This is a genomic window from Haemophilus parainfluenzae, assembly GCF_003253005.1.
Taxonomy (GTDB): domain Bacteria; phylum Pseudomonadota; class Gammaproteobacteria; order Enterobacterales; family Pasteurellaceae; genus Haemophilus_D; species Haemophilus_D parainfluenzae_M.
The window spans coordinates 1-57,671 of record NZ_QEPZ01000009.1 but is presented as its reverse complement, the minus strand read 5'-3'; the positions used below and the strand labels follow the sequence as shown (position 1 = coordinate 57,671).

Annotated in this window: 53 protein-coding genes (1 of these 53 running past the window's edge); 31 read left to right on the top strand and 22 right to left on the bottom strand. The window is 39.7% G+C overall.

Translation table 11 applies throughout. The annotated features are described in order from the left end of the window. The 13 genes from DPV97_RS09080 to fdhF all read left to right on the top strand — a co-directional run. On the top strand, window positions 1-4,469 hold the 3' portion of the coding sequence (locus DPV97_RS09080; protein WP_111382970.1) for a YadA-like family protein. The gene continues 2,482 nt to the left of window position 1, outside the view; the window shows 4,469 of its 6,951 coding nt (coding positions 2,483-6,951); the start codon falls outside the window, past its left edge; the stop codon is at window positions 4,467-4,469. 458 nt (window positions 4,470-4,927) lie between these two features. Then, window positions 4,928-5,527, top strand: coding sequence for a 4Fe-4S dicluster domain-containing protein (locus DPV97_RS09075; RefSeq protein WP_111382968.1), 600 nt, complete (start codon window positions 4,928-4,930; stop codon window positions 5,525-5,527). Window positions 5,528-5,569: 42 nt separating this feature from the next. Then, a complete protein-coding gene (gene hyfB / locus DPV97_RS09070; protein WP_111382967.1) occupies window positions 5,570-7,591 on the top strand; it encodes a hydrogenase 4 subunit B in 2,022 nt (673 codons plus the stop codon). Between the two features lie 9 nt (window positions 7,592-7,600). Beyond that, window positions 7,601-8,563 (top strand): respiratory chain complex I subunit 1 family protein, encoded by a 963-nt coding sequence (locus DPV97_RS09065; protein ID WP_005631964.1) that lies wholly within the window; start codon window positions 7,601-7,603, stop codon window positions 8,561-8,563. A 9-nt stretch (window positions 8,564-8,572) separates the two neighbouring features. After that, the gene (locus DPV97_RS09060; RefSeq protein ID WP_070713086.1) at window positions 8,573-10,018 is read left to right on the top strand and encodes a hydrogenase 4 subunit D; all 1,446 of its coding nucleotides are present in this window, start codon (window positions 8,573-8,575) and stop codon (window positions 10,016-10,018) included. A 10-nt stretch (window positions 10,019-10,028) separates the two neighbouring features. Beyond that, complete coding sequence (hyfE, locus tag DPV97_RS09055; RefSeq protein WP_005626080.1) at window positions 10,029-10,667, top strand: hydrogenase 4 membrane subunit; 639 nt, start codon at window positions 10,029-10,031, stop codon at window positions 10,665-10,667. Between the two features lie 4 nt (window positions 10,668-10,671). Then, window positions 10,672-12,210 (top strand): hydrogenase 4 subunit F, encoded by a 1,539-nt coding sequence (locus tag DPV97_RS09050; RefSeq protein ID WP_070713089.1) that lies wholly within the window; start codon window positions 10,672-10,674, stop codon window positions 12,208-12,210. A 19-nt stretch (window positions 12,211-12,229) separates the two neighbouring features. Next, the gene (locus tag DPV97_RS09045) at window positions 12,230-13,960 is read left to right on the top strand and encodes a hydrogenase large subunit (protein WP_049375047.1); all 1,731 of its coding nucleotides are present in this window, start codon (window positions 12,230-12,232) and stop codon (window positions 13,958-13,960) included. A 12-nt stretch (window positions 13,961-13,972) separates the two neighbouring features. Next, window positions 13,973-14,620 carry a formate hydrogenlyase complex iron-sulfur subunit gene (locus tag DPV97_RS09040; RefSeq protein WP_070713091.1) on the top strand — a complete coding sequence of 216 codons (648 nt, stop codon included), beginning with the start codon at window positions 13,973-13,975 and terminating at the stop codon, window positions 14,618-14,620. Continuing rightward, window positions 14,617-15,393, top strand: coding sequence for an NADH-quinone oxidoreductase subunit B family protein (locus DPV97_RS09035; protein ID WP_070713094.1), 777 nt, complete (start codon window positions 14,617-14,619; stop codon window positions 15,391-15,393). Before DPV97_RS09040 ends, DPV97_RS09035 begins: the two co-directional genes overlap by 4 nt. A 44-nt stretch (window positions 15,394-15,437) precedes the next feature. Further along, window positions 15,438-15,845 carry a formate hydrogenlyase maturation HycH family protein gene (locus tag DPV97_RS09030; protein ID WP_049363159.1) on the top strand — a complete coding sequence of 136 codons (408 nt, stop codon included), beginning with the start codon at window positions 15,438-15,440 and terminating at the stop codon, window positions 15,843-15,845. Then, window positions 15,835-16,293 (top strand): hydrogenase maturation peptidase HycI, encoded by a 459-nt coding sequence (gene hycI, locus DPV97_RS09025; protein WP_083313274.1) that lies wholly within the window; start codon window positions 15,835-15,837, stop codon window positions 16,291-16,293. Before DPV97_RS09030 ends, hycI begins: the two co-directional genes overlap by 11 nt. Window positions 16,294-16,471: 178 nt before the next feature. Then, on the top strand, window positions 16,472-18,631 hold the full coding sequence (fdhF, locus tag DPV97_RS09020; RefSeq protein WP_243585086.1) for a formate dehydrogenase subunit alpha: 2,160 nt from the start codon (window positions 16,472-16,474) through the stop codon (window positions 18,629-18,631). 215 nt (window positions 18,632-18,846) lie between these two features. Here the strand turns inward: fdhF and DPV97_RS09015 are convergent, their stop codons facing one another. The 7 genes from DPV97_RS09015 to DPV97_RS08985 are packed head-to-tail and all read right to left on the bottom strand — an operon-like array spanning window position 18,847 to window position 22,664. Then, entirely contained in the window at window positions 18,847-19,365 is a 519-nt protein-coding gene (locus DPV97_RS09015) for a hypothetical protein (protein WP_070713100.1), read from the bottom strand. Window positions 19,366-19,404: 39 nt separating this feature from the next. After that, window positions 19,405-19,530, bottom strand: coding sequence for an excalibur calcium-binding domain-containing protein (locus DPV97_RS09750; protein WP_111382965.1), 126 nt, complete (start codon window positions 19,528-19,530; stop codon window positions 19,405-19,407). Window positions 19,531-19,582: 52 nt separating this feature from the next. Beyond that, a complete protein-coding gene (locus DPV97_RS09005; protein WP_070713103.1) occupies window positions 19,583-20,224 on the bottom strand; it encodes an energy-coupling factor ABC transporter ATP-binding protein in 642 nt (213 codons plus the stop codon). Beyond that, window positions 20,224-20,868 carry an energy-coupling factor transporter transmembrane component T family protein gene (locus tag DPV97_RS09000; protein WP_070713106.1) on the bottom strand — a complete coding sequence of 215 codons (645 nt, stop codon included), beginning with the start codon at window positions 20,866-20,868 and terminating at the stop codon, window positions 20,224-20,226. The genes DPV97_RS09005 and DPV97_RS09000 overlap by 1 nt, the downstream gene beginning before the upstream one ends. Then, window positions 20,865-21,476, bottom strand: a complete 612-nt coding sequence (cbiM, locus tag DPV97_RS08995; RefSeq protein ID WP_070713110.1) for a cobalt transporter CbiM — start codon at window positions 21,474-21,476, stop codon at window positions 20,865-20,867. The genes DPV97_RS09000 and cbiM overlap by 4 nt, the downstream gene beginning before the upstream one ends. 1 nt (window position 21,477) lies before the next feature. Beyond that, window positions 21,478-21,981, bottom strand: coding sequence for an HI_1622 family ECF transport-associated protein (locus DPV97_RS08990; protein WP_070713112.1), 504 nt, complete (start codon window positions 21,979-21,981; stop codon window positions 21,478-21,480). Then, window positions 21,981-22,664, bottom strand: a complete 684-nt coding sequence (locus tag DPV97_RS08985; RefSeq protein ID WP_070713116.1) for a DUF4198 domain-containing protein — start codon at window positions 22,662-22,664, stop codon at window positions 21,981-21,983. Before DPV97_RS08985 ends, DPV97_RS08990 begins: the two co-directional genes overlap by 1 nt. 86 nt (window positions 22,665-22,750) lie before the next feature. Between DPV97_RS08985 and DPV97_RS08980 the strand changes: the two genes are divergently transcribed. The 5 genes from DPV97_RS08980 (at window position 22,751) to hypE (ending at window position 26,771) form a co-directional block, all read left to right on the top strand. After that, window positions 22,751-23,164, top strand: a complete 414-nt coding sequence (locus tag DPV97_RS08980) for a MerR family transcriptional regulator (RefSeq protein ID WP_049357439.1) — start codon at window positions 22,751-22,753, stop codon at window positions 23,162-23,164. A gap of 132 nt (window positions 23,165-23,296) precedes the next feature. Continuing rightward, window positions 23,297-23,638: a hydrogenase maturation nickel metallochaperone HypA gene (hypA, locus tag DPV97_RS08975; RefSeq protein WP_070713119.1), complete on the top strand. Its 342-nt coding sequence runs from the start codon at window positions 23,297-23,299 to the stop codon at window positions 23,636-23,638. A 186-nt stretch (window positions 23,639-23,824) separates the two neighbouring features. Beyond that, a complete protein-coding gene (gene hypB, locus DPV97_RS08970) occupies window positions 23,825-24,631 on the top strand; it encodes a hydrogenase nickel incorporation protein HypB (RefSeq protein WP_070713122.1) in 807 nt (268 codons plus the stop codon). A gap of 9 nt (window positions 24,632-24,640) precedes the next feature. After that, on the top strand, window positions 24,641-25,753 hold the full coding sequence (gene hypD / locus DPV97_RS08965) for a hydrogenase formation protein HypD (RefSeq protein ID WP_070713124.1): 1,113 nt from the start codon (window positions 24,641-24,643) through the stop codon (window positions 25,751-25,753). A 4-nt stretch (window positions 25,754-25,757) separates the two neighbouring features. After that, on the top strand, window positions 25,758-26,771 hold the full coding sequence (hypE, locus tag DPV97_RS08960; protein ID WP_070713129.1) for a hydrogenase expression/formation protein HypE: 1,014 nt from the start codon (window positions 25,758-25,760) through the stop codon (window positions 26,769-26,771). Window positions 26,772-26,839: 68 nt separating this feature from the next. On the opposite strand, the gene DPV97_RS08955 is transcribed toward hypE, so the two are convergent. The 3 genes from DPV97_RS08955 to purR all read right to left on the bottom strand — a co-directional run bounded on the left by DPV97_RS08955 (window position 26,840) and on the right by purR (window position 31,099). Beyond that, window positions 26,840-27,163 (bottom strand): HI1450 family dsDNA-mimic protein, encoded by a 324-nt coding sequence (locus tag DPV97_RS08955; RefSeq protein ID WP_049357433.1) that lies wholly within the window; start codon window positions 27,161-27,163, stop codon window positions 26,840-26,842. Between the two features lie 113 nt (window positions 27,164-27,276). Continuing rightward, entirely contained in the window at window positions 27,277-29,916 is a 2,640-nt protein-coding gene (ppc, locus tag DPV97_RS08950; RefSeq protein WP_070713131.1) for a phosphoenolpyruvate carboxylase, read from the bottom strand. A 172-nt stretch (window positions 29,917-30,088) separates the two neighbouring features. Then, a complete protein-coding gene (gene purR, locus DPV97_RS08945; RefSeq protein WP_070713133.1) occupies window positions 30,089-31,099 on the bottom strand; it encodes an HTH-type transcriptional repressor PurR in 1,011 nt (336 codons plus the stop codon). 404 nt (window positions 31,100-31,503) lie between these two features. Here purR and DPV97_RS08940 point away from each other — a divergent pair, with 404 nt between their 5' ends. The 11 genes from DPV97_RS08940 to DPV97_RS08890 all read left to right on the top strand — a co-directional run bounded on the left by DPV97_RS08940 (window position 31,504) and on the right by DPV97_RS08890 (window position 41,940). Then, window positions 31,504-32,274: a glycosyltransferase family 25 protein gene (locus DPV97_RS08940; protein ID WP_070713136.1), complete on the top strand. Its 771-nt coding sequence runs from the start codon at window positions 31,504-31,506 to the stop codon at window positions 32,272-32,274. Between the two features lie 7 nt (window positions 32,275-32,281). Then, window positions 32,282-33,481, top strand: a complete 1,200-nt coding sequence (locus DPV97_RS08935; protein ID WP_070713138.1) for a hypothetical protein — start codon at window positions 32,282-32,284, stop codon at window positions 33,479-33,481. After that, window positions 33,474-34,355, top strand: coding sequence for a glycosyltransferase family 2 protein (locus DPV97_RS08930; RefSeq protein ID WP_070713141.1), 882 nt, complete (start codon window positions 33,474-33,476; stop codon window positions 34,353-34,355). The genes DPV97_RS08935 and DPV97_RS08930 overlap by 8 nt, the downstream gene beginning before the upstream one ends. Window positions 34,356-34,377: 22 nt before the next feature. Further along, window positions 34,378-35,181: a glycosyltransferase family 2 protein gene (locus DPV97_RS08925; RefSeq protein ID WP_070713143.1), complete on the top strand. Its 804-nt coding sequence runs from the start codon at window positions 34,378-34,380 to the stop codon at window positions 35,179-35,181. A 32-nt stretch (window positions 35,182-35,213) separates the two neighbouring features. Next, on the top strand, window positions 35,214-36,326 hold the full coding sequence (locus tag DPV97_RS08920) for a lytic murein transglycosylase (protein ID WP_049363125.1): 1,113 nt from the start codon (window positions 35,214-35,216) through the stop codon (window positions 36,324-36,326). Between the two features lie 80 nt (window positions 36,327-36,406). After that, a complete protein-coding gene (locus tag DPV97_RS08915) occupies window positions 36,407-37,546 on the top strand; it encodes a cytochrome-c peroxidase (protein ID WP_070713146.1) in 1,140 nt (379 codons plus the stop codon). A gap of 101 nt (window positions 37,547-37,647) precedes the next feature. Next, the gene (locus DPV97_RS08910) at window positions 37,648-38,763 is read left to right on the top strand and encodes an ABC transporter substrate-binding protein (protein ID WP_070713149.1); all 1,116 of its coding nucleotides are present in this window, start codon (window positions 37,648-37,650) and stop codon (window positions 38,761-38,763) included. 15 nt (window positions 38,764-38,778) lie between these two features. Next, entirely contained in the window at window positions 38,779-39,828 is a 1,050-nt protein-coding gene (locus tag DPV97_RS08905) for a FecCD family ABC transporter permease (protein WP_070713152.1), read from the top strand. Then, window positions 39,828-40,601, top strand: a complete 774-nt coding sequence (locus DPV97_RS08900; RefSeq protein WP_070713156.1) for an ABC transporter ATP-binding protein — start codon at window positions 39,828-39,830, stop codon at window positions 40,599-40,601. Before DPV97_RS08905 ends, DPV97_RS08900 begins: the two co-directional genes overlap by 1 nt. Window positions 40,602-40,613: 12 nt before the next feature. Then, window positions 40,614-41,048: a pseudoazurin gene (locus tag DPV97_RS08895; protein WP_049363117.1), complete on the top strand. Its 435-nt coding sequence runs from the start codon at window positions 40,614-40,616 to the stop codon at window positions 41,046-41,048. Between the two features lie 70 nt (window positions 41,049-41,118). Beyond that, the gene (locus tag DPV97_RS08890) at window positions 41,119-41,940 is read left to right on the top strand and encodes an ATP-grasp domain-containing protein (RefSeq protein ID WP_070713192.1); all 822 of its coding nucleotides are present in this window, start codon (window positions 41,119-41,121) and stop codon (window positions 41,938-41,940) included. A 56-nt stretch (window positions 41,941-41,996) separates the two neighbouring features. Here the strand turns inward: DPV97_RS08890 and DPV97_RS08885 are convergent, their stop codons facing one another. The 12 genes from DPV97_RS08885 to erpA form a co-directional block, all read right to left on the bottom strand. Beyond that, window positions 41,997-42,611, bottom strand: coding sequence for a PM1805 family lipoprotein (locus tag DPV97_RS08885; RefSeq protein WP_070713158.1), 615 nt, complete (start codon window positions 42,609-42,611; stop codon window positions 41,997-41,999). 101 nt (window positions 42,612-42,712) lie between these two features. Then, on the bottom strand, window positions 42,713-43,036 hold the full coding sequence (locus DPV97_RS08880; protein ID WP_054418925.1) for a c-type cytochrome: 324 nt from the start codon (window positions 43,034-43,036) through the stop codon (window positions 42,713-42,715). A 5-nt stretch (window positions 43,037-43,041) separates the two neighbouring features. Continuing rightward, the gene (locus DPV97_RS08875) at window positions 43,042-43,521 is read right to left on the bottom strand and encodes a TlpA family protein disulfide reductase (protein ID WP_070713161.1); all 480 of its coding nucleotides are present in this window, start codon (window positions 43,519-43,521) and stop codon (window positions 43,042-43,044) included. After that, a complete protein-coding gene (locus DPV97_RS08870) occupies window positions 43,511-44,182 on the bottom strand; it encodes an ABC transporter ATP-binding protein (RefSeq protein WP_070713163.1) in 672 nt (223 codons plus the stop codon). Before DPV97_RS08870 ends, DPV97_RS08875 begins: the two co-directional genes overlap by 11 nt. Before the next feature lies 1 nt (window position 44,183). Further along, window positions 44,184-45,317, bottom strand: coding sequence for an ABC transporter permease (locus DPV97_RS08865; protein ID WP_070713165.1), 1,134 nt, complete (start codon window positions 45,315-45,317; stop codon window positions 44,184-44,186). Next, window positions 45,304-46,644, bottom strand: coding sequence for an ABC transporter permease (locus DPV97_RS08860; protein ID WP_070713166.1), 1,341 nt, complete (start codon window positions 46,642-46,644; stop codon window positions 45,304-45,306). The genes DPV97_RS08865 and DPV97_RS08860 overlap by 14 nt, the downstream gene beginning before the upstream one ends. Further along, on the bottom strand, window positions 46,644-48,038 hold the full coding sequence (locus DPV97_RS08855; protein ID WP_070713169.1) for a Fe-S-containing protein: 1,395 nt from the start codon (window positions 48,036-48,038) through the stop codon (window positions 46,644-46,646). Before DPV97_RS08855 ends, DPV97_RS08860 begins: the two co-directional genes overlap by 1 nt. 115 nt (window positions 48,039-48,153) lie before the next feature. After that, window positions 48,154-48,675 (bottom strand): iron transporter, encoded by a 522-nt coding sequence (locus DPV97_RS08850; RefSeq protein ID WP_005696223.1) that lies wholly within the window; start codon window positions 48,673-48,675, stop codon window positions 48,154-48,156. A gap of 28 nt (window positions 48,676-48,703) precedes the next feature. Beyond that, window positions 48,704-50,608, bottom strand: coding sequence for an FTR1 family iron permease (locus DPV97_RS08845; protein ID WP_070713171.1), 1,905 nt, complete (start codon window positions 50,606-50,608; stop codon window positions 48,704-48,706). 211 nt (window positions 50,609-50,819) lie between these two features. Beyond that, complete coding sequence (mrcB, locus tag DPV97_RS08840; RefSeq protein WP_070713174.1) at window positions 50,820-53,219, bottom strand: penicillin-binding protein 1B; 2,400 nt, start codon at window positions 53,217-53,219, stop codon at window positions 50,820-50,822. A gap of 24 nt (window positions 53,220-53,243) precedes the next feature. Beyond that, the gene (locus DPV97_RS08835) at window positions 53,244-53,597 is read right to left on the bottom strand and encodes a YacL family protein (RefSeq protein ID WP_049363168.1); all 354 of its coding nucleotides are present in this window, start codon (window positions 53,595-53,597) and stop codon (window positions 53,244-53,246) included. 1 nt (window position 53,598) lies between these two features. Then, complete coding sequence (erpA, locus tag DPV97_RS08830) at window positions 53,599-53,946, bottom strand: iron-sulfur cluster insertion protein ErpA (RefSeq protein ID WP_005696219.1); 348 nt, start codon at window positions 53,944-53,946, stop codon at window positions 53,599-53,601. Between the two features lie 125 nt (window positions 53,947-54,071). Between erpA and map the strand changes: the two genes are divergently transcribed. Both map and glnD read left to right on the top strand, forming a co-directional pair. Further along, the gene (gene map, locus DPV97_RS08825) at window positions 54,072-54,875 is read left to right on the top strand and encodes a type I methionyl aminopeptidase (RefSeq protein ID WP_070713177.1); all 804 of its coding nucleotides are present in this window, start codon (window positions 54,072-54,074) and stop codon (window positions 54,873-54,875) included. A 61-nt stretch (window positions 54,876-54,936) separates the two neighbouring features. After that, window positions 54,937-57,522: a bifunctional uridylyltransferase/uridylyl-removing protein GlnD gene (gene glnD / locus DPV97_RS08820; protein ID WP_070713180.1), complete on the top strand. Its 2,586-nt coding sequence runs from the start codon at window positions 54,937-54,939 to the stop codon at window positions 57,520-57,522. Window positions 57,523-57,671 lie beyond the last annotated feature (149 nt).

The following is a 57,671-nucleotide window of genomic DNA, read 5'->3' as shown; positions in this document are numbered from 1 at the left end:
ATAAAAACATCAAGATTGCTCAAAATGGAAGTAAATTCACATTCTCAACAAAAGATAATGTTGAGTTTACAACTGTACAAGTCGGTGGAGATCAAGGTCCAAAATTATCTAAAACAGATGATGGAGACTTGAAAGTATCTGGCCCTAATGGTACAGATCCAGTAAAAGTTACCAATGTAAAAGATGGCGACATATCTGCAGATTCCAAAGATGCTATTAACGGTAGTCAATTCCATAAATTGGCGAATAATACAATTCAGTTAAAAGGACAAACAGGTACTAATGCCGCTACAGAAACTGATAAACAAGCATTAAATAAAGAAAATGGAATCGCTTTCACTGTTAAATCTAGCGATGGCAATTTGCTAGAAGTAAGTGCAGCAGGCGATACCATCACATTAACTCCAAAAACTGGCACGATTACGACAGGTACAAATGGAGTGCCAACAGCTGATACAACTGGTGGTAAATTGGTCACTGCGGATCAATTGGTGAATGCTTTAACATCTATGGGCTGGAAAGCGACAGCAGGTAAAGATGGCACTGGTACAGTAGAAGATAACGCTGAAGAGTTAATCAAAGCTGGAGAGACTGTAACTTTCAAAGCGGGCAATAATTTAGCGATTAAACAAGCTGGTAAAGAGTTTATCTATTCCTTACAAAAAGAATTGACTGGTTTAACCAGTGCTGAATTTAAAAACCAAGCTGGTGACAAAACTGTAATCAATGGTGATGGTATGACAATCACTCCAAAAGATGCGCCAGCAAACCCAGTATCTTTGACAAAAGATGGCTTAGATAATGGTGGTAAAACAATTAAAAATGTTACATCTGGTTTGACAAATTACCCAACAGGAACACCAAAAGAAGGCCTTGTAGATTTAAGTAAACCAGCTACAGGTACTCCAGCTGTTCCTGATACTACAGCGGCTACTGTAGGTGATTTACGTAATATGGGTTGGGTTGTATCTTCGGACAAAACAACAGGCGATTTAACAAAAGCGTACACAGACCAAGTAAAAAATGCTGACGAAGTGAAATTCGTGGGAGAAGGTGGGGTTACTGTATCTGGTAAAACAGAGAATGGTATTCGTACAATCACTGTGAAAGCAGAGGCTCAAGAAATGCCTGAGCAACCTGTAAGTTATACAACTGCAGATGGTACGAAAGTGTATCCTGTAAAAGATAAAAATGGCAATGTGACTTACCATACAACTCCAGATGGAAAAGGTCAGGGAGATAAAGAGATACCAAAAGGTGATGTAATTACATCAATCAATGGCCCAGAGGGTACAACAGCACCAACTACATTGAAAAATGTGAAAAATAACATTCCTGCAGTGAATGATGCTGATAAAAAAGTAACAAACCCTGATGGTACAGAAAAAGGAACTACAGGAGATGTAAATAATATCAACAAAGCTCCATTGACAGCAAAGGAAGCAGCTGATTTATTGAACCCAACAAAAGATGGAAAACCTAACCCTAACTTTGTAGGTAACAATGCAGCTACGGTATCTGATGTATTGAATGCTGGTTGGAACCTGCAAGGCAATGGAAGTGCGGTTGATTTTGTGAAACCGTTTGACACCGTAAACTTTGTAAACGGCAAAGGCACAAAAGCAGTTGTTGAAACAGCTGACAACTTAACTAGCACCGTGAAGTTTGATGTGGATGCGGGAGAAATTACTGCGGACACAACCAAACCTGGTGCGGTAAAAGGTCCTGTTACTGCAGATGAAGCGAAGAAACTTGCTGATGATTTAGCAAATGCGCAAAAAGCAGTAAATAATTTGGCTCCAGATGCAGATGATGCAACGAAAAAAGCTGCCCAAGATGCACTTAAGGCAGCCCAAGATGCGGCAGCTCCGTTGAACAAAGTGGCGACTGCTCAAAACGTTGCGGATATGATCAATAACTCTGGCTTTACGCTGAAAGCGGATAAAGTCGACGGTGGTGAAAATACTACTGTTGGTGATAACGCTAATAAGGAAAAACTTACTGAAAAAGGTGAGTTAATCAAACCGGGTTCAACAGTAACGATGAAAGCAGGTAAAAACATGACCGTTAAGCATGAAGCAAACGGCAATATTACCTATGCAACTAAAGATGATGTTGAGTTTAATACTGTAACTGTTGGTAAACCAGCTGAAGTTTATACAAAGAAAGATGGGAAACCATTAACTAAAACTAAAGATGGTAAATATACGGATTCAGATGGTAACGAAGTTCCTGAAAAGGATGTCGTTACAAGTAATGTATCACCAGTTAAATTAGCAACAGAAAAAGCGATACCAGCTGATAATAATCAGGATGGTAAAGCGCCAACAACTGCGTTAAATGTTACGTCTACAGATGGTAAACCTACACAAATTACTGGTGTTGGTTCTGTATTGAGTAATGAAAGTGTTCCTACTAATACTAATGGAACACCAACAGCTCAAGATAAACAACCTAAGTTAGTAAATTTAGGAACGAAACCAGATGAAAATGGTAAGGTAACACCATTACCTGATAATGTATTAAACTCTGCAGCAACTGTTCGTGATTTAGCGAATATGGGCTGGATTGTTGGTGCGCCTGAAAATGGTTATGTAGATACTGTGAAAAATGCAAATCAAGTAGATTTCATTGGTAAGGGTATTTCTGTAACAGGTAAAACTAATGGTAAAGGTATTCGTGAAATTACTATCTCAGTTAAAGATGGCGAAGTAGTGAAACCAAATGAATTTACTGCTAAAGTAAATGGAAAGGATACTCCAGTAATCAAAGTAGGAGATCAATATTACAATACAGCAGATATTGATCCGAAAACTGGCAAGCCAAAAGCTGATCCAAAAGCCAATGTAACCCCGGTAACTCCTGACGAGGGAACAACCCCGACCAATGCAGGTGATGGTTATGTAACAGGTAATAAAGTTGCAACGGCGATTCAAAAATCTGGTTTTGTTGTAGGTAAGCAAACAGAAAAATTATCTGCTGCAGACTTCGACGATAAAGATGAAAAAGTGAATCCTGATGATGAACTTCGTTTTGCAGACGGCAACAACACAAAAGTGAAGTTAGCAACGAAAGAATCTGTTGATAAAGATGGCAATAAAGTAACTACCACAACAGTAAAAGTGGATGTAACAGGCTTACCAGTTCAATATACTGATAAGAATGGCACGCCGGTAACTAAAGTGGGCGACAAATACTTTACCGTTGACGACAAAGGCAATCCGACTGCAACAGAAGTGAAGCCTGCAGATCTAACAACTAACATGGTTAATCCTGCGGCAGCACCGAATGAAATTGGTGCACCAACGACATTGGGTAATGTGAAATCTAATCTTCCGTCTGTAAATGACGCAGATAAGAATGCCAAAGATGTTGCGGGCAATCCGATTGCAGGTAAAGACAATAAATCTGCTCCAATTGATGCGGCAAAAGCAGCGGATATTGCAAAAAATGCAGGCAATAATGCAGCAACCGTATCTGATGTGTTGAATGCAGGTTGGAATTTACAAAATAATGGTGAAGCGAAAGATTTCGTAAAACCTTATGACACCGTTAACTTTGTCGATGGTAAAGGTACTAAAGTTTCAGTAGAAACTGAAAATGGCACAACAAGTAATGTGAAGTTTGACATTGATACTGGTAAGATTACCAATAATGCTGATGGTAGCGTTCAAGGTCCAGTTACGCCTGAAATGCAGAAAGCGTTAGAAGACGCGACAAATGCATTAAATAGCTTGCCACCGACGGCACCTGCTGCAGTTATTGATGCTGCTAAAAAAGCAGTTGCAGATGCGGCAAATAATATTGCAAATGTTGCAAATAAAGTGGCGACTGCACAAGATGTAGCAAATGCAATTAACAAGTCAGGCTTTACATTAACCACTTCAGCAAATGGCGGTGAGAAAATTTCAGGTAAACCAGAAATGATCAATCCAGGTAAAAAAGTTGAAATGGTTGCAGGCAAAAATATGACCGTGAAACAAGAGTCTAACGGTAAAGTGACTTACGCAACCGCTTCTAATGTAACCTTTGACAGTGTTCAGTTTGGTGATAAAGGGCCTAAGATTACTAATAAGGCTGGAAATATCAACGTAAGTGGTCCAGATGGTAAAACTCCTACTAAAATTACAGGTGTGGCTCCAGGTGAAATTTCAGCAACTTCTAAAGATGCTATAAATGGTAGCCAGTTACATGCAGTTGCTTCAAACTTGAACAACAAGATCAATAAAGTTGGTAAACATGCAGATGCAGGTACTGCAAGTGCATTAGCGGCTGCGAATATTCCGCAAGCTTATACACCAGGTAAGAGCTTAGTTGGTATTGCAGCTGGTAACTATCAAGGTCAAAATGGCCTTGCAGTAGGGATGTCTCGTATCTCTGATAACGGTAAGATTATTATCCGTTTATCCGGTACGGCAAATACTCAAGGTAAAACTGGCGTTGCAGCTGGCGTAGGTTACCAATGGTAATCAGCTGATAGCGAAAACATAATGAAAAAACACCGCACTTTGCGGTGTTTTTTTATGTCTTTTTTATTTATTCTCATTTAGAAAAGAGGATTTTTTATGATGAAAATCCACTTCAAAGCAGGCTCCAAAACTTTCGGAAAATCTACCGCACTTTTGTGCTAAATGAGAAAATACCAACAGAATTTTAACATTTCATTAGCAATTTTTTTCAATAATTAGTTTAATAGTTTCAATTGCTTACAAATTTAACAAATTGAATTGAGAGTCAATCTCAATACGAAATTTTCCCTTCGATAAAAATAAAAAAATTTATGATCTCAGTCAATAAAACAATCGTTTTACTCTAGTCTAGGTAACTCTGAAGGAGTATCCTTATTTCTAGAGTGGTTATTGGATGTATTGGCGTAATGCCTTCCACCTACTTTCTGTTTCTATCTATACATACTTTGGGGGAAAATATGAACCGTTTTGTTATAGGTGATCCGAAAGATTGCATTGGATGCAATACCTGTATGGCTGCTTGCAGCGAAGTACACAAAGCTTTTGGATTACAATCCTTTCCGCGGTTACAAGTAATGCGTAACGACGATATTACTGTGCCGATCTTATGTCGTCATTGTGATGATTCACCTTGTGCTACGGTATGTCCTGTGCATGCAATTAAGCACGAAAATGACACTATTCAATTAAACGAAGGTTTGTGTATTGGCTGTAAACTTTGTGGTATTGCTTGCCCATTTGGTGCCATTACCCAACATGGTTCTGCACCGATTGACGCACCTACCTATTATGAAGGATTCTCCTTCACTGATGCGGTAAAACGAGATATTCGTACTGCACCAGACAATACAGATTTACACAATATGCTGGCATGGCAACCTGGTGTGAAAGCTATTGCTGTGAAATGCGACCTTTGCTATTTCCGTGAAGAAGGTCCTGCTTGTATGCAAACTTGCCCAACCAAAACTTTATTCTTAATTAGTGATGAGAGTATCGAACAAGCAAATCGCAAAAAACGCGAAATGGCAATGATGGGTTCTCCTGTCGTGCCAAGATAAAAATTTATTGTTTGTTTACTCGTTAATCAATGGAGTGAAATTATGAGTTCTTCAATCAGTTTACTCATCACGTCCTTGTTGATTTATGTCGTTGGTGCGTTTATTTCTCTCGCTGTGCGAAAAAATGAACAACTTTCAATCAATATATCCGGCGTGACCGGTGTACTTGGTGGCTTGTTAGGCATTGTTGCCTGCATTCCCGTGCTTATCAGCAACGATACGGTCGTTGATGTGTTTTCAACCCCTTTCGACTTCGCCCAATTTTCAATCCGTATTGACGGATTAGCTGCGTTTATGGTGTGTGTCATTTCTTTAATGGTTATTATCACTGCACTTTATTCCTTTTCCTATGTGAAAGAATACATTGGCAAAGGCGCTGGCACGATGGGCTTCTTTATGAATTTGTTCATCGCCTCAATGGTTGCTTTAGTCACCAGCGATAACGCTTTTTACTTTTTAGTGTTCTTTGAAATGATGTCTTTGGCATCTTACTTCTTAGTACTGACCGAACAAGATGACAACGCAACCAATGCGGGCTTATTGTATTTCTTCATTGCTCACGCTGGTTCTGTGTTGATTATGATCGCTTTCTTTATTTTCTATTGCTACGCAGGTAGCTTTGAATTTGAAGCCTTCCGCCACACCGAGCTTTCAATGCCTTTAGCCTTTACGGTATTTATTTTGGCATTTCTTGGTTTCGGCGCAAAAGCAGGGATGATTCCATTGCATAGCTGGTTACCAAAAGCTCACCCAGCTGCGCCTTCTCATGCTTCTGCTATGATGTCTGGTGTGATGGTTAAAATCGGTATTTTCGGGATTATCAAAGTTGGTATTGATCTACTTGGCGCACACAATATGTGGTTTGGTGTGATTGTGCTTGCTTTTGGCGCAGTTTCTTCTGTACTTGGCGTACTTTATGCCTTAGCAGAACATGACATCAAAAAACTTTTGGCGTATCACACCGTAGAAAACATCGGCATTATTATGATGGGTGTAGGTGTCGGTATGATTGGTATGGCAATCCATAATCCTGTACTTGCTATTGTCGGGTTACTTGGCGGTTTATATCACTTACTTAACCATGCGGTATTCAAAGGCTTATTGTTCTTGGGTGCGGGTTCTGTGATGTACCGTTTACACTCAAAAGATATGGATTTAATGGGCGGACTTGGCAAATTAATGCCATTTACTGCTTTTTGTTTCTTGATTGGTACTATGGCAATTTCTGCATTACCACCGTTTAACGGTTTTGTGAGTGAATGGTTTACTTATCAATCTTTATTCAGCCTAAGCCAACACAATGATGTGATATTACGTATCGCTGGCCCTGTTGCAATTATTATGCTTGCCTTAACAGGTGCACTTGCCGCACTTTGTTTCGTGAAAGTGTATGGTATTAGCTTTGGTGGTGCACCACGCAGCGAAAAAGCAGCACATGCACGCGAAGTGCCAAAACCAATGGTGATAGCAATGGCAATCTTGGCATTATTCTGTGTACTTTTAGGCGTGGGTGCTTCTGTTGTTACTCCAATTATTGCCAATATTGCAACTGCACTTTCTCATAATGAGATGCTTAATTTAGCGGAAAATGGTGTAGTGGTAGCAAGCAATACACCGAATACGGTGCTTTCTACACTAATGGTGAGCATTATGTTGATTGCATTCTTTGTATTGCCGTTTATGTATTACGCTTACACCAAAGGCAATCGTATGACAGATCGTGCAAAAGGTAATCCTTGGGCTTGTGGTTATGCTTACGAAATGGATATGGCAGCCTCTGCGGGTAGTTTTACTCGTCCGCTTCGTATTATCTTCAAACCGCTTTATACCTTGCGTCAAGTGCTTGATCCTGCGCCTGCTGGTGCAAAAGGTATCAATGCATTAATTTCAGGTGCGACCAAAACAGAACCATTCTGGGAAGAAAAAGTAACAATGCCGATTGCGCATTTTATCCCGTGGTTAGGTCGTAAAATTCAATGGCTACAACAAGGCGACTTCCGCGTTTATTGCGTGTACTTCGTGATTGCCTTAGTTGTGTTATTACTTTCCATTGCGTTGATGTAGGAGGAAATTATGATTTCATTACCTTCAGAAATTTCCACTTCCGCTGGAATGTTCCTTTTAGCCATTGTGCAAGCGTTAATTCTTCTTGCTTTGGCACCGCTCTTTTCAGGCATTTCACGGATGATTCGGGCTCGTATTCAATCTCGTCGTGGCCCGGGCTTGTTACAAGATTATCGCGACATTGCCAAATTAATGACGCGTCAAAATATTTGGCCAGATAATGCGGGTTGGGTATCTCGTGTTATGCCTTATGTGTTAATTAGCACAGTCATGGTGGTTGCGATGAGTTTACCCATGTTTACTCATCACTCACCGTTTGGGGCAGGCAGTGATTTAATCACCGTTATTTATTTGTTCGCGTTGTTCCGCTTTTTCTTCTCAATTGCGGGTTTGGATTCTAACAGTACTTTCTCAAGTTTAGGTGCAAGCCGTGAAGTGACTTTAGGCGTACTTGTTGAACCCATCTTAATGTTGGCATTCATTGTGATTGCTTTAATTGCAGGTTCTACAAATTTTGCAGTTATTAGCACCGCACTTTCTAGCCAACCTTGGCAATATCCCGTTGCAACAGTAATTGCCTTAGTGGCCGCTGCTTTTGCGATCTTTATTGAAATGGGCAAAATTCCATTTGACTTGGCTGAAGCAGAACAAGAACTTCAAGAAGGCCCACTTACTGAATATTCAGGCCCGTCTTTCGCCTTATTGAAAGTCGGTTTGAGTTTAAAATCAATGGTGGTTGCCTCTATCTTTGTGAGTGTGCTTTTCCCATTCGGTGCAGCACAAGAGTTCACGGTAAGTGCGGTCATTTTAGGTATCGTTTCTTTCTTTGTGAAATTGCTCGTGGTATTTATCGCCGCATGTGTATTTGAAAACACATTGGCACGTACCCGCTTTATGCTAACAGGACGTTTAACTGTGGTCGGTTTCGGCATTTCAGTGTTGGCGTTTGTGTTTTACTTCACAGGATTGTAAGGAGGAAATATGGAACGTTTAGCACTAATTACAATCATTTTGCCGTTTGTCGGTGCGTTTATTGTGGGGTTGAACAAACAATCTTTCCCAAAAATCGCCACAATTTTTGCCGCACTTGCTACCCTTGGCACACTTGCTGTGGCGGGGCAGTGGTATGCAAATGGCGCACAATCTGTCACCTATGATTTAGTTAAATTTGGTGATACCGCAATCTTCGGCGTGACCTTAGATGCAGTGAGTACATTAATTGCCTTTGCCGTTGTGGGTTTAGGTTTCTTAATTTGCTTATATTCTTGTGGTTATTTAACCGATAAAAACCGCGAACATCCGCATAACGGATTACCTCGTTTTTATGCTTTCTTATTGATCTTCATCGGTGCAATGGCGGGCTTGGTGTATTCATCAACTTTAGCGGGCCAGTTGCTTTTCTTTGAAATCACTGGGGGATGTTCTTGGGCATTAATCAGCTATTATCAAAGCCAAAAAGCAATGGCGGCAGCGATGAAAGCGTTGATTATTACTCACGTAGGTTCATTAGGTTTATATCTTGCCGCGGCTTATTTATTTAGCCAATCTGGCACATTCTCTATCACGGCGTTAGAACATCTTGCGCCAGAAGCGAAAACTATCGTGTTATTTGGCGTGATGTTTGCTGCATGGGGTAAATCAGCGCAACTTCCAATGCAAATTTGGTTACCAAATGCGATGGAAGCGCCAACACCTGTCAGTGCGTATTTGCACGCCGCATCAATGGTAAAAGTGGGCGTCTATATTTTCGCTCGTTCCGTGATGTCTGCTGGTGAAATTCCGTACATTGTGGGTGAGGTGGGAATTGTGATGGCAATGATTACATTGATTTATGGTTTCTTAATGTACTTGCCACAAGCTGATTTAAAACGCTTACTTGCGTATTCAACTATCACCCAACTTTCTTATATTTTCATCGGGCTTTCTCTTGCAGCATTAGGTTCTAAATTAGCTTTTGTTGCAGCGATTGCTTATATCTTTAACCACGCCTTTGCGAAAAGTTTATTCTTCTTGGTTGCAGGTTCATTGAGCTATGCCACTGGTACACGTTCAATGCCGCGTTTACAAGGGATTATGCGCACAATGCCTGTGGTTGGTACTGGATTTGGTATTGCCGCATTGGCTATTGCTGGTGTGCCACCGTTTAACGGTTTCTTCAGCAAATTCCCATTATTTGCCGCTGGTTTCGACCTTGGACAAGAATATTCATGGGTAACTTGGTTAATGGTGATTGCGTTGATTGAATCTACGGCAACATTTGTTTGGTTGCTTTATAAATTTGGTCAATGTGTTATCGGTAAACCATCTGAAGACGTGCAAAATGCGCAACTATTGCCATTCTCTATGACATTTGTTTTAGTGATTTTAATGGTAATGTCTGTGTGTTCTAGCTTTATCGCTGCCTATTGGTTAGGCCTTGCGGGTTAAGGAGAGAATTATGTTAATGATCAATGTATTAGCGAGTTTGCTCATCATTACATCGCTTTGTGTCATTATGGCAAAAACCGCAAAAAAATCCGCGTTGTGCTATGGCTTACAGTCTCTTGTATTGGTGGTGTTATTCGTTTATTTGGCATTTGAAATGCAAGCTCACGAACTTTATATGTGGTCCATTAGTGCATTCATCACGAAAGTATTATTAGTGCCAGGAATTTTAATCTTTTCTTTACGAAAAATTGACGAAAGTCAAACTCCTGCAGGAATGAATGTCGCTTGGTTGATCCCGATCACATCTATCATCGTTTGCTTATGTTACTTTGTTGTCATTCCAGTGAACTTACCGTTAGTTGAACATTTAAAACCAGCGTTGTCAGTATCACTTAGCCACTTCCTTTTAGGTTTAGTGTGTATTGTGAGCCAACGCAATATTGTGAAACAAGTTTTCGGTTATTGTTTAATGGAAAACGGTGCACATTTAACGTTGGCTTTACTTGCCAACAATGCGCCAGAATTAGTTGAAATCGGCATTGCCACCGATGCGATTTTTGCGGTCATCATTATGGTGGTGTTGGTGAATAAAATTTATCGCACTTTCAACACTGTTGATGCTAAACAACTTATGAGTTTGAAGGGGTAACGCTATGTATGAACAATGGATAATTGCGTTATTAGTCGCACCTTTAGTCATCGCTTTTGAAAGCTTTGCACTACGCGGAACAAAAAATCGGACAGTTTGTACCGCATTCCATATTACCGGGTTAATTTTGATGTTGTTCTTTTCTGTACAGGTCATTTCTGGCGTGTTGGAAAAAGGCAGTATCAGTGCATTTAACAACTGGGTGTATGTTGATAGTCTTTCTGCCATTTTCTTAGGCTTAATTGCTGTCGTGGGTTCACTTGCTGGTGTGTATTCCATCGGTTATATGAACACAGAATTGGAAGAAGGGCATATCGATTTTAAAACCTATGCCCATTACCACGGTTTCTTACATTTATTCTTCTTTACGATGATTGTGTCAGTTATCACCAATAACTTGATTTTAATGTGGGTTGCAATTGAAGCGACAACATTAAGCTCTGCGTTTTTGGTCGGTACTTACAAACAAAAAACATCCCTTGAAGCCGCGTGGAAATACATCATCATCTGTTCTGTGGGCGTCGCTTTCGGTTTATACGGAACACTTTTAACCTTTGCGAATGCAAATGGTGTGCTTGCCGATCCAAGCCAAGCGATTTTCTGGTCAGCCGTGAATCAACAAGCCACAGGTTTAAACCCAATGTTGATGTATATCGCATTCGCTTTCGTATTGATTGGTTTCGGCACGAAGTGCGGTCTATTTCCAATGCATACTTGGTTATCAGACGCACATAGTGAAGCACCAAGTCCAGTGAGTGCAATTTTATCAGCGGTGTTATTAAACTGTGCAATGCTTGTGGTGTTGCGTTACTACACATTGGTTTCAAAAGCTGTTGGCGCAGAATTTCCACAAACTTTAATGTTGATCTTTGGTTTACTTTCAGTGCTTGTAGCGGCGTTATTTATCATCGTGCAATTTGATATTAAACGTTTGCTTGCTTACTCAAGTATCGAAAATATGGGCTTAATCAGCTTTGCTTTAGGTCTTGGTGGCCCAATTGGGGTATTTGCAGGTTTACTTCACACTATCAACCACAGCCTTGCGAAAACCTTATTATTCTGTGCATCGGGTAATATTCTATTGAAATATAAAACCCGTGATATGAATCAAGTGCGTGGATTATGGCGTGTTGCACCAGTGAGTGCGGTGCTTTTCGCCGGTGGTGCGTTGGCATTGGGCGGTATCCCTCCATTTAACGTATTTGTGAGTGAATTTAGTGTTGTGGTTGCAGGGATTACAGCGGGTAAAACTTGGTTAGTTATTTTATGCTTAATTTTACTTACCATCGTGCTTGCTGGACTTGCCTTAATGCTATTAAAAACAGTGCTTGGCAAACAACCTGATAATGTGGAAGCAGGCGAAGTCAGTAAAGTCTCTTTGGCGGCAATGGCCATACTATTGTTGTTAATGTTTGTAATGGGTATCCATATTGCAGAGCCAATCTTGCAGTTACTAAAAAGTGCGGTAGGAATTGTGCTTGGATCTGAACATGTGTCCTTTGGCGATATGCTAGTTTTACCTTGGCAAAGTTTAGCGAAATGATCGACAACTGGGGGAAAAAATGGAATTAACTAAAAATACATCGGTCGATCCGGTAAAAATGCTCGGCAAAAATTATATTGAAGCCGTTAATGCAAAATTTCCGAATACCATTTTAGATGAGGAGTGGTCTACACCAAATCAAGTGACTTTAACAGTGAAAACGAATATGTTACCTGATGTGGTGGAATATCTTTACTATCAACATGAAGGCTGGTTGCCATTGGTTTTTGGTAACGATGAACGCTCAATTCATGGTCATTATGCCGTTTATTACGTGCTTTCTATGGAAGGTGTCGTCAAAACTTTTGTGACGATTAAAGCACTCGTAGATCCTGTTACACTGGAATTTCCTTCCGTGACACCAAAAGTCAAAGCGGCGGTGTGGGGCGAACGTGAATTATTTGATATGTATGGTTTAAAAGCCGTTGGTTTACCTGACCAACGTCGCTTAGTGTTGCCAGATGATTGGCCGGATGATCTTTATCCATTACGTAAAGACTCAATGGACTATCGTTTACGTCCCGATCCGACAACCGCGACAGAAACATACGAATTTATTAACGAAAAAGGCGAAGCACGTATTGTTCCACTTGGCCCGTTACATATCACTTCGGATGAACCAGGACATTTCCGTTTATTCGTGGATGGGGAAGATATCATTGATGCGGACTATCGTTTGTTCTATGTGCACCGTGGTATGGAAAAATTGGCAGAAACCCGAATGGATTACGATCAAGTCAATTTCTTGGCTGACCGTGTGTGCGGTATTTGCGGTTTCACCCATAGCGTTGCTTATGCTAACTCAGTCGAAAATGCGTTAGGTATTCAAATTCCTGAACGTGCACAATGGATTCGTGCAATTTTGTTGGAAGTTGAACGCTTGCACAGTCATTTATTGAACTTAGGTTTATCTAGCCACTTTACCGGTTTTGATACAGGCTTTATGCAATTCTTCCGTGTTCGTGAGAAATCCATGACCTTGGCTGAAGTGCTAACTGGTGCACGTAAAACCTATGGTATTAACCTTATCGGTGGTGTGCGTCGTGATATGTTGAAACATCAGCGTGAGCAATGTATCAAGCTTATCGGTGAAATGCGTGAAGAACTCAAAACCTTAACCGATATTTTATTAAATACACCGAATATGGAACAACGTACGGTAGGCGTTGGTGTATTGGCAAAAGATATCGCTCGTGACTTCAGTCCGGTTGGTCCAATGATTCGTGGTTCTGGCTTTGCGCGTGATGTGCGTAAAGTACACCCATTCTCCGGTTATGGCGATATCCCTTTCAATCTCTTCACTGAAGCAAATGGTGATGTATTATCCCGTGTGAAAGTAAGGATTAATGAAGTGTTTGAGTCTATGAATATCATTGATTACATGGTGGACAATTTGCCAAGTGGCGAAATATTAAAAGAAGGTTTCAATTATACACCTGGACGTTTTGCTTTAGGAATTACTGAAGCGCCACGTGGTGAAGATATTCACTGGTCAATGCTAGGTGACAACCAAAAACTTTTCCGTTGGCGTTGTCGTGCTGCCACTTATGCTAACTGGCCAACCTTGCGCTATATGTTGCGTGGCAACACTGTGTCTGATGCGCCACTTATTATTGGTAGTCTTGACCCTTGCTATTCTTGCACCGACCGTGTCACCGTGGTGGATGTACGTAAACGCAAAGCGAAAACCGTGGATTATAAAGAGATTGAACGCTACGGTATCGAACGTAAAAATTCACCATTGAAATAGGGGAGGCGGAAAATGTTTAAATTACTAAAAACGGTATTTAAAGCCGGTGATGTTACCACCAAATATCCGTTCAAACCTTATGAAGTTGATGAGGATTTTAGAGGAAAACCGGAACTCAATTCTGATCAATGTATAGTCTGCGCGGCTTGTACCATTGCCTGTCCAGCCAATGCGTTGACCATGAGAACGGATCCAGTGACAGGCGAACGTACCTGGTCATTATTCCTTGGTCGTTGTATTTTCTGTGGTCGTTGTGAAGAAGTTTGCCCAACTAAGGCGATTCGCTTGTCACAAGATTTTGAACTCTCAGTGACCAATAAACAGGATCTTTTCCAAGAAACCACCTTTGCTACAGTAACTTGTCAGGAATGTGGTAAACCGTTTATTTCTTATAAAGAACTGAATTACACCATTGATTTATTCAAACAAACTTTGGATAAACCTGAATTAGTGAAACAAAAATTGGCGGAGTTGCATACTTGTCCGGTTTGTAAACGTCAGCACAGCTTAGAAAAAACTGCGAATATGGAATCCAACATGCGGATGAAATTAATCGACTTTAAAGAGCCGGTTCGCTTGAATTTCAAAAAAGCACTCGAGCAACGAGAACAAAGTGCGGTTGATTTACCTAACGTTTTAGCAGGAGGCGAAAGACGATGAACACACAAATTCCAATGCCGGTCAATGGCATATCAACACCGTTTAGTATTGATGAAAATATTGCCAAAATGAAACAAACGTTGCTGAAAGATATTCAACGTTCAGCTTACGTTTATCGTGTGGACTGCGGCGGTTGTAATGGGTGTGAAATCGAGATTTTCAGTACCATTACGCCAACATTCGATGCGGAACGTTTTGGTATTAAAGTGGTTGCTTCACCTCGTCACGCGGACATTTTATTGTTCACTGGTGCGGTTACTCGTGCTATGCGTACTCCTGCCATGCGTGCTTACCAAGCTGCACCTGATCCGAAAATCTGTATTTCTTACGGGGCTTGCGGTTGCGGCGGTGGTATTTTCCACGATCTCTATTGTGTATGGGGTGGTTCTGACCAAATTGTACCGGTTGATGTGTATATCCCTGGCTGTCCTCCAACTCCTGCAGCGACCATTTATGGATTCGCGGTAGCACTTGGTTTGCTTGATCAAAAGCTCAAAGGTAAACAAGAAATTGCTGATCCTAATGCTGAGGCTAAATTACGTTTCCCAAATATTCCATTAGATTTACGCGTGGAATTAGAACGTGAAGCGCGTCGTTTGGCGGGTTATCGACAAGGTGGAGACATTGCTAATCAATTTATGGCGATGATGGCGGAAAACGATAAAGTACCATTTGGGGTGCGTTTAGGTGAATACCTAGAACGTGAAGCCGATCCGCGTTTAAGCGAAATCGTCAATCGTTTGCATGCGATTAGTATGCCGTTTTCGGGATAATTAATGATGGGGCAAGTGATTGCCCCTATAAAAATGGGAATGTTATGACAACTCAAGTCTTTTTCTATTTACTCAATGAGCGTTTCGTCGAAAACGATGAACAAGTGCCAGAGCAAGCAAAACAAGTGATGTATTATTCTTTGGCGATTGGTCACCATGTGGGCGTAATTGATTGTTTTAAAAAATTACTGGTTTGTGACTACGATGCTTATCAACGTTTTGTAGATAGCTTTCCAGAAGGGGATGCTAAACGTAAATTTTTCGGCTTAATGCGATTCGGTGAAATAGTGATTGATTCTAGCCATGTCAATTTATTGGCGAAAGCGATGGATGAAAACAAAGCTAATTTCACCCCAGAACATCAAGAGTGGGTCGAAATCCTCATGGATACGTTAGCATCAATTCAGCGTGAACCTGTGATGTATATTATGGTGAAACGTCGTGACGAATAATGTGATCTTAACTGTTGGCAACAGCATGATGGGGGATGACGGTGCAGGCCCTTATCTCTATCAGTTATTAAATGAAAATCCATTGCCAAATTGGACCGCACTTGACGGTGGCTCAGCACCAGAAAATGTTGCACATATTGTGCGAGACATGAAACCTGATTTGCTTTTAATTTTTGATGCGGCTGATATGGAATTAGCACCAGGCAAAATTCGAATCATTGAAAAAGAGAGTATTGCGGAAATGTTTTTTATGAGTACGCATAATATGCCGCTCAATTACCTCATTGAACAACTGGAACAAGATATTAAACAAATCGTTTTTGTGGGGCTTCAACCTGATCTGGTTTCCTTTTGTTTTCCAATGACAGAAAGCGTAAAAGAGTCTGTGCAATTTATGTATGATTTTTTAAAAGAGGGAAGATCGCTTGAAGAGATTCCTGTTTTGTAAAAAAGTGGAGGGATATTTCTAAACATATTTTTAAAAATATTACGAAAACCTGTTTTATATCAATAAATCCATGTTTTTTGTGGGACTATAAGTTGATTTTGGGTGTAATATATACCCAGAATTAATTATTCTAATTCTATCTCTAACCTCGTGTTGTATCTAAAATAAGGACGTTACTATGGCTATTAAAAAAGTAATTACCGTATGTCCGTATTGTGCCTCAGGTTGTAAAATCCATCTTTTGGTGGAAAACAACAAAATTGTGGGAGCTGAAGGTGCAAACGGCAAGACAAACGAAGGGGAGCTATGCCTAAAAGGATATTATGGCTGGGACTTTGTGCATGACACAAAAATCCTGACTCCTCGCCTGACTCAACCAATGATCCGCTACAAACGTGGCGAACCATTCACACCAGTGAGCTGGGAAGAAGCGATTTCTTACACGGCAAAACGTCTCAGTGAAATCAAAGAAAAGTACGGTAATGAATCGATTATGGTAACGGGTTCTTCCCGTGGCCCAGGCAACGAAGTAAACTTCGTTATGCAAAAATTTGCCCGTGCGGTATTGGGAAATAACAACATTGACTGTTGTGCGCGCGTGTGACACGGCCCTTCTGTAACAGGTCTGCTCAAATCGGTCGGTAACGGCGCAATGTCTAACTCAATTGTTGAGATTGAAGATACCAAATGCGTATTTGTTTTTGGCTATAATGCCTCTACATCACACCCTATTGTGGCGCGTCGGATTAACCACGCTAAAGCAAAAGGGGCGAAAATCATTGTTTGTGACCCTCGTAAAATCGAAACAGCCCGTATTGCGGATATTTATGCGCCGCTTGCTAACGGGTCTAACGTAGCATTCTTGAATGCCATGATGAATGTGATTTTAGAAGAAGGATTACAAGATCAAAAATTTATTGATGAACACACCGAAAACTTCGATGCGTTCTATGAAACCGTGAAAGCTTATACACCGGAATCCACCCAACATATCACTGGTATTGAACCTGAAATGTTGCGTGAAATTGCCCGCACTTATGCGAAAGCGGAAACCGCTACTATCTTATGGGGTATGGGCGTTTGCCAATTCCGTCAAGGTGTAGAAACCGTGCGTGCATTAGCAAGCTTGGCAATGCTTACCGGTAACTTAGGTAAACCAAATGTTGGGGTAAACCCAGTGCGTGGTCAAAACAACGTACAGGGTGCGTGCGATATGGGTGCGTTATTCAACACATTACCAGGCTATCAAAGTTTTGCTGATCCAGAAATTAATGCAAAATTTGCGAAAGCTTGGGGCGTGCCATCTATTCCAACCAAACCAGGTGTGCCGTTGAGTGAAGTCCCTGAAGCGATCATGGAAGATAAAATTAAAGCATTCTATATTATGGGTGAAGATACATTACAAACTGAGCCTGATATTAATGCTGTTAAAAAAGCCTTCGAGAAAGTTGAACTTCTTATCGTTCAAGATATCTTCATGACTCAAACAGCCGCAGAAGCAGATATTTTATTACCTGCGACTTCTTGTGCTGAACATGAAGGTGTGTATAGTGCCGCTGACCGTGGTTTCCAACGTTTCTATAAAGCCGTTGAGCCAACTGGCGATGTCAAGGATGACTGGGTAATCATTAGCGAACTTGCTACAGCAATGGGCTATCCAATGCACTATAACAATACCAAAGAAATTTGGGATGAACTTCGTTCACTTTGCCCAATTTACAAAGGGGCAACCTACGAAAAAATGGAAGGCATGGGTTATATCCAATGGCCATGTACTGATGAGGGCCCTGAAGATCAAGGTACAACATACTTGTATAAAGGCCAAATCTTCGACCGTCCAAACGGCAAAGCTGAGTTCTTTGCTTGCGACTGGGAACCACCAATGGAAGATCTCTCTGAAGAATTCCCATTGATACTTTCTACAGTACGTGAAGTTGGTCACTATTCTTGCCGTTCAATGACCGGTAACTGCCGTGCACTTGCGGCACTTGCGGATGAACCGGGATTCGTACAAATGAACGATCAAGACGCCAAAGAGTTGGGTATTAAAAACAACGACTTGGTTTGGATTGCTTCTTCTCGTGGTAGAGTTATTTCTCGTGCAGATGTGAGCACTCGTACAAACAAAGGGGCTTGTTATATGACCTATCAATGGTGGATCGGTAAATGTAACGAATTAACCGCTGAACATTTGAACCCGGGTTCTAGAACACCGGAATACAAATACAGTGCGGTTCGTATTGATAAAATCGAAGACCAAGCCTGGGCTGAACGCTATGTGGTAACTGAATACGCGAGATTAAAAAATCGCTTAAAAGAAACCGCACTTGTGGCTTGATTAGCGTCATAAATAAAAAACGGGCGAACTTAATGGTTCGCCCGTTTTTTATTGAATTATTTTTCCAGAATTATAAACAAGGACAACATAACAGTGATCAAAAAGTGAGATAAATTAACCATTTTGTCTTTTTTATTTGATTTTCTAAATGTCGATATATATTCCAAACTTTTTGACCTTTCTTACATTGTTTTTTGGTATACCCTAGATAGAAACTAATAACTTTGTCTAGTTATTACGCCTTCTGAAGTTTTTAGATATTTTGCGATAGCATATTCTGATTTACAAGCGGTACAATAAAATTCATCCTGATAGCTAGATGAGATCATCGTCGCACCCAAATGTCTTCTTCGTTGCTGTAATACAATAGCTTTCCCTTCATTATCATAGCAATGTGGGCAAATATAATGTAAAACGCCTTCTCCTGTTGATTGATAAAGTAGAATTGGATCATGAAGATGAGTGCTATATTCCACCAGTTTATATTGGTTTTTTTTCTCTTTTTCTTGCTTTAACCAGGCATTTTCTTCTGCTAGTGCCATATAATCAGCTTGCATAGACATTATTGCAGTTTGTAAAGCAATTACTGTGTTAGTTAAATCAATTGCTTTTTGCTTGGCTTCTTGAATTTCTGTAGCAGTTTCAATGTCTGATGTTAAGTTTTTTAACATAATGACTTGATTTGCTACATCTTTAACTAAGCCTATTGTTGTACTAATTGCTCCTACATCCATATTCTTCTCCTGATATTATTTCTTTTATTATTCTACCCACTAGATACTTTCACAAGGTATACCGTCATTATCTTGGTCTAGGTTGTAGCGAGCACATAGGGTGAGGTAAAAGGTAGCTTCTTCGCTATTATCCGTTTCACATTTTATCAAATTTCTTCCACTCATGTTTATTTATGGAAGATGGTTATATTAACTAGATTTAACAGCGTGAGAAGCATTAGTTATCATCACTTGTAGCTAAAGACAAACAGGAATCCGCAAGTGTTTCACTAAAGCGTAAATCATGTGAGGCAATAAGCATTGGTAACTGTAACTCGCGTAAAAGTGCGGTCAGTTTGGCAATATTTTTTACATCCAGTCCGTTGGTTGGTTCATCTAACAACAATACTCTTGGTTGCATCGCTAGCACGCCAGCCAATGCAGTAAAATTTTGTTCTCCACCAGATAAGGTATTCACAGAGCGATCTTTTAACCTAACAATATTCAGACGTTCTAGTTGCTGTAATGCAATTTGATAGGCTTCATCTCGGTTCAATCCTTGATTGAGTGGACCAAACGCCACATCATCAAGTACGGTTGGACCAAACAGTTGATCGCCCGCATGTTGGAAACAGATACCAATCTTTCCGCGTAACGGTACAAAATCTTTTTCTTGTCGGCAGGTGTTATCAAACCAGCGAATTTCACCTTGTTGGTAAGGTATAAACCCTAATAGGCAGTGTAATACCGTTGATTTCCCACAACCAATATCGCCTTGTAAAAAAAGACGATGACCTTCAGGGAGTTCAAAAGAAAGGTTACCAATAATCACACGTTGGTCGCGCATGATCTGTAATTTTTTGACTTCAAGGACGTTCATCAAGATTTATCCTGTGTTTTTTTCACATCATGCAGCTGAAAACCACGGGCTTTTAGCGCCATTTCTGTTTTTTCTGCTTTAACGAGAGCATGAATTAATAATAATGCCACACGTTGCGCGGCGATAAATAAGGTTCTGCCGTTAAGTTTTGGCTGGTATCCGCGCGCGCGCATTGCCATATCCATTTTTTTATGTACATCACCAAGTACAGAAATATAACGCACGGTCAGAACAAATAGGTGAAGTAGTTTTTCAGGCAATGGCAAACGACATAATGCTTGCAATAAAAGGCTCTCGTTCATATCAATTAACAAGAGGCGAGTTAAGCTTAAAATTAAATTGAAACGCAGTGTGATTAGAAGTGAGAGCTGAATGCCTATTGGATTTAATGTTAAGCTTTGTTCAGTGATTTTCCAACTTAAGGTCAACCAAACAAGCAAAGTAAAGAAATTCAGTCTCAGCCAATATTTGAAATAACCGGCAAGGGATTTTTGATAGCGAATTAGCGTAATAAGTAATCCGCTGAATACGATCAGATTAAGGCTAATAAGCGTTGAAATATGTGTCATTGTGCTGAGGATAAGTCCACACAAAAACACATAAATTAATCGTAAGTGCGGTTGAAAAATAGCAAGGAAATTCATTTCACCACACTGAGCGCTGTTGGATACATTTTGTTTAACAATAAGACTACCCCGACGCTGACGATACTGTCGATAATAAACACGGGAATATGTGATATCACCAGTAGCATGATCAGATCGCTGTAAGCTTTACCACCATCTAGAGCCAAGACTAAAGAGGCGAGCAAGGCTGAACCGCCAACGCCGATCACGCCAGCACCAATACCAGCAGTAATTTGAGTTCGACGGGAATTGTCATTTTCAAGTCTTTTTGCAAATAGCCAATGTACAAAAAGGGCAGGTAATGCCATTATGCATAAATTGACACCTAATACAGCAAATCCCCCGAAGGAAAAGAGCAGGGCTTGTAATACCAATGCGATTAAAAAAGCAGGGAAAACGGCCCAGCCGAGAAACAGGCCGGCCATGCCGTTTAAGATGAGATGCACGCTGCCAATGCCTACCGGTACATGAATGGTACCCGCAACAAAAAAAGCAGCAGCAAACAATGCTGTCAGTGGGAGTTGCTGAGAATTAAGACGTTTAAGACCAATCATTACGCAGACTAATGCAACAGCTGCACCACCAAGCAATACGGGTGTATGCAACACACCTTCCGATAAATGCATATTATCTTTCCTTAGATTGCGACGTACGTGTCATCTTTGAGGCTCTAATCAATGCCCATAAGCCGAAAATGCCAACAATATAACCGATACCACCAATGATATCGTGTAGGTAAATTTTGTCTTTTAATTTAGAAATATCTTCGCGGACCAACATCAATGCATTGTCATTGTTATTAGTGGGTTGCGCAGATACTCTGTTGGCAACAATTGAGGCTCGATGTCCTTCTTCACCTTCTATCACTACTTTAATGGCACCTTCGGCAGTGGTATTGATCGGATAGGCAAATTGCCCATCTCGATCTGTTTTGCCTTCCAATAGAGGGGAGTCCTGGCCAGCTTGCAAAATCTCCATATAGGTTTCTGCTGCTGGAGTCATATCGGAATAATAGGCTTTGCCAGAGACTGTGTGTCCATCATATTGTGCAAAAACATGCAAACTATGAGCCAATGCTGATGGCGCGCACAGCCAGGTGAAAAGTGCGGTAAAAAATACAACTCTTTTCATTATTTCGCATCAAAAGTTAGCATATATTCAACACTGCGCTCTGTATAGTCAGGGTTTTCTTTAACAGGCTCGTCAAATTCAGCCCAAACTTTGTTATAACCCGCTTTAGGAGTGAATTGTGCGATACCTTTTTCATTGGTTAAGTTGAATGGGTGATCTTCGCCTAACCCCACTTTGATGCCCTGTACAGGTTTACCTTTTACTAACACGAGAATATTGAGAGGTTGTCCCGCTTTCGGTTCACTTTGAGGGACTAATTCATAATCCATGTTATGTGATTTATTTGCTTGAGCATCCCAGTGTAAAATTGCTTTACCGAATTTGATCGGATTAACACTAAGTACAGCTTCAGGTGCTTGTTGTTTGGTTTTTTCGATATATTTACCGCTTGGTAATTTTGACCAAACACCATTATCAAAGCGAATAAATGCGATGGCTGCATCAGGTGCGGCAAAGTGTGCTTCGCCTTCCTTAAAGTTCACTGTGGCATTTTGCAATTGGCCCTTAGCATCGAGTAGGCGTACTGCTTTTAATTTGCTTTGAGGATAGGTTTCAGTTTCCTCATGACCAAATTTAACCACATATTGCCCTTTTGCATCCTTAACAGGCTCCAACCAAACATTATGCGCATTAGCGAGTGATGCACCGAATAGTGCAGTAATAAACAATGCTGTTTTTTTCATGGAAGTTCTCCTTTTCTAACATGTGAATACTGTGATAAAGTATAAAATATGAAGTAACTTCAGAGTCAAGTGTAATTTAATAAAAAATGAAAATTGGTCAATTAGCCAATATCGTTGGCTGTACGGTGGAAGCCGTACGTTTCTATGAAAAGCAAGGATTAATCGAACCCGCCAAGCGAACGAGCGGTAATTTTCGCGTTTATACAGAAGAGCATTTGAAACAACTTTCTTTTATTTGTTATTGCCGCAGTTTGGATATTTCACTAAAAGAAATCAAAATGTTGCTCAATCCTCAATGTGCTACTCAAGAGCAGGAAAGAGAAATCAATGAGTTGCTAGATCGACATATTCGAGAAGTATCAAAACGGATCCATGAATTAGCTCACTTACGAATTCGCTTAATTCAGCTCAAAGGCAAATGTAGTCACTTTGAGCAAAACAATGATTTAATGAACACTTTATTGCAACATAGCGGCATTAATTTTGTGCCGCTAAAATGATGTCTAGCACGAGGTACCAGTAAAATTTTTCAAACAACGTTTAAATATCGAACAACGAAACGCAGAAGCGCTGAAAATAAACATCAAAAAAGAGTAGAATTGGAACAGACTGCTTTTTTTAAGGAGAAAATCATGCATGAGATGTCTCTCTGTCAGAATATTATGGAAATTATTGATCAACAACAGAAAAAGCATGAAATCCATGAAGTGACAGATATTTGGCTAGAAATTGGGGCACTGTCTTGTGTCGAGCAAAGTGCGGTTGAATTTTGCTTTGAAATTATGCGTAAAGATACCATTGCTGAAAATTGCCAATTACATTTTATTCATTTACCCGCGATAGCATGGTGCTGGCAATGTCAAAAGGAAGTAGAGATTGAGGCCTATCAGGATTGCTGTCCACATTGTCACAGTGCATTTTTACAACGTCGAAGTGGTACCGAATTTAGAGTGAAAGAAATTGCCGTAAAATAGCAAGACGTCTAAATTGGCAAATTTAACCTGATCTTTTGAATATAAAATACGCTAACTACTTGATAGTATGTATTTATCTCTCTTCAAAGAATATATTTAAGATAGAGAATATGGTATTCTAACGCATGTGAATTACCATAGATTCTAAGCATTTACAGAATAAACGAAAAATTATTGAGGTGACTTATGTGTACAACCTGTGGCTGTGGCCATCCAGACCAAGTCAGAATCGGAGAATTACCGCATGTTCATCATGATTCCAATGCGCAACATGAAACAAAACTACCTAATTTTTCTCACTCATCCTTCCGTATGCCAGACTCTCCACAACAAGATGAAACCCAGCAACGATTACTGAAAGTAGAGCAAGATATTCTCGGCGCAAACAATCAATTAGCCGATATGAATCGTCGTTTTTTTGCGAATCAGCATATTTTGGCACTTAATCTTGTTTCAAGTCCTGGTTCAGGCAAAACAACCTTATTGACGACTACGTTAAATGCATTAAAAAATGACTATCCTTGTTATGTGATCGAAGGGGATCAGCAAACAGAAAACGATGCCGATCGTATTCGTCAAACCGGTGTGCCGGCAATTCAAGTCAATACAGGTAAAGGATGTCACTTAGATGCACAAATGATTGGTAATGCATTAGTGAAATTGCAGCCACAGGAAAATAGTCTGATGTTTATTGAAAATGTCGGAAACCTAGTCTGCCCATCAGAATTTGATTTAGGCGAGCACGCCAAAGTGGTGATCTTATCCGTGACAGAAGGTGAAGATAAACCACTAAAATATCCGCATATGTTTGCGGCTTCTAAATTAATGATTTTAAATAAAGTTGATTTACTGCCGTACTTAAATTTTGATGTGGAAAAATGTATTGCTTATGCAAAACAAGTGAATCCAACAATTCAGGTCATCCAATTGTCTTCTCAAAGTGGAGAAGGATTACAGCAGTGGCTAGACTGGTTAAAAGCGCAAGAACGATAGGAGCATCAAATGCAGTTTGTTGATGAATTTCGTGATCCTGAACTGGCAAAAAGTCTGTTGCAGCGACTACAAAAAATAATGGAAAAACAACCGCACTTTACACCAGAAAATCCCTTATATTTGATGGAAGTTTGTGGCGGACATACGCATACCATTTTTAAATTTGGGCTGGATCGTTTATTACCGAAAAGTATTGAATTTATTCATGGTCCAGGCTGTCCGGTATGTGTCTTACCGATGGGGCGAATTGATGTATGTATTGAGATTGCTCGTCGTCCAGAAGTGATTTTCTGTACTTTCGGTGATGCGATGCGAGTACGCGGACGTTTAGGCTCATTATTAGAAGCCAAAGCTCAGGGCGCGGATGTTCGAATTGTTTATTCACCGCTTGATGCATTGAATATCGCATCAAATAATCCAGACAAAAAAGTGGTGTTCTTTTCACTTGGTTTTGAAACGACCATGCCAAGTGCCGCAATTACCTTGCAACAAGCGAAAAAACAACAGGTAAAAAACTTTTTTGTGGTATGTCAAAATATTACTATCATCCCGACATTACACAGCTTATTGTCGCAAGGACAAGTAAAAATTGACGGCTTTATTGCGCCCGGTCATGTCAGCATGGTGATTGGTTCTGAACCTTACCAAGAATTGTGTGACACCTATCATAAGCCTTTTGTGATCACTGGTTTTGAACCTTTAGATATCCTACAAGCAATTTTAATGTTGGTAACACAGATTGCTGAACAACGCTGTGAAGTGGAAAACCAGTATAAACGCATTGTACACCAGCATGGCAATATGTTGGCTCAACAGGCAATCAGTGAAGTATTCCGCTTGAAAGCCAGCAGCGAATGGCGTGGATTGGGCGAAATTGCAGAATCTGGCGTAGAACTGACAGATGATTATCAATGCTTTGATGCAGAAGCCCATTTTGCATGTCAGCCACATCAAGTCGCTGATGATCCTGATTCTCGCTGCGGTGATGTATTAATCGGTAAATGCAAGCCGGCTGATTGCCCATTATTTGCTAAAAAATGTAATCCAGACAATGCTTATGGTGCGTTAATGGTGTCTTCCGAAGGGGCATGTGCGGCCTATTATCAATACAGACGGGAATAAAACAATGACTGATTTTATTACAATGGCACACGGAAATGGTGGTGCCACAATGCAAGAGTTGATCCGCGATTATTTTATCGAGGCGTTTGATAACCCAATACTTTCACAAGGTGAAGATCAGGCTCGCATTGCTTTACAAGAGTTGAATGCTTTAGGTGGGACTCTGTCATTTTCTACCGATAGTTTTGTGATTGATCCGATTTTTTTCCCGGGTGGTGACATTGGTAAACTCGCCGTGTGTGGTACAGCTAACGATGTAGCGGTATGTGGTGCTGTACCAAAATATTTATCCTGTGGGTTTATTCTGGAAGAAGGCTTACCATTAGAAACTTTAAAAAAATTGATTCAATCTATGGCAAAAGCCTGTCAGTCAGCCGGTATTCAAGTGGTAACCGGTGATACCAAAGTGGTACAAAAAGGCGCGATAGATAAAGTGTTTATCAATACGGCAGGCATTGGTGTGATTCCAAACGGACTCGACTGGGGTGTACATCGCATTCAACCAGGTGATCAGATTATCGTGAGTGGTACTTTGGGTGATCATGGTGCAACCATTTTGAATTTACGCGAAAATCTTGGTATTCAAACGGACTTACGCAGTGATTGTGCTGTGCTTGCCCCGCTTATTGATTGTATTCGTCCGATTGAAGGGGTGAAAGCCGTGCGCGATGCGACCCGTGGTGGTGTGAATGCGGTACTGCATGAATTTGCACAGGCTCAGAAAGTAGGGATTCAAATTGATGAAACGGTATTACCAATTCGTCAGGAAGTACGCGGTATTTGCGAATTACTTGGTTTGGATGCGTTAAATTTTGCTAATGAAGGTAAATTAGTGATTGTGGCGGATAAAGAAAAAACAGCTGAAATTCTGACCGCGCTTCGTCGCCATCCATTAGGTGAAAATGCGGCCGTAATCGGCGAGGTAACGACTGATGGCAAAGTTCGTGCTGTTGGGCTTTTCGGTCAAAGTCGCTTGTTAGATTTACCGCGTAACGAACCTTTACCACGAATCTGTTAAGCAAAAACCGGTTTAATGTTAAATTAAACCGGTTTTAGTTTGTGAATTGATATGTGCGAGAAGGGTAGTTATTTTTTCCAAATAACGTGGAATTCACGATCTTCTTCTCGGTGTGAAATTAAGAATTTTGCAAACACATCATCCATTTCATCTTTCTCATTCACTAAACCCACCCAAACTTCAGCAAAAGCGTCAGGATCGATTAACACCCCAATTTCTTGTTCCCAATCATCTGCCGTTTCGACAAACTCGACCGCACCACGATCTTCAAATTGCAGGTTGAATAGCATAATATCTGCAGGATCGAGATTTTCGCCTGCCATTTCTAAGAAAATATCATAAGCAAGATCAATCGCAGCATCGGGATCAAGTTTTTGAATATCAGTTGTCATTGGGTTTTCCTTCATCAAGTCAATTGCGCGTATGATACCGCAAGAAATACAAAACAAAAAGTGCGGTCAAATCATCGTTGTTTTTTGACTGCACTTATTTTTAGTTGCTGTAACTAGCCGGTATTTCGCATACCTGCTGCAATACCTGTGATGGTAATCATCAAGGCTTGTTCGACATCAGGGCTTGGGTTTTCAGGCGATTCACGGAAACGACGGAGTAGTTCCACTTGAAGGAGATTGAGCGGATCCGTATAAACATTACGTAACGCAATAGAATCGGCGATCCATGGCAAGTCCGCCATTAATTCATCTTTGTGAGAAAGCGAAAGCACAGTTTTAATATCCGTATTGAGTTGATTACGCAGATTTTCACCTAAGTACCAAAGTTCTTTTTTCACCAAGTTATGATCATACTGTTCAGAAAGCCAAGTATCGGTTTTACTGAACACCATTTCTAACATACCTACACGAGTAGAGAAGAATGGCCACGCTTTACACATTTCTTCAATAATATGACCTTTGCCTTCATCTACAATTTTTTGAATTGCTGCACCCGCACCAAGCCATGCAGGCAACATTAAACGGTTTTGCATCCAAGCAAAAATCCATGGAATGGCACGTAAGCTTTCTACACCACCATTTGGATTACGTTTTGCAGGGCGAGATCCAAGTGGTAGTTTAGACAGTTCTTGTTCCGGTGTAGCACTGCGGAAATAAGGCACGAAGTCTTTATCACCACGAACAACACTACGGTAAATGTCACATGAAGTAGTGGAAAGCTCATCCATAACCGCACGCCATTCTGCTTTTGGTTCTGGTGGTGGAAGTAAGTTTGCTTCTAAAATTGCACTCGCGTAAAGATCAAAGGTTTCAACAGCAACTTCAGGTAAACCAAGTTTAAAGCGGATCATTTCCCCTTGTTCAGTCACACGTAAACCATTTTTGAGTGAACGTGGAGGCTGAGAAAGTAATGCTGCATGTGTAGGTGCACCACCACGACCTATCGTACCTCCACGACCATGGAATAAAGTGAGTTCAATACCCAGTTCTTCGGTTAAATTGACTAATGCTTCTTGTGCACGATATTGTGCCCATGAAGCTGCCATCATTCCCGCATCTTTGGCTGAGTCAGAATAACCAATCATCACCATTTGATGATTGTTAATCACGCCACGATACCAACCAATATTAAACAATTGACGCATGACACCTTCAGAGGCATCTAAGTCATCTAAGGTTTCAAAAAGTGGTACGACAGGAATGTGATAAGGCACGCCCGCTTCTTTTAATAATAAATGCACAGCAAGCACATCAGAGGCACTTCTTGCCATGGAAATAATATAGCAAGCAATTACGCCTTGTTTTTGTAGTGCAATGACTTTGCAAGTCTCTAAAATTTCTTGGGTTTCTGCAGACGGTTCCCAATGGGGTGGAATTAATGGACGGCGAGAATTTAATTCACGTACCAAGAAAGATTGTTTTTCTGCTTCGCTCCATTGTGCATAATCACCAATACCAAGATAACGTGTGATTTCAGCAATCGCATCGGTATGACGCGTGCTTTCTTGACGGATATCCATTTGTGAAAGAGTGACACCAAAACAGCGAATGCGATGCAAAATATCTAATAATGAACCATTGGCAATAATCCGCATGCCACACGCCATTAATGATTGATAGCAGTCATAGAGCGGTTCCCAAAGTTGATTATCTTCCATGATGATATCTGCTTGGCTTACGCGTGGTGGACGATTTGTCATGCTATCTTCAAAGTAATCAAGGGTCATGATAAGTTTTGCTCGAAGCTCTTTGACCACAAAACGATAAGGCTCTAAATGCTCACCATATTTTGCGGTAAATTCTGGCGTGCATTTCACCATAGATAATTCATCGGCAAGGGATTTGATGTCATTTAAGAATAAATCTGCTGCTTTCCAACGAGCAAGATAGAGGACTTGTTGAGTAATTTTTGAAGTAACAAATGGGTTACCATCACGGTCACCGCCCATCCAAGAAGAAATTCTGACAGGACGTAAGCCCACTGGTAAATCGTAGCCCAAAAACTCACGAGCATGTTCATTTAATTGACGTAAGAATTCTGGTACACCTTGCCATAGGCTATTTTCAATCATGGCAAAGCCCCATTTGGCTTCATCAAATGGCGTAGGGCGAATGGTACGGATTTCATTGGTATGCCACGCTTCCGCAATTAAACGAAGTAGCAAGCGTTCAATAATGCCGCGTTCTTTTGGTGTTAAATCATCGTGCTCTAATTTGCTTAAGCATTTATTGATCTCAACATGTTTATGGACTAAAGAACGACGTGTAGTTTCGGTTGGGTGTGCCGTTAATACAAGCTCAATAAGCAAGTTTTCAACGGTTTTGTAAACTTCTTCTTTTGAGGCATTTTGTGCTTTTAAACGTTGAAATAAAGCACTTAATGAACGATTAGAAGATTGTAAATCTTTATGCTGGCGAGAGACCGTTTGGTATTGTTCAGCAATATTTGTCAGATTAAGAAAATGGCTGAATGCACGCGCTACAGGAATAATATTTTCATTTGAAATGGTGGAAAGAGTATCCAACAATGTTTTACGCGCTTGGCTATCGCCCGCTCGAGATTGTTTGGATAATTGGCGAACATTTTCAATTAAGGTAAGAATGTCTTCGCCTTGCGCATCATTAATGGTTTCTCCAAGAAAACGCCCTAACATATTAATATTATGGCGGAGAGTGCGATACTCATCAGTCATATGAACTCCGATAAAGAAAAAATAAAACCAGGAGAGATATAATCAAAAATATGTATCGGGATCAAATGCTATACGTCGAAAACTTGCATTAAATCAAAAAAGGCTAAAATAAGTAAAAAAATGACCGCACTTTTTTAGATAAAATTCAAAGTACGGTCAAAAAGTTTAATGTTTATTTAAGGTTGCGAACTGATTTGCGAATGACGAGTTCTGGATGGATCGCAATTCGGTGTTTTTCGTGATTCTCATTATCTTTATTTGCAATACGCTCAAATAAAAGATTAACCGCTTGTGCACCTAGACGAGATTTCGATTGGTGAATTGTGGTGAGTGGCGGTGCATAGAAACGTGATGAGTGAATATTATCATAGCCAATAATCGAGATATCATCAGGTACGCGCAAACCTTTTTCCGTAATCGCAGAGATTGCCCCTAATGCCATCACGTCATTACAACAGAATACGGCAGTAGGTAGGTTGTCTTGTACGAGAATTTTATTCATACACTCGTAACCATCTTCAGGCTCGAAGAAACCTTCCATAATCCAATTTTCATGAATTGGCAGATTGGCTTCATTCATGGCTTTCACAAAACCTTCATAACGCGTTCTTGCGGTAGTTTTATCCAATTCTCCCGCAATAAGACCAATGGCTTTATGACCACAATCAATTAAGTGCTTAGTCGCAATATAACCGCCGGTAAAGCTGTTATCTTCAATGATATCGGTATCAGCATTAGGGCCCCAATCCATTACCACCATAGGTACGGAAGAGAAACCTGAAAGCACATCAAGTGAATGTTGCGTATATTCAGAACACATCACTAATAAACCATCAACACGTTTTTTGGTGAGCATTTCGACGTGATTTTTAATTTTTTCAGGATCATTTTGTGTATTACACAAAAAAAGTGAATAACCTTGACGATAACAATGATCTTCAACGGCATGAATGATTTCAGCAAAATAAGGGGATTCACTGGTGGTCACAATCATCCCAATAGATTTTGTCGTATTGACTTTTAAACTACGCGCAACAGCACTTGGTGAGTATTTCAAGCTTTTAATGGCTTGCATCACCGCCTCTTCGGTTTCTTTTGCTACAAAACGGGTTTTATTAATTACATGGGACACTGTGGTGGTAGAAACACCAGCCATTTTTGCGACATCTTTAATTGTTGCCATAATTTTGCCTCTAGAGAATTTTTCCCATTATAAAGACTGTAACCAAATAGGTTAAGTAAATTATAAAAAATTTTTGAAAAAACGCGCTTTATTGTTAGAATGGGGTATCTTTAACTAAACAAGTGGGAAATTTAAATGAGTGATTTTGGTTATGCAATGTTAGCTGTAGTGCTTTCTTTAGGTGTTGTAGTAGGTTTAGCGACTGCAATTTTCTAATTGAAAGAAATAACGTACTAATCCATTTAAAATAGACCGCGCTTTAAGCATTTAAAGTGCGGTTATTTTTTTAAGGCTTTTTAAAGTTGTGCTAAAAGCCATGCCATTGGACTATTTCTTTAGTATAATTTGCAACTATTTCTGTTTGTTGTAATCAAAATACTGCAAAAACCAAATTTGAGATAATTATGAATAAATATTTGATTTCACTAGATAAAGATGTTCAGCGTCGTGAGCTGTTTTTTGCTCAACCGGATACAGTAGATTTCGTTGTATTTTCAGCGATTAATACCATGCAAAAAGAGTGGGATGATTTGGCTGAAGTATTCAATCCAACGAAGTTTGAACAGCATTATGGACGCAACGTCACAAAAGGCGAAATTGGTTGTACATTAAGCCATTTATCGGTTTATCGCCAGATCGTAGAAGATCAAAATGTGATGGAAAATGACTATGCGTTAGTCTGTGAAGATGACGCGTTATTCAATTCAAATTTATCGCCAAAAACGATCGAACTTTTAACCGAAAAATGCGATGCGAATATTGTATTAATCGGGCAATCAAAAATTGCGGAATTTGATGATGTGGAATTGGAAATTAATTATCCGACAACCTTCTCATTTTTACGTCAAACAGTTGGGGATGTCACCGTAGCTTATCCATATAAAAGTTATTTTGCAGGCACGGTAGCATACTTAATTAAAAAATCAGCGGCACGTGCATTTTTAAAGCAACTCGAACAAGAAAAACCGTTTTGGCTTGCTGATGATTTCTTATTATTTGAAACCCAATTCCAGATTAATAACAATGTGATTCGTCCGCTTGTGGCCATTGAAAATCCACAATTAGTGAGTAATTTGGAAGCGATTCGAGGTTCAAAATCTAATAATTTAGTGAAGAAATTAATTAAATATCCGCTCAAAAAAATCTTAGCAGTGAAAAAGAATTTAGGAAAATAACGTAAAAATGACCGCACTTTTTAATCTTTTTTATCTTTACGATCCTTGGCTATTTCATGTCGTACGAATGTCATTCGTCGCGGGTTTAGCAGCATTGGCTGTACTGGCTTATCAATACCTTAAAAAACAGAAACCCCAAGGCATCACCGTGCCATTGGATAGTTTAGCCGTTATCATTGGGCTGATTGCATTTAGCGTGATTCCGCTTTTAGTCAATGGTACACGAGATTTTTCCGTCATCATTATGTATGTGAAAGCGCTGATTTTATTTATCTTTGGTGTGGGACTTTATAATGCTTTCTATGCCAATGTAAATGGTCAACAGAACGTGGTGCGTGATTTACAACTTGGTGTGGTAGTGCAATTTGTAGTGGGCATCATTGGCTTGCTTGGCGCATCATTTATGATCGATTTCTTGCTTTCGACCAATGCGGTGTTGCCCGCACGTTTTTATGGTTCAGAGCAGGAATATCGCTTATATAACATCACCGCAACCGCCTTTTTCCAACTGAGTTTATTCTATTTAATACTGTTGCATTTCTTACTGGCTTACAACGCTAAACATAATACACTTCCAAGTATTTTAGTGTTTTTTATGCTATGTATCGGATTAATTTCAGGACGTACATTCCTTCTGTTATCAGTTGTGAGCATTTTGGTGTATTTCAAATGGCGTTATGTGCCATCACTCATTGCATTTGCTATTTTGGTATTGTTATTGGCGTATTTCTTACCAGAAAATCCTTATGTTGCACATGCTTTAGAACCGGTGATTAATTTATTACACGGAGCAGGATTTGTCAGTTCGTCAACCGATACGTTGATGAAAAACCATCTCTTCATGCCAACACTTAAACAGTTTATTTATGGCGATGGTATGTATATGACCGGTGAGTTAGAAGTTGGCCGTTACTATGGGCATACGGATTCTGGTTTCTTACGCCAAATTCTTTATGGTGGCGTGTCTTATGCTTTAGTGTGTTTTGCCGTGACATTCTATTTTGTACGCAAAGTCGCCTTAAATTGGTTTGATGGCAGTTGGAAATTTATTCTTTCTGCCTTTGTGATTTTGGCATTCTGTAATATCAAAGCCGATACCTTTGCTTTCCCCGGCATTATGTTTGTCATGTTAATGTTCTTATCGCTTTTTGGCACTCACGGTAAACAGCTTATTTTATTTAAACAAAAGGAGCCGAAAGATGTTTAGTATCATCGTGCCTTCTTATAATCGGAAAGAAGAAATTCCAGTGTTATTGGAAAGTTTAACCAAACAAACCACCTATAATTTTGATGTGGTGATTGTGGATGATTGCTCGAAAGAGCCTGTTGAAGTGACACAATCTTATCCATTTGCAGTTAAAGTCATTCGTAACGAAACTAATCAAGGTGCCGCAGAAAGTCGTAATATCGGGGCAAGAAATGCCGATAATGAATGGTTGTTATTCCTTGATGATGATGATCGTTTTGCTAACGACAAATGTCAAAAATTGGCGGATATTATTTCCGATCATGCCAATATTAACTTTGTTTACCATCCGGCCAAATGTGAAATGGTCAATGAAGGTTTTAGCTATGTGACCAACCCAATTGAGCCACAAGAGATCAGCGTTGAGCGAATTTTACTGGCAAATAAAATCGGCGGTATGCCGATGATTGGGGTGAAAAAAGATCTGTTTTTAAAAATTGGCGGATTATCGACCGCACTTCGTTCATTGGAAGATTATGATTTCTTGCTGAAACTTGTGCAAGAGCCAACGTTTAAAGCGTGCAAAGTAGCAGAACCATTAACTTATTGTACGTTCCATACTAAGCGTTCTAGCGTATCAACGGATACGACTAATACGCAAAAAGCGATTGATTATATCCGTGAAAATTATGTGAAAACGGCAGAGCAAGAAAAGAATTTTGCTATCAACGCACAATATATGTTGGCTTACCCACATGTTATGAATTTATCACGTAAAGCCGCTTTTTACTATTTTGAGATTTTTAAATTAACGAAAAGTATTAAGCAGCTAATTATTGCCTTTGTGGTTCTAATTTCACCTAAATTGGCAATTAATTTGAAACGGTTTATGTAGATAACTTATTAGATAGAGAAGTATGAAATTTTCAGTTTTAATGTCCTTATACTTTAAGGAAAATCCACAATATTTAAGAGAATGTTTTGAAAGTTTAGTGGCTCAAACCCACCCTGCAGATGAGATTGTGTTGGTGTTTGACGGTGCGGTAACGCCAGAATTGGAAGCCGTGGTTGCTGAATTTGAAACCAAATTACCCTTAAACTTAGTGAAGTTGCCAAAGAACTTAGGCTTAGGCAAAGCACTCAATGAAGGATTGAAACATTGTTCACATGATTGGGTTTTCCGTATGGACACCGATGATATTTGTGTGCCAGAACGTTTTGCGAAACAAGTGGCGTTTATTGAGCAAAATCCGGATACGATTATTTTCGGTGGGCAGATTGCTGAGTTTGGCGAAAATATTCAAGACATCGTGGCATATCGTAATGTGCCGACTGAAGCACAATATATCGTTAAATTTACGCAAAAACGTTGCCCGTTCAATCACATGACAGTCGCGTATCAAAAAAGTGCGGTCATTAATTGTGGTGGATATGAAGATTTACAGGAAGATTATTACCTGTGGATTAAGCTTGTGGCACAAGGTCAAAAAGTGGCAAACTTGCCGGACATTTTAGTTTATGCCCGCGTGGGTAATGGCATGGTAGGGCGTCGTCGTGGTTTAAACCAAGCGAAAGCAGAATGGCGTTTATTTAAATTGAAGCACCGCTTAGGTATTCAAGACTTATTTTCTGGCCTATTCACCTTTGCCTTGCGTTCTGGTTCTCGCTTGCTACCAACCTCATTATTAAAAGCGGTTTATAATCAATTCTTACGTAAATAATAACTATATTGATAACGAAAAAAGGAAAACAAATGAATTTAATCTCAACGTTAAAAATGACTGCATTATCGACCGCACTTTTATTAGTCGGTTGTTCAAGCAGTACTACGACAACATCATCAACAAAAAGTATTCCATCAGTAAGCAGTAATGCTGTTTATAGCAAACCAAGAACTTTAGATAACTTTAATGATTATGTACAGTTCTTAAAAGGTAAAGCGGCTGCCGAAGGCGTCTCGTTGTCAGTATTGAATGCACAAAATAATATTCAGTATATGCAAAAGGCCGTGGATTTAGATCGTGCACAAGCGGGTAGAAGTCAGCGTAATGCAGATAAACCACAGTTACCCAATCCAAACGGCACAACCAATTATTTGAATAAAGTACTGACTCAAAACAAAGTGGATATTGCCGAAGAGCGTTATTGGGAAGTCCAAGCACCATTACAACAAGCAAGCCAACGTTATGGTGTTCAACAGGAATATATCCTTGCCTTATGGGGAATGGAAAGTAGCTTTGGTCACTACCAAGGTAGCTATGATGTGCTTTCCGCTTTAGCTACATTAGCCTTTGACGGCAGACGTGAAGCCTTATTCAGTAAAGAATTTGTGAATGCGATGAAAATGTTAGAACGTGATCATATTCAACGTCACAGAATGTTAGGTTCTTGGGCGGGCGCAATGGGACAAACTCAATTTATGCCAAGTGCATTCTTAAACTATGCGGCAGATGGTAATAATGATGGCGTGAAGGATATTTGGACAAGCCAATTTGATGCGTTTGCTTCAATTGCAAATTATCTTCACACTGTAGGTTGGGATAACAAATTGCCTTGGGGTGTAGAAGTCACATTAAATCAACCATTAGATTTATCACTTTCAGGTATTGAGAAAAACAAAGCTCGTTCACTCAGCGACTGGCAGTCTAAAGGCGTCACTTTAGCAAGCTTTAGCCAACAAGAACAAGATAAACTTGCCGCGCTTTCTCAAGCTGATCTTTGGTTAGTTCGTCCCGATAAAGAAGTTGGTCGCGCATTCTTGGTCTCCAATAACTATCGCACGATTTTAGATTGGAACAAATCAAATTACTTCGGCGTGAGCATCGGTATGTTTGCTGATCGCATTAAGATGGCCACCGGCTTGTAGAAAATTATTTTCCTTTTATAATCCAGCAAAGCTTTGTTGGATTATTTTTTTATCTGTAATTTGAATATTTGGAGAACACAATGCAAAAAAAATGGCTTTCTATTTTATTGTTTGCACCTTTGATGCAGAGCAATTATGCCTTAGCTGATCAAGCTAAGGAAAAAGAATTGAATTATCAAGGATTGGGCGAAGTTCTGTTTTTTGATAAATCACTTTCTTTTAATAAAACACAAAGCTGTTCAACTTGTCACAATCCGGGGACGGCCTTTGTGGATCAACGTAAAAATTCGGCAAATCAAATGGTCTCCGAGGGGGATAATCCGCATCTTCATGGTAATCGCAATGCCAACACCGCACTTTATGCGATGTTTTCACCAGATTTTCATTTTGATGAAAAAATTCAAGATTATGTTGGCGGACAATTCTGGGATGGGCGTGCAAAAGATTTAGCCGAGCAAGCAGGTGGTCCACCTATTAATCCAGTGGAAATGGGCATGCCAGATAAAAAATCGATTGTCGAACGTCTAAAAGCGAATTCAATTTATTACAAGGCAATTACGGATATTTATGGTGAAAGTATTTGGGCTGATACCGACAAAATCTATGCTATTATGGAAAAAGCTATTGCGGAGTTCGAAAAGCATGAATTATTTGCGCAATTCTCTTCAAAATATGATCGTGCATTAAAAAATGAAGCGGAATTGACCGTACTTGAAGCGGAAGGTAAGGCATTATTTTTCGATAAAACACGAACAAACTGCAGTAACTGCCATCAATCAAGTGATGCGAATTCTGCAAAAGAAACCTTTACGAATTATCGCTATTACAATATCGGCGTGCCAAGTAACCAAGCGTTAATTAAGTTTAATAAACTCGCAGCTGATTATGTGGATAATGGATTGTTGGATAATCCAATGGTAAAAGGCGATGAAAAGCAAAAAGGTAAATTTAAAGTGCCAACATTGCGTAACATTGGTGTCACAGCACCTTATATGCATAACGGCGTTTTCCGTGATTTAAAAACCGTTTTGCTATTTAAAGACAGTTTTAATAATCCTAATCGTAAAATTAATCCTGAAACAGGAAAAGCGTGGGATAAAGCCGAATATGCTCCAACCATTAATCCTGATGTTTTAAAAGCCAAACCGCTTACAGATGAAGAGATTAATGCGTTAGAGGCATTCTTAAAAACGTTAACTGACGAAGCTTACGAAGAATAATTAAACGCCTGAGTTGAGTTTAGCAATCGTTTTCTCTATTATGTACACCGATAATTATTATCATTTTTTAATTGTTTAATTTTGCTCAGGAGGTTTTTCTTATGAAAAGACGTTTTTCAACTTTAGCGATTACTACCATTCTTGGTTTAAGTGCTGGTTTTGCCAATGCTGATCCCGTGAAAGTAAAAGATATACTTGATCGTGAAGTCACTGTAGATTTACCGGCAAAACGCGTGGTACTTGGTTTCTATTACCAAGATTATATGGCAGTTGGTGGTGACAAAGCTTTAGATAACGTTGTCGGTTTTTCTAAGAAAGTCTGGTCTTCTTGGGCACCAGCAAGCTGGGAGTTATTCAGCAAAGCGGTGCCAAAATTGAATCAATTAGATGATGTGGGTGAAGTAGAGGAAGGTACGTTCTCTGTGGAAAAAGTGCTTTCATTAAAACCTGATCTTTTAGTCTTAGCCGATTGGCAGTACGAAATGCTAGGATCTGATTTAGATGCGATCAATGAAGCTGGTATTCCAATTGTTGTATTAGATTACAACGCTCAAACCTTAGATAAACACATCAAATCAACGGAAATTATTGGTCAATTGACGGGGCAGAAAGATCGTGCTGCGAAAATGGCTAAAGAATACAAAGATATTGTAGAACATATTCAAACGACGGTTAAAAATGCGAAATTAGCAAAACAACCGAAAGTGTATGTCGAGTTTGGTCGTGGTGGCCCTGCTGAACAAGGGGTGACATTCTTCTCAAGCATGTGGGGCTCTATGATTAGCCTTGTAGGCGCAGAAAACGTTGCACCTGCAGAAATCGGTAAATGGGGCACATTAGCTGCAGAAAAAGTATTAGCCGCGAAACCGGATGCGATTATTATTACCGGCCGTGAAACTGAATTGAAGAAAAATCAAGAAGGCATGGTAATGGGCTTTGGTATTGAAAAAGCAGAAGCGGAACGTCGTTTAAATGGATTCAAACAACGTGCAGGCTGGGCAGAATTACCGGCTGTGAAAAATAATCGTGTTTATGCCGCATATCATGCGAACTCTCGTACTTTATCAGACAGTGCTTCCGTTCAGTTTGTAGCTAAAGCAGCGTATCCTGATCTGTTTAAAGATTTAGATCCACAACAAACTTACTTAAACTTCTATAAAAACTACTTACCGGTTACCCCGGAAGGTACGATTTATCTTTTCCCAGAAACCAAATAAGGGAAATACTAATCAATGAAAAACAATTCTATTGTAGCAGATATTGTGGCTAACCAGCGTAAGCTTGAACGCAAACGCTGGTTTGTTATTTTATTTTTTCTTGTGATTGGCATGGTTAGCCTTATTCTCGACGTGATGACAGGCCCAGCGATGCTATCGGTATCTGAAGTTGTGAATGCGTTATTCGGTATCGGTGAAGTCGATAAAATGATAGACAATATTGTGCATAATTTACGTTTACCTATGGCATTGATGGCGCTTGTAGTCGGGGCAACACTGGCTGTAGGTGGGGCAGAGATCCAAACCTTATTAAATAACCCTATGGCAAGTCCTTATACATTAGGACTCGCTGCAGCAGCCGGTTTTGGGGCTTCTGTTGTGATTGCTTTCGGAAGTTTTGGTTTACCAGTACAAGTTGCAGTGCCAATTGGTGCGTTTGTCATGACCATGCTTGCGTCAGGGATTCTTTTCTTGTTCGCGTCTAAACGTCGTTTTAATTCTGAAATGCTCGTGTTGGTAGGGATTGCATTGCTCTTTATTTTTCAATCCTTACTTTCATTAGTACAATTTATTTCGGCTCCCGAAGTCTCGCAACAAATTCTGTTTTGGCTATTCGGTAGCTTAAATAAAGCCACGTGGCAAAGTTTAATCATCATTATTGTTGTGACGACGATATGCGTAGCATTACTTTCAAAAGAGCTTTGGAAATTGACCGCACTTCGTTTAGGTGAAGATCGTGCAGCGAGTCTTGGGATCAATTTGCAAGTATTACGTATCAAGGTATTAGTTCTTGTCGCAATGATGACGGCGACGGCAATTAGTTTTGTGGGCGTGATTGGCTTTATCGGCTTAGTTGCACCACATGTTGCTCGAATGTTACTTGGTGAAGATCAACGTTTCTTCTTACCGGGCGCAATGTTAGTCGGTGCAGCATTCTTATCCCTCTCTTCGGTATTATCCAAAGTCATTATCCCTGGTGCATTGTTCCCAGTGGGGATTGTGACCTCTTTTATTGGAGTGCCTTTCTTCTTTTGGATTATTTTAAACAACAAGAGGGGACAATAATGTTAGAATTAAAGAATCTTACGGTAAAACGAGGTGATCTCACCGTAGCCGATCACATTAATGTCCGTTTTGAGGAAGGCAAAGTGTATACGGTGCTTGGGCCAAACGGCACGGGAAAATCCTCCATGCTGAAAACTATTTTTGGTGAATTGCCACATGAAGGAATGATTACCTATCAAGGCAAACAGCTAGAACGGACGAAGTTAGCGGATTGGCGTAAACCAATTGGCTATATGCCTCAAGATAGCCGAGTAGATGCAAGCTTGACCGCACTTGAAGTTGTCCTTTTGGGGCGAATGGATAGTCTAACGATGCGAGTGAGCGATGAGCTTCTCACTGAAGCAGCAAGTATTATGGCTCAATTAGGTATTGGTCATTTAGCCCATCGTGATATTCTGAATCTCAGTGGTGGACAGCGTCAAATGGTGATGTTTGCCCAGGTTTTATTACGTGAGCCACAGATTCTAATGTTGGACGAGCCGGTGAGTGCGTTAGATATGCATCATCAGCTTAATCTATTAGAAGAAGTTTACACCTATACGAAACAGAAAAATCTGATTACTATAATGGTATTACATGATTTAAGTCTTGCTGCTCAATTTTCAGATGAGCTGATTTTACTTGGTGAAAGTAAAGTGCAAGGCGTGGGGGATGCTCATCATGTTTTACAAGTAGAAACCATTAATCGTTTATATCGTGTAAACGTTGAATTATTGCAATGTAGTTCCGGTTTGCCAGTGGTTCGTCCACAACGTAAATCAGCACATTCTTAGAAGGAAATGAAAATGAAGAAAATCGTACTTGCAGCATTATTAGGTTTAAGTTTTGCTGCTCAAGCCGCTCATCATGACATCAAAATGTTGAATTCAAATAGTGAAGGATCAATGGTTTTTGAACCGGGTTATTTAAAAGTACAACCAGGTGATACAGTGACATTTCGTCCAGAAAATAAAAGCCACTTTGTACACAGTAAAGCGATTCCTGAAGGTGCACAAAAATTCCAATCTGAAGAAGATCAGGAGCTTACAATCACTTTAGATAAAGAAGGCGTTTATGTTTATACTTGCCCTGTACACCGCTCGATGAATATGAATGGTGTGATTCAAGTAGGTGATAATCTACCAAACAAAGAACAAGCAGAGAAAGTGGTGAAAGATCTTGAGAAGAAATCCATGACGAACAAAGGTCGTCTTGAAAAATATTTTGCTCAAGTAAAATAATTATTGAAATCGATGCGCCAGTTTAATGATTGGCGCATCTTCTTTATGCTTAAACCAGTCATTATTTACCATGCTTACGATTACTACTTGCAAAACTTATCCTTCAGCCCCTCAAAATCTTATCCCTGTACAAATACAACTTTCTAATCAAGGTATTCCTACTCAATTTTTACCTTGGCAAGAAACATTACAGAGTCAGTTTATTCTGCCTTTAGCCGCATGGGATTACGCAAATTTCTATGATGAATTTACTCAATGGATTAAACAGCATAAGAATGCATTCATTAATCCTACTGAATTAATGTTATGGAATAGTCATAAAGGTTATCTATGTGATTTGCAGAATTGGGGTGTCAATGTTATTCCTACTCTTATTTGCTCAACAAAAACATCTGAGATTTTGACCGCACTTGAACGCCAAGATTGGCCTGAATTTGTCATTAAACCCACTGTAGGGCAGAGCGGTAATTTAGTGACAAAACTCAGACAAGGTGAAGCGTTACCCAATCTTTCCGCGTATGGTGAGCAAGTTGTGTTACAGCCGTTTATTCCTGAAGTAGCAATAAATGGTGAAACTAGCTTGATTTTTTTCAATGGTGTATTTAGTCATGCTATTCGCCGACAGCCACCTCAAAATGAATGGCGAGCGAATTCACAATATAAAGTTGAAATTATCCCTGTTGAGGTTGATGAGCATATCATTGAAACAGCACGCCATGTTTTACATAAATTACCTGAAATGCCCGTCTATGCACGAGTAGATGGAACGATTATTGACAATACATTTTTATTGAATGAATTAGAGTTGATTGAGCCAGCGTTATATTTAGATCGTTGGGAAGAGGCAACAGAACGATTTGTAGATGTGTTGAAAAGTAAAATACTAAAATAAGTGCATAAAAAAACCTTACTTGTTACAGTAAGGTTTTTTTCATCTTTAACGATTAATTATTTTGCAGCTGGAGCAGCTGGTGCTGCAGGTGCAAATTTTTGTGCTAAATCAGCACCGTCTTTTTGTAATTTAGCTACTGCAGCTTGTAGTTTTTCAACTTTAGCTTGGTAAGCTTTAGTTTGTTCTTCAGTTGGTGCTTTAGTTGCTAAGTTTAATTGATCAACTAATAATTCGCTTGATAATGCAAGCACTTCTTTATTTTGATCTTTAATACTTTTCACTGAAGGCGCAGTAATATCTAATTTATCTAAGCTTGCGATAGTATCTTCAACAGTTTTGTTGAAAGTTTTGATTGCTTCTTCAATTTTTTTCTCATCTTTTGCTTGAACCGCAGCACTTAAATCAGATTGAAGTGTTTGTTGTGCAGCCATTTGAGCTTGCGCTTGGCTTGCGTTCCATTCAAGTAATTTGTTGTAGTCAGCTTGTTCTTGAGCGGGGGTCGCTTCAGCAGGTTTAGCCGCTTCAGCTGGTTTTACTGCTTCTTGTTTAGCTTCTGGCACAGGCTGAGTAGTTTCAGGTTTTGCTGGAGCCGGTTTATCTGCTGGTTTATCACAAGCAGTTAAGAATAATGCAAATAATGCAGTTGCACTGATTTTAGTAAATTTGTTCATAAACAATCCTTTATTGATATATAAAAAATTTCTTAGCTTATAAAAACTAAGCCCTTTCTAAGACCTTACATTCTAAAATTAGTTTAAAAAAATTTCAAAAACTATTTTAGTGTTTGAATATATTCACTTAAATTATGAATATCTTGTTCACTTAAACGTTGTTTTGCAGGACTCCCTGCACCTGTAATATTTCCCGCTTTTCGTTCTGAAAGTGCGGTTGAAATTTCTTCTGGTTTTAGTTGATTAATAATTTTTGACTCACCCATTGCTGGTTTTTCGCCTTGTTTCCCATGACAAGTAGCACAAGAGCGTTTATATACCTTTTCTGCTTTTACTAAGTCAGCTTCGGCAGAAAGCGCTGGGGTTGCAAATAAAAAGCCTAAAACGGGTAAAAGTGTAGAGAGTAAGTAAATTCGTTTTTGCATTTTGGCTAGCCTTTAAATAATTTATCTAAATCTGCTGCGGGAATCGCCCCTTCATATTTAGCCTGAATATTGCCTTCAGGTGTGATCACAAAGCTTGTTGGCGTGCCGATAAGCTGATAGCGTTCAGCAGTGATTTTTAATTGGTCTTTGATAACAGGCAGCGTAAGCTGACGTTTGGCGACTACGGCTTTAGTATCCACTTTATCACCATCTACGTTAATAGCGATAAGTTGAACCTTATTTGGATTAGCTTCAGCCAATTTTTCAAATTCTTTTAACTCAGCGACACATCGACCACAGGTTTCAGACCAGAATGTGAGCAGGCGAGTGCCTTTCCAATCATCAAGTTTCACTTCTTTACCTTGTAAATCATAGGCAGCGATGTCTGGCGCTTTTTGACCAATAGCCGCGACTTCGTCTTTACAAGAAACGCTGCCAAAAATGACCGCACTTATCGCAAGTAATTTTACGAATTTATTTTTCATGAATGTCCTCTTTTACAAATTTTCCGTGATGGAGATAAATAACACGATCGGTTAACTCACCCAATTCAGGATTGTGTGTAACCATGACGATGGTTCGACCTTGGCGATTTAATTCTTGTAGTAAATCCAGTACAAGTGCTTCATTTTTTTCGTCTAGGTTACCCGTAGGCTCATCGGCAAAAATAACCGGAGGTTGGTTCACTAATGCACGAGCAATACACACCCGTTGTTGTTCGCCTCCAGAAAGTTGGCTTGGACGGTGATCAATACGATGACCTAATCCCACTTGTTCAAGTACCGCTTTAGCCGCTGCTTCATCAATCACACTGTGATAGTGCTGTGCGAGCATTACATTTTCAAGTGCAGTCAAATAAGGAATTAAATGGAATTGTTGGAAGACTAGACCAATTTTTTCCGCTCGGAAACGTTGACGACCTACTTCATCCAGTTGTGCGGCATCGACGCCGTCTAAAATCACTTTACCTTCACTGGCGGTATCTAAGCCAGTTAGAATATTCATGAGTGTGGTTTTACCCGAACCCGATGCACCCATGATGGCAATAAACTCACCTTGACGAATTTGAATATTAATATCTTCTAAAGCAGTGACTTGCCCGAATCGTTTATATAAATGTTGCGTTTCAATCACAAATTCACTCATTTTATTCCCCTTTTAACACATTTGCGGTTTGAATATTTAAAGCCCGTTTGGTTGGTACAATCACCGCAATAAAGGCAACCAATAACGATAAGACGATAGTAATTGGAATAACTGGCAGACGCATATCAATATAAGATTTGAATACGGTTAATCCAAGTAATTGTGCCAAGATGTAGCCGAGAATCAGTCCCGCAACAATTGCGCAAAGTGCAATGATCAGAATTTCGGTACTAATTTGCTTAATGATGTCACTTTGTTTTGCACCTAAAGCTTTTTGCAGTGCAAATTCTTTTGCTCGCTCACCAACAATCGCAATCAATGTGGTATTCACACAAAGGGTGGCGAGAATCAAAATGACTAATGAGATTAAGCCCATCAATCCTTTGATTTTATCTAAAATCTGCCCTTCAGACGCTGAGACTTTTCGAATTGGGCGAGCAGTTAGATCTGGTTGGCGTTGCATAATGTCTTGCGCAAATTGTGCGACGTTACCTTGTTCATTTTTGACATTGAGCAAGGCGTTGTTTGCCAATCCTTCTTTATCTAACCAGCTTTGTGCAAATTCTAAGCTGACGATTAACATATTGTCTGTGGCATCACCCGCCTCAACAATACCTTTTATCGTGAATTCATGTTTTTCAACAGAATTTTTAGAAAGCTTTAATTTACTTCCAACGCCTAAATTAAGGCGTTCAGCTAAAGTTTTGCCAATCATGGCATTACGATCGTCAAAATTGACATTAATAGCTGACCCGGTAATTTGCCAATAAGGCGCGAGAACATGCATATCTTCAAACCACACGCCCATAATAACGATTTTTTCTAAATCACTTCGCGCTACGCCATATAAATAAGGGCTGGCTGCTGTGATGAAATTATCCGGTGCATGATGAAGAATTTGCTTTAATTGGCGCTCTTTCATCAAACCACCATTGGCCGCACCAATGTAAAAGTTTGCCCCAAAGGTACGGAGCTCTTGGCTCATTTTGGTATTAATATCAAAATATACTGCTGCCATTGCGGTAACAATAGACGCACCGACAGTCAACGCAGAGAAGATAATAAATACCCGTTGTAAACGTAGGCGTAATGCTTGGAAGATTAAACGCCAAAACATACTTTTATTGGCGGCCATACAGCACCTCCACAGGGTAAAGTTTGGCAATACGATGGGCTGGGAACCAAGTGCCCACCACAGCAATTAAAATAGACAGCATTAATACGCAAGGGATGACAATCCAAGCGAAACTCAGTGGTACACCAAATAGCGCTGAACCAATAAATCTTGCTAAGCCCCAACCTGCAATACAACCAAGAGTGCCACCAATTAAGGCACTGATAATGGCTTCGCAATAAAATAATAAAGCGATTTGCCACTGATATGCCCCTAAGGCTTTCATTAGACCAATTTCTTTTGAGCGCTCAATGATCCCTGTACTCATTAATGAGGCAATTCCCATGGCTGCTGCGATTAAAGCGGCGAGAGTAACGACAGCAAGCAATAATTGGATTTTACCAATGACTACACCTTCTGATGCGGCAACCTGCCAAATTGGGCGAACAATGGCACCAGAGATAGCTTCTTCTAACTGATGTGAAATAGACGAAACATAAGCCGTACAATACCAACGATCGTACTCTTCAGCATCCAATGCATCGGTATTGGCACGCGCTTTACGAGAAAGGTCATTTTCAGGCACGGTCAGTGCAGAAACTTTAACTGATTGAATTTTCCCTTCTAAACCCAGTAATTTTTGTACAGCATTGAGTGGCATGACTAATTGATTATCTTCAGCACCACCTGTAGATAAAATACCGGTAATTTCAACTGCACTTTGATTATCAAGTTTATCATTTTGATAGTGGAGCTGGATTTTGTCACCTTGTTTTAGGCCAGTTCGTTGTGCTAATTGTTCACCAATGAGAGCAGGAATAAATTCACCTTCAGGCGTTTCAAGGTCGTTGACCCATTCCCCTTCAACATGCCAATAAGGACTAATAATTTTTTGGCCAGTATGGAAATCATCTTCATCTGGTACAGGAATGCTGTGATCGAAAAATGTACCAAGCACATTAATTTGTCCAAGTGCGGTCGATTTTTCATGAGTTTTATCAGAAAGAATTTCTGCTTTCACATCTGCACTTAATAATGGCGCAAATCCCACAATGTTATTTCGCCAGAAAATATCTTTAATGTTAGGCAGTTCTTTTTCATCGAGGAAATCTTGGCTACTTAAATCTGTGTTGTGACTGAGCTCATCAGGTAAGGCTGCATTACTCGCAGGTTCGACTAAAATATTGGCACCGTAAGATTTGAGTTCTTTCGCCATTTTGTCGCCGATATCAATAGAAACAGCCAATAGCGCAGAGACTAATCCCGCAGCTAAGAAAATAGTCACCACTGCTAAAAACTTACGTTTTATGCTAAAACGCCAAGATTGGAATAACATTCTTGCTAGCATTATTCCCCCTTACCTAAATATTTTTCAGGGTTATCACGGAATAAATCGAGGTTTTTCTCGCTTTCAAAGAAGTAAGTTTTACCTTCATAATTGTATTTGTGCTCCGTTTTAGTGTTTTTCATTTGGGTGCCACTAATCGGATCTTTTACATCGATTTCAACAATCGTGCTAAATAAATTCAGCCCTTCTTCTAAGCCGGTTCGATTAATGAGAATTTCAGTCTCAGTTTGTTGCCAATCTTCAATCGGTACAGGATTACAGCCACCCGGTTTACCAATAGATGGAATAAACATATGTACGCCGCAGCCCACACAAACGACTTGGTTACCTTCCATGACATAGCCTTGGTCACCACAAAGCAAGCAGGCATCAAATACTGCAGCTAGACTTAATTTATCTGGTTGACGATTAATAACAAAGAAACGCACGGCTTTACCATCATCAGCAATCCAGACAAAACGGTGTAATTTACCATCTTTTACTTGCTCAATTGGAATATGGACTTGTTGCTTTTCATCTAAGGTCAGAGGAATCGCTTCTGAAAGTTGTGGTGGACGAGAAGCAATTTGCTCCCAATAAAGTTGTGTAGCAAAAATAATTGCCAAGGCCAAATAGCCCCATCCAAGTAAGCGAGAGGAGTTACGCAATGCGGCTAATTTTTGGCGTTTTTCAATTGGCTCTTGTGTGGCATTAACTTGTTTCTTGCGTGATAAATGAATTTTGCCGTAAAAGATGGCAAGTACAACGAAGAGTAATACTGCACAGATGTAATTTAACCAGCGAGTGATTTCGCCTGATTTCGCAACAAAACTTAAACGAGGCTTGGTAAGCTCAAGCACCTGAAGTTTCATTAAAATCAATAAGAGTTCACCAATAAGTGGCACAAGCAAGCAAACTAAGAGAAGGCTAATTGCACCTTTTAAAAGTGCGGTAGATTTTTGTTGTGTTTTTACCGCTTGTTTTAGAAGTAAATAGATCCAGCCTTGTAAGCATAAACAAAAAACAAAGGCAAAAATGACCGCACTGATATGTAAGATCGAATCGGTATTGATAACATCAGTAGAAACGAGAGCAGTAATGTTGGGATCTTTTGCCCAGAAGCTTCCCGCGATGAGCATTAATACTGTTTGCCAAAAGGCAGGTAAGCGACCTTTGCCGAAAATTAAACATAAGGCAAAGATAATCAATAGCGCCAATATCACCGCATTGACGATTAAATTGGTTTTTTGTCCCGTAGGTAAACTAAGGCGCAGTACGATACCGGCAATAAAACCGAATAGGCTAAGCCAAATTATTTTTTTTGCACTTACAGAGGATTGTTTACTGTGATAAACACCGAGCAATAATGAAAAAGGTAAAAGTGCTTGAAGCAGGAAAGTAAAAAAATAATTCATAGTTTGACCATTTAATAGGATAAAACAGACGATATTTTAAGGTTAAATGAAATGCTATTGCCTTCCCCTGAAATACAAGGGAAGGCAAGTCGGTAAAATTAATATTTACCTTAGATTATTTGATGCCGGTGAATTTGAATTCATAGCTTACATCAAATGGTTTCCACCAACGGCCTACACCCGTTTCAGAGTCAGTATGACGGTGCATACCTGCTTTTGATGGTGGGTCGATGTGGTAAGTTAATTTATAGTTACCCACGCCCATCATTTTCACGTTTGCACCATAGTGAGGACCGTCACCTGCTACCATTGGCATGAAAGTACCTTCTTGTTTTTCACCAGTATCAGTATTCACTAAAGTGTAGTTGATGGTTAAGTAAGGCATCCATTCACCATCACCAAAGCCATTTTTGTTACCTTTTACTGCGTGGATATCCGCTTCTAAGTGGATATCTGATTTCGCTGCAGGTAAACCCATGCCACGTGGTTCCATATCGATTGGTTTGAGATAAACCGCTGCAATTTCCATTTCATTCATGGTAACCGCTTCGCCGATTGGATATTCTTGGAATGCGTTTGCAGTAGACGCGGTAAAAATACCCGCAAATAATGCTGTTGCTAAAAGTGCTTTTTTCATTGTTTTTCTCCTAAAGGATTGTTGGGTATTACGCGGCTTTTTTGCTTTGATATTTCATAATAAACAGAGCAAATACGGCTGCGATGAGTAAGATTGCTTGTGGGATTAGGGTTTCCATATAAGGATAAATACCTAACCACGAAATTTCAGGCACGCCGCTAATCAGCGTTGGCTCGAAAAGTTTGCCTTCAATGAGTTCTAAAACAGATTTACCGGCGAATACAAAGGCCATTAAATACATAAAAGAACCCGTGAACATAAAGAATGGTTTAAGCGGTAATTTCACCACGGTATAACGCATCACGAAGTAGCAAATGGTGAGAATAATTACACCGACAATGATACCTGCGAAAAGGTAAATAAAACTGACCGCACTTTTCGCATCACCCACGAGGGCATAGTAGAACAATACAGTTTCTGCCCCTTCACGATACACGGCTAAGAAGCTAGTAAGCCATAAGCCAATGAGTGAGCCAGTAGTGAGGGCAGTAGAGAGTTTTCCTTCTAAATAACGTTTCCAGTTTTGTGCTTCGACTTTGGACAATAACCAGTAACTCATCATAAAGAGCATGACTACAGCAAAAATCATCGTAAAGCCTTCGAGCAATTCGCGGTTTTGACCTGAATTTTCAAAGATAAGTTGGAAGATAAATGCGGTAACCACACTGGCAATTAATGCCACATAAACAGATTGGCGGATAACTGGCAATTTATCTTGGTGGTTATTTTTAATTAAGTAAGTCACAATAGCCGCAACAATTAATAAGGCTTCCAAACCTTCACGAAGGATGATTAAAAGGCTATATAAGAACATAGACCAATCGCTTTGTTCTCCGCCCTGTAACATTTCAACTGCTTTAGTTAAATTCTGGTCTAAACCATCAGCTTGCTCTTGTAACTTATCACCTTGTTCAGCTTTCATTAAGCTGACTAAACGGGTGAAGTAGCCTTCAAGTTGCGCTTTAAAGTTGCTATCACGAGAACCAATTTTGTTTTCCATCCCCGTACTTTCAAATACGTCGAAATAGGTGTCTTGTACGGAAAGAATCGCTTTTTTGCTTTCACCTTGTTGATAGAGCGCAATAGCTTGTTGAATACGTTGGTTGATCTCTTGTTTAATCTTATTCCAATCTTGCTCTTGTTGATTATCTGTTGCTTGCTGCGCTGCATTGGATTGAACATTTTGTTCTTCACGTGTCGTTGGCAAGTTAGGCAAGTTTTCTTCAATATCTTGTAATAATTGCGTACTTTGATAGCCAATTTCTGTGATTTGATCGGCTTGTTCACTTAAACGGATGATATTGTAAAACTGTTGATTAATCGCCGCTGAAGTTTCTGCAGAGCGATTTTGGCGAATGGACATTTCCATTTCTGAATTTTTATAGCCATCGTATTGCGCTTGTTGGAACAATTTTTTTGCGTTAGCGAGATCACCATTTTGATATGCTTCTAGCCCTTGAGCGAGCAAATCATCAATGGTTTTAAAACTTTGTTGCCAATAAGGGGCAATCTCTTGATTATCATAAACACCATGTTGACCATTGGCATTGAGCTGATGACCTTTAATCAATGATGGCAACACTTCTTGTAATTCTTTTTTAAGTTGATCGATTTTAGCTTGAATCTCTTGTTGTGAACTGCCTTCACCGATCATTTTACGGATCTCACCAAAAGTCGCTTCCATTTGGTAACTTTTTTGTGCGGAGAAATTGATACGAATCGGACCTTCTAGATTTTCAAACACTTCAAAATAAGCCATTTGAACTTCAGTGCGCGCATCATCAGTATTACCTTGCTGGACAAGTTGAGCGGTTTTGTCTAAGCGCGACGTAATATCATTAACCCACTGTTGGTAGTTGTCTTGTGCAAAGAGTGAAGAAGAGAAGACGAGTGAAAAAATTAAAAAGAAAAATCGAATAGAACGGAATAGCATCGTCTATTTACCTCAAATAAAATTAATTCCTATTTATAATTATCCTTTGATATCAGTGAAATGACAATAAATAATTCTAATTTTTGTGATGGAGATCAAAAAATTCACAAGAGTCGGAAATGTCTAGAGGGTGATTGTATGCTTAAAAGAATAAAGCGCCTTTGTTAGGCGCTTTATGGAGATATAAAAGTGCGGTTAAAAATAAGCGAGTTTATTGAGCGGGTGCGCCTTCTTCAACAGGCGCTTTGTTATCTAACACATCCCATACACTTTCTTGTTTTGCTGATTCCGGTTGCTCAGGTTGTGGCGATTGCGTAGTTTGTGCAGCGGTAGCAGTTGCCGTACTCGTTGTTTGTGCAGACGCACAGAAGTTTTGATCTTTATTTGCCCAAACTGGAATTGTTCGATTACTACCACAGCTCCAACTACCGTAAGCATTAATGCCAACCCATTTAATTGTAGAAGGTTGTCCGAGTTTTAGTTTTTCAATAACGACACGGTTTAAATAATCTTTATAGATTTGTAATGCACCTGAGGCTCCCGTCAATTTGGTTTCACCGTTATCATCACGACCTAGCCAAATGGTGCTGACATTTTTACCATCAATACCGACAAACCAAGTATCACGGGCATCATTGGTCGTGCCTGTTTTACCTGCAAGACGAAGATCTGCGTAATCATTTTGTAAGCTACGCGCGGTACCACGTTCTACGGTTTGTTGCATCGCATACAAGGTTTGATAAGCTGCTTCTCTCGGCACCACTTGATCCGGCACGGTATTGTGTTCATAAATAATATTCCCTTGACGATCGGCAATGCTTTGAATGGTACTTAACTCAATTTTGCCACCTTGATTTGCAATGGTTTGATAGAGTTTAGTCACATCATAAGGTGAAATACTATAAGAACCAAGCAAGGTTGCAGGCACTTTTGGAATGGCTATATTATCCCAGCCCATGGCTTTTTGCGTATCGATCACTTTGCTTAAACCGACTTTCATTCCAATATTTACCGTTGGAATATTCAGCGAGCGAGCAAGGGCATCCATCAACATCACCGAACCGCTGTATTTGCGATCGTAGTTACGAGGTTGCCAAGGTTGGCTACCTTTAACATAAATCGTGATTGGCTGGTTTTGAATTGGCGTATTTAAACGAAATTGTTCCGGATTCATCAGTGCGGTCAAATAAATGGATGGTTTTACCAAAGAACCAATTTGACGTTTTGACATTAAGGCTCGGTTAAATCCGGCATATTCTGTTTGTAATCCACCGACAACAGCACGTATTTCACCCAAGTAATAATCCGCGACAATCATTGCGCCTTCTAAATGTGGATTTTTAGTTTGTATTTGTAATTGATTAACCGTATTCACCACAGCATTTTCAGCTTGTTCCTGTTGTTTTAAATCCAGAGTGGAGAAAATTCTCGCACCAAGTAGTGCAGACGTTTTATTTTCACCTAATTGACGGCGAAGATCCGCTTGTAAGGTTTGGATGAAAGCAGGGTATTTACGTGAAATTTGACCTTTAGCTTGCACGCCTAATGGACGTTTACTCAACATCTCATACAACTCATCCCCAATCATTTGGTGATCAAGCATTAGTTTTAATACCACATTTCGGCGATCGAGTGTATATTGTGGATTTCGCCATGGATTATAAAGGGATGGACCTTTAACCATGCCAACTAAAAGGGCAATTTGGTCTAGACTAATTTCACGGATGGAGCGACCAAAATAGAATTGGCTCGCCAATGCAAAACCGTGAATTTGGGTATCACCATTTTGACCAAGGTAAATTTCGTTAAGATAGGTTTCTAAGATACGGTTTTTATCATATCGCCAATCTAATACTAATGACATCAACGCTTCATTGGCTTTACGGGTAATAGAACGTTCGCTCGATAAGAACAAGTTTTTAACTAATTGCTGTGTGAGCGTACTGCCGCCTTGAACCGTTTGACCTGCTTTAATATTGGCAATCATTGCACGCACAATACCCACTGGATTAATCCCGTTATGATCGTAAAAACGGCGATCCTCTGTGAGTAATAAGGCATCAATGAGTAAGCGAGGGTATTGTTGTAATGGAATCGCCAAACGATCTTCATTATCTGATTCCAACATCGCAATTAATTTAGGCGCAAGACGGAATTCATCAACCGCTTTTACATTGACTAAGTCTTCAATACGAGAAAGTTTGTTATCCGTAAAACGTAAACGTAATACACGTTGTGGCTCTGGTTTGTCAGGGTAAGGGAATGCACGACGAAGTAATACGATGGTGTCCTCTTCGAGTTTAAAATCACCCGGTGCTGCAATCATTGTGGTTTGACGGTATTCGTTATCAAGTAAGATTTGAATCACTTCGTCAAAAGAAAGGTTATCAGAAAGTTTTACGCTTTCTAAACGGCTATACACTTCTGCCGGTAAACGCCAAATTTGGCCATCCATTTTAGAGCGAATTTGCCAATCCAAATAGCTACCATAAAACACGGCAAGCGTCCCTAAAGTAAAGGCTGCTTTAGCTAAAAAGATTTTACAAGAACGGCGTTTATCTGGCGCTTGTGTTTCTTGTTGTTCAGGTGAGGTGTTTTCCGTTTCCGACATAATAGTTAGCTTCAGAGAATGAGGTTAAGCAATAAATTCAAAATAGGCATTAAGAAAGTGGATGAAGTCTGTTGTACCGCAGAAGGCAATACTTTCTTCATCATAATAATGGAAGTCGTCTTCTAAAATTTCATCTGTTTCAATCGCAAGGTTATTGGCGCGAATCATCACTTCATCGGTATTGATAAAAAGCGTGTATTCTGAACCAATTAACGTGACTTCATCATTATTTTTAATCTGCTCACAGGCAGAAAGTGCGGTCAAAAACACTTGAGGATTTGACCGCACTTCTGAATTAAACCAATTGGCTAGCGCAATGTGTTCCATTGAACATTTGGCGTGCACATTGCCTAGATAATGGGTAAATTGAAAATCCATATTAGATGCTGAATGACGAACCACAGCCACAGGTGCTGGTTGCATTTGGATTGTTCACCACAAAACGAGAACCTTCCAAGCCTTCAGTGTAATCCACGGTGCCACCAATTAAGTATTGTAAACTCATTGGGTCAATCACTAATTGCACACCGGCTTTTTCAATGGTTAGGTCACCTTCATTGACTTTATCGTCAAAGGTGAAACCGTATTGGAAACCGCTGCAACCGCCACCAGTAATATAAACGCGTAATTTTAGTTCATTGTTTTCTTCTTCGCTAATTAAACTTTTTACTTTATTAGCTGCCGCATCAGTAAAAGTTAGCGGTACGGCCATATCTAAATCTGACATATCTCTATCCCCACTTTCCTAAAAATAATCCTTGTATTATCTAATAACCTGTTAATTCATTCAAGATTTTTCACGGAATTAGTGCTATTATATGCGAATAAATCAGAATTAAATAAGGAGAAATAATGGGCATTCCATTAAGAACTGAAGAAGAACTTGTTAAGTTACGTGAAGCGTGTAAATTAGCGTCCGATGTTTTGGTCATGATCGAACCTTATGTCAAAGAAGGGGTGACCACAGGTGAATTGGATCGCATTTGTCACGATTATATGGTGAATGTACAAAAAGTGATTCCTGCGTGCTTAAATTATCATGGTTTTCCAAAAGCAACCTGTATTTCTATAAATGAAGTGGTTTGCCATGGTATTCCAAGCGACGATAAAAAATTAAAACAGGGCGATATTGTCAATATTGATGTGACCGTGATTAAAGACGGTTATTTCGGAGACAACTCTAAGATGTATGTCGTGGGTAAAACCAATATTCGTAGCCAAAAATTGGTTGAAGCCGCACAAGAAGCGCTTTATGTGGGATTGCGTACAGTTAAGCCTGGCATTCGTTTAAATGAAATTGGTAAAGCGGTACAAAAATATACTGAAAGCCAAGGCTTTAGCGTGGTACGTGAGTACTGTGGCCACGGCGTGGGAACTGAATTCCACTGCGAACCTCAAGTATTACACTATTATGCTGATGATGGTGGTGTGGTTTTAAAACCTGGCATGGTATTCACCATTGAGCCAATGATCAATGCGGGTAAAAAAGAAGTGCGGGTTATGGGCGATGGTTGGACAGTAAAAACCAAAGACCGTAGTCATTCAGCGCAATATGAACACCAAATTGTCGTGACCGAAACCGGTTGTGAAGTCATGACAATCCGCGATGAAGAAATTGCGGAAGGCCGAATTCAACGTGTAATGAATAACCTTTAAATTCAGCTAAAAGCCTACGATAGTGGGCTTTTTTTATAATTGTTTTGTTTGTGGAATACCTATGCTTTTTCCTTATCATTTCGATTCTCCACTTACGCCAAGTGCGGTCAAAATCCAGCGTGAAAATTTGAAGGAATTTGAACGTCAGAATTTTTCTGATTATTCTGTTTTTGAGCTAATCGCTAACCGTACACAATTTTGTGATGATTTGTTAAAACAGCTTTGGCAGCAATTTGAACTAGATAAAGCTCATCTCACCTTAATTGCGGTAGGCGGTTATGGCAGACAAGAAATGTTTCCTTTATCTGATTTGGATGTTCTTATTCTTTCAAAAGAAGAAAGAGGCGTTGAAACGGAAGAAAAAATTGCTCAGTTTGTGCAGTTCTTGTGGGATTGTGGATTCGACGTAGGGCATAGTGTTCGTTCTTTGGAAGAATGTGAAAAGGAAGGTAAACAAGACATTACTATTGCCACCAATTTGCTTGAGTCTCGCTATTTATCGGGAGATGTATCGCTTTTCAATGCGTTAGGTGAAATATTGAAAAAGCCAGATTTTTGGGCGGTAAAATCATTCTTTGATGCCAAAGTACAAGAACAAATTGAGCGTTATCAGCGCTATCACAACACCAGTTATAATCTAGAACCTGATTTAAAATACAGCCCAGGTGGCTTGCGGGATCTTCATCTTTTATATTGGATCGCATTACGTCATACCGGAGAAATGACCCTTGATGGCATTTTGGAAAGCGGCTTTATTTACCCATCAGAACACCAACAATTATTAGAAAGCCAAGAATTTTTATTCAAAGTGCGGTTCGCTTTACACTTGATTTTAAAACGTTATGACAACCGACTGCTGTTTGATCGTCAAATTAAAGTGAGCGAGATGCTTGGTTTTGAAGGCGAGGGAAACCGTGCTGTCGAAAAAATGATGAAACGTTTTTTCCAAGCTTTACGCACGATTTCTCGTCTGACCGATATCCTGATTAAACATTATAAAGAGCATTTTTTATCAACAGATGGCGAGCTCTCTATTCATCCTTTGGATGAGAATTTTGAATTAGTGAATCAAAGTTTGTGTTTACGTAAAAACGATCTGTTTTTACGTTATCCAGATCATATTTTGGATCTTTTTTTCTATCTTACCCAGCATGAACAAGCCGAAATTCATTCTTCAACGTTACGTCAATTACAGATTGCGTTGGAAAGTTTGACACTGAAATTATGTGATATTCCTGAAGCAAGGGAGAAGTTTATTCGGTTATTTAATCAATCGAAAGCGATTCAGCGTGCATTCCTCCCAATGCACCAATATGGTGTGTTAACGGCTTATTTGCCACAATGGCAGGGGATTGAAGGCTTGATGCAATTTGATCTCTTCCATATTTACACGGTGGATGAGCATACCTTGCGAGTGATGTTGAAATTGGAAAGTTTCTTAGCCGAAGATGAGGCAGAATCACATCCCATTTGCCATCAAATATTTACTCAAATTTCTGACCGCACTTTGCTTTATGTTGCCGCACTTTTCCATGATATAGCGAAAGGGCAAGGGGGGGATCATGCGGAGTTAGGGGCTGAAGACATCGCTGACTTTGCTCGTTTGCATGGTTTTGATCGTCGAGAAATTGAAACAATGATCTGGTTGGTGAAAGAACATCTGCTCATGTCAATTATCGCACAGCGTCGAGATATTCATGATCCGGAAGTCGTGATGAACTTTGCAGAAAATGTGCAAAATCGTGTTCGTTTAGATTATCTTACTTGCCTGACCGTTGCGGATATTTGTGCGACAAATGGCACATTATGGAATAGCTGGAAGCGTTCTCTTTTTGCCTCTTTATACGATTATACGGCGCAACAATTCCGCCAAGGGATGGATTTATTATTAGACAATGAAGAAAAAATCCTTGAAAATCGTCAATTGGCGTTGGCAATTTTATCCGAAGATAAACCAGAATTATCGGAAGAAAAAATTTTAGCACTCTGGCAAGGTTGTCCAAATGATTATTTTTTACGAAATAGCCCAAAACAAATTGCGTGGCATACCGAGTTATTAACTGAATTTGATGGTGAAGTACTGGTTAAAATCAGTAACCGATTTTCTTCTGGTGGGACAGAAATTTTCGTTTATTGCCCAGATCAAGCTAATTTGTTTAATAAAGTGGTTTCAACTATTGGTGCGAAAAAATTTAGTATTCATGATGCGCAAATTTTAACATCCGATGATGGCTACGTATTCGACAGCTTTATCATCACAGAATTAAATGGTGAATTAGTTCGTTCAGAACGACGTCGAGAATTAGAGACGGTATTAACTTCTGTTTTATTAGACGAAAAATTGCCGTCAATGTCTTTTGCAAATAATCGACAGTTACAACATTTCACCGTAAAAACAGATGTACGTTTTTTGAAAGAAACTAAAAAAGAGCATACCGAATTAGAAGTGGTGGCTTTAGATAAACCCGGTTTATTGGCTCAAATCAGTCAAATTTTTACCGAATTAAAACTCAATATTTGTAATGCAAAAATTATGACTGTGGGAGAAAAAGCCGAAGACTTCTTCATTCTGACAAATGAAAACGGAATTGCATTAAGCGAAGAGGAAAGGGGATTGTTAGAAAACGTGCTTTATGAACGCTTATAATATGAAATAAAAAAGTACGGTTAAATTTGATCTGCACCCCAAAAGTTGGACTCAACAAACCAACAATTGAGGTGCAGATTTTTTATGGGTAAACACTACACAATCAAATTTAAATTACAGGTTCTTCAACCTATTTTGAATGAGAAAAT

What these genes read in the sequence shown, in the direction of transcription:
- DPV97_RS09075 (WP_111382968.1), top strand. Translation starts at nt 4,928, where the DNA reads ATGAACCGTTTTGTTATAGGTGATCCGAAAGATTGCATTGGATGCAAT.
- hyfB (WP_111382967.1), top strand. Translation starts at nt 5,570, where the DNA reads ATGAGTTCTTCAATCAGTTTACTCATCACGTCCTTGTTGATTTATGTC.
- DPV97_RS09065 (WP_005631964.1), top strand. Translation starts at nt 7,601, where the DNA reads ATGATTTCATTACCTTCAGAAATTTCCACTTCCGCTGGAATGTTCCTT.
- DPV97_RS09060 (WP_070713086.1), top strand. Translation starts at nt 8,573, where the DNA reads ATGGAACGTTTAGCACTAATTACAATCATTTTGCCGTTTGTCGGTGCG.
- hyfE (WP_005626080.1), top strand. Translation starts at nt 10,029, where the DNA reads ATGTTAATGATCAATGTATTAGCGAGTTTGCTCATCATTACATCGCTT.
- DPV97_RS09050 (WP_070713089.1), top strand. Translation starts at nt 10,672, where the DNA reads ATGTATGAACAATGGATAATTGCGTTATTAGTCGCACCTTTAGTCATC.
- DPV97_RS09045 (WP_049375047.1), top strand. Translation starts at nt 12,230, where the DNA reads ATGGAATTAACTAAAAATACATCGGTCGATCCGGTAAAAATGCTCGGC.
- DPV97_RS09040 (WP_070713091.1), top strand. Translation starts at nt 13,973, where the DNA reads ATGTTTAAATTACTAAAAACGGTATTTAAAGCCGGTGATGTTACCACC.
- DPV97_RS09035 (WP_070713094.1), top strand. Translation starts at nt 14,617, where the DNA reads ATGAACACACAAATTCCAATGCCGGTCAATGGCATATCAACACCGTTT.
- DPV97_RS09030 (WP_049363159.1), top strand. Translation starts at nt 15,438, where the DNA reads ATGACAACTCAAGTCTTTTTCTATTTACTCAATGAGCGTTTCGTCGAA.
- DPV97_RS09015 (WP_070713100.1), bottom strand. Translation starts at nt 19,365, where the DNA reads ATGGATGTAGGAGCAATTAGTACAACAATAGGCTTAGTTAAAGATGTA.
- DPV97_RS09750 (WP_111382965.1), bottom strand. Translation starts at nt 19,530, where the DNA reads ATGAGTGGAAGAAATTTGATAAAATGTGAAACGGATAATAGCGAAGAA.
- DPV97_RS09005 (WP_070713103.1), bottom strand. Translation starts at nt 20,224, where the DNA reads ATGAACGTCCTTGAAGTCAAAAAATTACAGATCATGCGCGACCAACGT.
- DPV97_RS09000 (WP_070713106.1), bottom strand. Translation starts at nt 20,868, where the DNA reads ATGAATTTCCTTGCTATTTTTCAACCGCACTTACGATTAATTTATGTG.
- cbiM (WP_070713110.1), bottom strand. Translation starts at nt 21,476, where the DNA reads ATGCATTTATCGGAAGGTGTGTTGCATACACCCGTATTGCTTGGTGGT.
- DPV97_RS08990 (WP_070713112.1), bottom strand. Translation starts at nt 21,981, where the DNA reads ATGAAAAGAGTTGTATTTTTTACCGCACTTTTCACCTGGCTGTGCGCG.
- DPV97_RS08985 (WP_070713116.1), bottom strand. Translation starts at nt 22,664, where the DNA reads ATGAAAAAAACAGCATTGTTTATTACTGCACTATTCGGTGCATCACTC.
- DPV97_RS08980 (WP_049357439.1), top strand. Translation starts at nt 22,751, where the DNA reads ATGAAAATTGGTCAATTAGCCAATATCGTTGGCTGTACGGTGGAAGCC.
- hypA (WP_070713119.1), top strand. Translation starts at nt 23,297, where the DNA reads ATGCATGAGATGTCTCTCTGTCAGAATATTATGGAAATTATTGATCAA.
- hypB (WP_070713122.1), top strand. Translation starts at nt 23,825, where the DNA reads ATGTGTACAACCTGTGGCTGTGGCCATCCAGACCAAGTCAGAATCGGA.
- hypD (WP_070713124.1), top strand. Translation starts at nt 24,641, where the DNA reads ATGCAGTTTGTTGATGAATTTCGTGATCCTGAACTGGCAAAAAGTCTG.
- hypE (WP_070713129.1), top strand. Translation starts at nt 25,758, where the DNA reads ATGACTGATTTTATTACAATGGCACACGGAAATGGTGGTGCCACAATG.
- DPV97_RS08955 (WP_049357433.1), bottom strand. Translation starts at nt 27,163, where the DNA reads ATGACAACTGATATTCAAAAACTTGATCCCGATGCTGCGATTGATCTT.
- ppc (WP_070713131.1), bottom strand. Translation starts at nt 29,916, where the DNA reads ATGACTGATGAGTATCGCACTCTCCGCCATAATATTAATATGTTAGGG.
- purR (WP_070713133.1), bottom strand. Translation starts at nt 31,099, where the DNA reads ATGGCAACAATTAAAGATGTCGCAAAAATGGCTGGTGTTTCTACCACC.
- DPV97_RS08940 (WP_070713136.1), top strand. Translation starts at nt 31,504, where the DNA reads ATGAATAAATATTTGATTTCACTAGATAAAGATGTTCAGCGTCGTGAG.
- DPV97_RS08935 (WP_070713138.1), top strand. Translation starts at nt 32,282, where the DNA reads ATGACCGCACTTTTTAATCTTTTTTATCTTTACGATCCTTGGCTATTT.
- DPV97_RS08930 (WP_070713141.1), top strand. Translation starts at nt 33,474, where the DNA reads ATGTTTAGTATCATCGTGCCTTCTTATAATCGGAAAGAAGAAATTCCA.
- DPV97_RS08925 (WP_070713143.1), top strand. Translation starts at nt 34,378, where the DNA reads ATGAAATTTTCAGTTTTAATGTCCTTATACTTTAAGGAAAATCCACAA.
- DPV97_RS08920 (WP_049363125.1), top strand. Translation starts at nt 35,214, where the DNA reads ATGAATTTAATCTCAACGTTAAAAATGACTGCATTATCGACCGCACTT.
- DPV97_RS08915 (WP_070713146.1), top strand. Translation starts at nt 36,407, where the DNA reads ATGCAAAAAAAATGGCTTTCTATTTTATTGTTTGCACCTTTGATGCAG.
- DPV97_RS08910 (WP_070713149.1), top strand. Translation starts at nt 37,648, where the DNA reads ATGAAAAGACGTTTTTCAACTTTAGCGATTACTACCATTCTTGGTTTA.
- DPV97_RS08905 (WP_070713152.1), top strand. Translation starts at nt 38,779, where the DNA reads ATGAAAAACAATTCTATTGTAGCAGATATTGTGGCTAACCAGCGTAAG.
- DPV97_RS08900 (WP_070713156.1), top strand. Translation starts at nt 39,828, where the DNA reads ATGTTAGAATTAAAGAATCTTACGGTAAAACGAGGTGATCTCACCGTA.
- DPV97_RS08895 (WP_049363117.1), top strand. Translation starts at nt 40,614, where the DNA reads ATGAAGAAAATCGTACTTGCAGCATTATTAGGTTTAAGTTTTGCTGCT.
- DPV97_RS08890 (WP_070713192.1), top strand. Translation starts at nt 41,119, where the DNA reads ATGCTTACGATTACTACTTGCAAAACTTATCCTTCAGCCCCTCAAAAT.
- DPV97_RS08885 (WP_070713158.1), bottom strand. Translation starts at nt 42,611, where the DNA reads ATGAACAAATTTACTAAAATCAGTGCAACTGCATTATTTGCATTATTC.
- DPV97_RS08880 (WP_054418925.1), bottom strand. Translation starts at nt 43,036, where the DNA reads ATGCAAAAACGAATTTACTTACTCTCTACACTTTTACCCGTTTTAGGC.
- DPV97_RS08875 (WP_070713161.1), bottom strand. Translation starts at nt 43,521, where the DNA reads ATGAAAAATAAATTCGTAAAATTACTTGCGATAAGTGCGGTCATTTTT.
- DPV97_RS08870 (WP_070713163.1), bottom strand. Translation starts at nt 44,182, where the DNA reads ATGAGTGAATTTGTGATTGAAACGCAACATTTATATAAACGATTCGGG.
- DPV97_RS08865 (WP_070713165.1), bottom strand. Translation starts at nt 45,317, where the DNA reads ATGGCCGCCAATAAAAGTATGTTTTGGCGTTTAATCTTCCAAGCATTA.
- DPV97_RS08860 (WP_070713166.1), bottom strand. Translation starts at nt 46,644, where the DNA reads ATGCTAGCAAGAATGTTATTCCAATCTTGGCGTTTTAGCATAAAACGT.
- DPV97_RS08855 (WP_070713169.1), bottom strand. Translation starts at nt 48,038, where the DNA reads ATGAATTATTTTTTTACTTTCCTGCTTCAAGCACTTTTACCTTTTTCA.
- DPV97_RS08850 (WP_005696223.1), bottom strand. Translation starts at nt 48,675, where the DNA reads ATGAAAAAAGCACTTTTAGCAACAGCATTATTTGCGGGTATTTTTACC.
- DPV97_RS08845 (WP_070713171.1), bottom strand. Translation starts at nt 50,608, where the DNA reads ATGCTATTCCGTTCTATTCGATTTTTCTTTTTAATTTTTTCACTCGTC.
- mrcB (WP_070713174.1), bottom strand. Translation starts at nt 53,219, where the DNA reads ATGTCGGAAACGGAAAACACCTCACCTGAACAACAAGAAACACAAGCG.
- DPV97_RS08835 (WP_049363168.1), bottom strand. Translation starts at nt 53,597, where the DNA reads ATGGATTTTCAATTTACCCATTATCTAGGCAATGTGCACGCCAAATGT.
- erpA (WP_005696219.1), bottom strand. Translation starts at nt 53,946, where the DNA reads ATGTCAGATTTAGATATGGCCGTACCGCTAACTTTTACTGATGCGGCA.
- map (WP_070713177.1), top strand. Translation starts at nt 54,072, where the DNA reads ATGGGCATTCCATTAAGAACTGAAGAAGAACTTGTTAAGTTACGTGAA.
- glnD (WP_070713180.1), top strand. Translation starts at nt 54,937, where the DNA reads ATGCTTTTTCCTTATCATTTCGATTCTCCACTTACGCCAAGTGCGGTC.